Genomic DNA, 57,671 nt, shown 5'->3' with positions numbered 1-57,671 from the left:
TGAATCAAATATACTGATTTTTAACCTTTTTATTGTTATATGTAAGTAATTAGAACCGGTAGTTTTCCACCTGTAAACTTTTTTTAGGACGATACAATTATCTAAAGGTTTGCAGGGCTCAATCGGAGCCCACTACAAATTTGCTTAGCGGGGCATAAGAAAAATGATTAATTTAATGCGTTTGCCCTGCACATTTATCCACAAAGGTTGCAGCAGTATTACCAATTGGCTACTTTCGGCACGTATGAAAGTGATCATCGCCGAAAAACCATCTGTAGCCCGTGAGATAGCAAAAGTATTTGGTGCAACCACAAAAAAGGATGGTTATATGGAAGGCAAGGGCTATACCTTTACCTGGGCTTTCGGTCATTTATTGCAACTGGCGCCCCCGCAGGAGTATGGCTTTTATGGCTGGAATGTGCAAAACCTGCCCATGCTGCCGCAAAAATTCAAGCTTTCTATCCGCAAGGTAAAATCAAAAGACGGAATGATAGAAGACCCGGGTGTGCGAAAACAGCTGGATATTATAAAAGCTTTATTTGACGAAGCAACCGAGATCATAGTGGCAACGGATGCCGGGCGGGAAGGGGAGCTGATCTTCCGGTATATTTATTACTACCTGAAATGCAAAAAACCTTTTAAACGGCTGTGGATCTCATCGCAAACTGATGAGGCGATAAAGGATGGCTTCCGGAATTTAAAACCGGGATCAGACTATGATACCCTTTTCAACTCTGCACATTGCCGCTCGCAATCTGACTGGCTGGTGGGCATGAACGCAACACAGGCATTGAGCTTATCGTCAGGCACCCGGTCGGTGCTTTCACTGGGCCGGGTACAAACGCCTACGCTGGCCATGATCTGCTCGCGGTACCTGGAGAATAAGAACTTTGTACCCGAGCCTTTTTACCAGGTAAGTATTATGGTAGATAAGGAAGGCCAGGTTTTTAAAGCGATATCCGAAGAAAAATATAAAACGAAAGAAGCCGCACAGCAAATTGTCGACCAGGTGCTGCCTACCGGGAATATTTTAAGTGTGGAAGCCAAACCGCGGAAAGAGCCGCCACCCTTATTGCATGACTTGAGCAGTCTGCAGCAGGAAGCAAATAAAAAGAAAGGTTTTACGGCCGACCAAACGCTGACCCTTTTGCAAAGCCTGTATGAAAGCAAGCTGGTAACCTACCCGCGTACAGGCAGCCGCTATATTGGCGATGATGTTTTTGCCGGTGTGCCGCAGCTGATTGATAAGTTTAAAGATCACCCGGAATTTGGGAAACAGGCAACAGCGCTTGGTGAAATTAAGTTGAACAAACGCAGTGTTAACGCCAAGAAAGTGACCGATCACCACGCGATATTGCCAACTGGCGAAGTGCCTTACCAATTGTCGCAGGATAAGCAGGCGATCTATGATTTGGTGGCAGGGCGGATGCTGGAAGCTTTTCACCAGGATTGTATCAAGGAGATCACAGAGATTACCGTTGTTTCGGGAAGCAAATTCCTGGCGAGTGGTACGGTGATCAGTGTAGCCGGGTGGCGCGCGGTGTTTAACGAAGCGGATGAAGAAAAGAAAGACGAAGAGAATGCATCGCTCCCGAAAGTAAAACAGGGCGAAGATCTGCCCATAGTTGAAAAAAATCTACTTGAAAAACAAACCAAGCCGAAGCCCTTATATAATGAAGCTAGCTTATTAAAAGCGCTGGAAACAGCGGGAAAAGAGATTGATGACGATGAGCTGCGCTACGCCATGAAAGATAGCGGACTGGGCACACCCGCAACCCGTGCCGCCATAATTGAAACGCTTATAAAACGGGACTATATCCTTAGAGAAAAGAAAAATCTGCTCCCCACAGAAACAGGGCTTGCCGTTTATAACGTGGTAAAGGATTATAAAATAGCCCAGGCCGAGCTCACCGGCAATTGGGAAAAACGCCTGGAAGAGATTCGCTCAGGAGCTTCGGTAACAGGTTTCCAGGCTGAGATTAAAGCTTATACACAAACAATTACGATGGAACTGCTGAAAGCGGGTAAAGGCATGGTGATAAAAAAGACCGGGACAGCAGCTTTGTAACTTAATAGCTGTTAATTGTACATTTATTGATTTTATTTCTTTTATTTACAAATCAATTCATTGGATATCCCAGATCTATGAAACCAATTAACCTGTTATTAATTACAATTACCTTGCTATGCAGTATTGCAACTGCACAAACTACGCCTGCAACTATCCGTGTTAACTTAAGTGCTATAAAAGGAGAGATGAAGCCAATTTGGGCCTGGTATGGATACGACGAGCCCAATTTTACTTATATGAAGGACGGCAGGAAACTGTTGTCTGAACTTGCCGCGTTAAGCCCGGTGCCGGTATATGTGCGTACGCACAACCTGCTTACATCCGGCGATGGCGTACCGGCTTTAAAATGGGGATCGACCAATATTTATACGGAAGATGCCAAAGGTAACCCGGTTTATAATTTCCATATTGTTGATAGTATTTTTGATACCTATGTAAAGCGCGGCATGAAACCACTAGCACAAATTGGTTTTATGCCCGAAGCACTATCCACTCATCCCGAACCTTATCAGCACCACTGGAAACCCGGAGCCGACTACAGTAAAATTGAAACCGGCTGGGCTTATCCCCCAAAAGATTATAAAAAATGGGGTGAACTGGTTTACCAATGGGTAAAACATTGTGTGAACCGCTATGGCAAAAAAGAAGTGGAAAGCTGGTATTGGGAGGTCTGGAACGAACCCGATGGCGCTTATTGGAAAGGCACTATCCCTGAGTTTTACAAGTTGTATGATTATGCTGCCGATGGCGTAAAACGAGCCTTGCCCACGGCCCGCATTGGAGGCGCTAACGTAACCGGCGGCGCCAGTAAATGGCTGAGCGGCTTTATTAAGCATTGTTTAAACGATACCAATTATGTTACCGGCAAAATAGGCTCACCGCTCGATATGGTCTTATTTCATGCCAAAGGGTCGCCAACGCTGGTAAAGGATACGGTGGTAATGAGCATCAGGCAGCAACTCAATAATATTGCGGGGCATTTTAAAAATATCAACTCATTTGAAAAGCTTAAAAATATCCCCATTATCATCGGCGAATCAGACCCGGAGGGATGTGCGGCTTGTGGGATGGCTACCAACCCGGAGAATGCGTATCGTAACGGTACCATGTATTCCAGCTATACGGCCGCCGCATTTGCCCGTACTTATGAATTGATGGATTTGTATAGTGAGAATCTTGTTGGCGCTGTCAGCTGGTCGTTTGAGTTTGAGGATCAGCCCTGGTTTGCAGGGTTCCGTGACCTGGCGACAAATGGCGTTGATAAGCCGGTATTAAATGTTTTCAGGATGCTGGGTATGATGAAAGGCAAAAGGGTGGAAGTTATCGGGAATCGCATGTACAGCCTTAAAACCGTGCTTGATTCCAGCATCCGCGGCCCTCAAACGGATGTTGGCGCGCTTGCTTCCAGTAATGAGAAATCTGTTGCCGTACTGGTGTGGAATTATGCCGATAAGGACAAGCAAGGCCCTGCAGAGCCTGTAAGCGTAGCTATTGATGGTTTAAAAACATCGGTAACCAAAGCCACGTTTACGGAATACCGGATAGATAATGCGCATAGCAATTCCTACGCAGCATGGAAAAAAATGGGCTCGCCGCAGCAGCCAACCAAAGCACAAATAGGGGAGCTTGAAAAAGCAGGGCAACTGCAAAAAATGGGCAAAAGCACGGTGTTAAAAGTGATTGAGGGAAAAGTAAATATCCATATTGCATTACCAAGGCAGGGAGTATCTCTATTATACCTTGATATGTAATTAACGTTAATGCGTATGCTTAAAAGTTATAAAATATATTTCTTGTTTGTAAGCACCCTGCTAATATCGTTTACAGTTGGGGCGCAGCATCTTAAAGTAATTAACCTGAAATGTGAATCCAGGGTTGATCCTTTAGGGATAGATATCCGTACACCTCACCTAAGCTGGGAACTGCAATCAGATCAGCGGAATGTACTGCAGACTGGCTACCAGATCCTGGTTGCTGATGATCCTTTATTGCTCAGGAAGGATCTTGGGAATGTATGGAATTCCGGGAAAGTGAATTCCGGCTCATCCATTATGAATGCCTGTACGGGGAATTTAACTGCTGCGAAGACCTATTACTGGAAAGTAAAGGTATGGGACAACAAGAACAACACATCAAGCTGGAGCCCAATCGCCCACTGGCAAATGGGCTTATTGGAGGATAAAGACTGGATGGGCGCCAAATGGATTGCTTACCAGGTGCTGCCGGATAATGACAGGATAGTTCCCGCAATCCATGGTGATGGTGATCCGGCGTTAGGGAAAGGCAAGGATGTTTTACCGCTTTTACGAAAGAATTTTAACGTAAATAAGCCCATAAAAAAAGCTTCCATTTTTATCAGTGGCCTCGGGCATTTTGAGGCCCGGATAAACGGGGAGAAAGTTGGCGACCACTTCCTCGACCCTGGCTGGACAAACTACGACAAACAAGCCTTGTATGTTTCCTTTGATATCACCAGCCAAATTAAACCCGGTGCAAATGCTATTGGCGTTTCATTGGGCAATGGCATGTACTACATCCCAAGAGAGCGTTACCGGAAAATAACCGGGGCATTTGGTTATCCTAAAATGATCTGCCGCATTAAACTGGATTACCAGGATGGTACAACTGCAAACCTGGTAAGCGATGAGAACTGGAAAACCGCGCCCGGACCAATTACTTTTTCAAGTATTTATGGCGGCGAAGACTATGATGCAAGATTAGAGCAGGCGGGTTGGGATACTCCCGGCTTTGATGATAGCAATTGGAAAAATGCTTTGGTTGTTGCTGATGGGCCGCAATTAACCGCGCAGTCAGCAAGTGCTCTGAAAGTTATGGATACGCTTGCCACAAAAAAGATCTCGCATCCTAATGACAGCAGTTGGGTTTATGATTTAGGGCAAAATGCTTCGGGCATTCCATTGATCGTATTACAGGGTAAAAAAGGCGATGTGGTAAAAATAACACCCGGCGAGCTGCTGGATGATAATGGCACGGTCAATCAACAGGCATCAGGAGCGCCGTATTATTTCTTATATACACTTAAAGGGGAGGATAAAGAAACCTGGCACCCGCTTTTTACCTATTATGGATTCAGGTATTTACAAGTGGAAGGCGCTGTCCCCACCGGGGAATCAAATGTGGCTAAAAAGCCCGTCGTTTTAAAAATTGCAGGCCTGCATACCCGGAACAGCGCGGGTAAAACCGGCGACTTCAACTGCTCTGACCAGCTGTTTAACCGTACTTATAACCTCATTAACTGGGCTATAAAAAGCAACATGGCGAGTATTTTAACAGACTGCCCGCACCGCGAAAAACTAGGCTGGCTGGAAGAGGCGCACCTGATGGGTAATTCCATCAGGTATAATTATGATGTGGCCAACCTTTTTATGCAGGAAATCAGTAACATCAGGCAGGCACAGCGCGCTAATGGAATGATCCCGGATATTGCGCCCGAATATGTGGTGTTTGAAGGCGGCTTTGTCGACTCGCCCGAATGGGGGAGTACCGGTGTGATCCTGCCCTGGTATGTTTACCAATGGTATGGCAACAAACAGGTGCTCACCGATAATTATGACATGATCAGGCGCTATGTTGATTATTTAAGAACCAGGGCCAATAACAATTTGATAGATTACGGTTTAGGAGATTGGTTTGATATTGGCCCAAAGGCCCCCGGCGAGTCGCAGCTTACTCCCAAAGCGCTTACCGCAACTGCCTACTATTATTACGACCTCCAAATTTTATGTAAAATAGCCCGGCTGACCGGGAAAAAGGAAGATGCATTGAAGTATGAGCAAATAGCAAAAGACGTTAAAAGAGATTTTAACCGTACTTTTTATAGTGCACAAACACATCAGTATGCCACCGGCAGCCAAACAGCAAATGCAATGTCGGTTTACATGGGACTGGTTGAGCCGGAAAACAAGCAGGCGGTGGTTGATAATATTGTAAAGGATCTGCGGGCGCACAAAAACGCTATCACTGCGGGCGACATCGGGTTCCGGTACCTGTTAAAAGTGCTGGCTGATGAAGGCCGGTCGGATGTTATTTTTGACATGAATAGCCGGTCGGATGTGCCGGGATATGGTTATCAGCTGGCGCATGGCGCAACTGCGCTTACAGAATCATGGCAGGCTTATCGTTTTGTATCCAATAATCATTTTATGCTGGGGCATTTAATGGAATGGTTTTACAACAACCTGGCAGGAATTAGCCAGCAGGATAGTTCCGTTGCGTCCCGGCAAATTGTGATCAGACCGGAACCGGTTGGAAATATAATAGCTGCCAAAGGAACATTCCATTCCCCTTATGGAAATATAAGCAGTTCGTGGGTTAAAACTGCTTCCTCCTTTAAGCTGCATGTTGAAATACCGCCCAATACCAGTGCAACCATATACCTGCCAACAAATAGCGGGTCTTTGGTTTATGAGAGCGGGAAGATGATTGCCAAAATAGCCCGGCAGAAATATTTTGTTGTGCATACCGGCTCTGGGGTCTTTAACTATTTAATGAAATAATTGATTGTGTTTTATATAAAATAATTAATGCTATGCTAAAGTTTACTTACTTAAAAGTTTTGTGTGTTGTTGCAATATCGGGTTGCATTTCCACCGCTTTTTATTCTTTTAAGACCGTTGCTCCTAAAAAGTTTGTAATGGCAACTGTACAAACACCGCCAAGGATCCTGGTTTTTACAAAAACCAAAGGCTGGTATCATACCTCGATCCCAAGTGGTATTGCAGCCATTCAAAAATTGGGTAAAGAGAATGGCTTTGAGGTGGACACCACAAAAAATGCCGCCTATTTTGTTGAAGACAGCCTGAAACATTACAGTGCCGTAATGTTTTTGAGCACCACTTTAAATGTATTGAACGCTGATGAACAGGTGGCTTTTGAGCGATATATCCAGGCAGGCGGCGGCTTTATTGGCATCCATTCAGCAACGGATACGGAGTACGACTGGCCCTGGTATAATAAGCTGGTTGGCGCATATTTTAACGGACACCCGGGTAACCCCAATGTACGCAAGGCGGTTATTGATGTAATTGATACTACTCATATTTCAACAAAAGGATTGCCCAAAAGATGGGAGCGTACAGATGAATGGTACAACTACAAAAACATCCAGCCTGATTTGAAGATCTTAGCCAAGCTGGATGAAGATACTTACGAAGGCGGTACTAACGGCGATAATCACCCTATTGCCTGGTACCACGAATTTGATGGCGGGCGCTCCTTCTACACCGGGGGAGGCCATACAGATGAAAGTTATAGTGAGCCATTGTTTTTGCAGCATGTTTTAGGCGGCATAAAATATGCAATAGGTACAAATGCTCCGCTGGATTATTCCAAAGCTTATGCGGTTAAAACCCCGGAGGATAACAGGTTCATTAAAACGATCCTCTCAAATGATCTGAATGAGCCGATAGCCCTTTCGATAGCGCCCGATGGCAGGGTTTTCTTTGTAGAGCGCGCCGGTAATTTTTATGTATATGAGCCGGTAACAAAAAAGACTAAATTAGTTTACAAGTTCCCGGTAAAGGCTGTTGACAAATACCTGAACGGTTTGTTGGGAATGACCATCGACCCTGATTTTGAAAGCAATAGTTTTATTTATTTCTTTAACACAGCCGAAGCTGGTGGCAAGTACAAACAAAATATCTCCAGGTTTACCATTAGTAAAACCAGTGTGCTTAACCTGAAATCGGAAAAGGTGATCATCGATATCCCGATTGACCTGGAGGTTAGTGCACATACAGGCGGATCGTTATCATGGGACAAACAAAAGAACCTGTATATTTCAACAGGTGATAACACAACGCCATTTGAGTCGGAAGGATATGCACCGATAGATCAGCGCCCCGGCAGGCTGGTGTTTGACGCAGAGCGCTCAGCCGGTAATACCAACGACCTGCGTGGTAAAATAATACGCATCCATCCTGAAGCAAATGGTAGCTATACGGTACCAGATGGTAACCTTTTCCCCAAAGGCATGGCGAATACCAGGCCGGAGATTTATATAATGGGTTGCCGGAACCCTTACCGAATGTCTGTTGACCAGGAAACCGGGTATGTATACTGGGGTGAAGTTGGTCCGGATGCCGGCACCAATGGTGTACAGGGGCCACGTGGTTATGACGAGTTTAACCAGGCCAGGAAGGCAGGTAACTTTGGCTGGCCGTTTGTTGTTGGCAACAATAGCCCATATAAAGAATATGATTTTGCTACTAAAAAGGTTGGGAGTGACTTTGACCTTAACGGGCCGAAGAACACATCGCCTTACAGTACAGGTTTAAAGATCCTGCCGCCGGCGCAAAAGCCATTGATCTGGTACCCGTACGCAGTGTCAGACGAGTTTCCAATATTAGGCCAGGGTGGTAGGTGCGCCATAATAGGTCCGGTATATCATTTTAATCCGCAGCTTAAATCTGCCACAAAGTTCCCGGCGTATTATGATAAGGTACTGTTTGTAGCCGACTGGATGCGTAACTGGATCTTTGCAGTACACCTGGATGAAAATCAAAATTTTAAACGGATGGATCCCTTTATGGAAACCAACGGTGATTTCAGGCGCCCGATTGATATAAAGATAGGTAACGAAGGCTCACTCTATATGCTTGAATATGGCACCGTTTACGGAATAGATAACGTTGATGCGCGTTTGGTAAAGGTTGATTATAATGGCGGTAACCGCGCTCCCGTAGCAAAGATCGATACCCGCGACACCATTGGGATGGCTCCTTATAAAGTAGCTTTCAACCAAAAAAGTTTCGACTTTGACGAGGGTGATAAGCTTAGCTACGAATGGCGCTTTGAAGGAAAAATCGTGGCATCAAAAGAGCTAAACCCTACACACACCTTTAAACACAATGGGGTATACAGGGTTACCCTGAAAGTTACTGACGATCACGGTAAAAGCAGTATGGATGCCGTGAAGATTGTAGTAGGTAATACGCTGCCAAGGATTTCGATCAGCACAGATGGGAACAGCAGCTTCTTTACCAATAATCCGGAATCGCTTAAATATAAGGTTGATGTAAAGGACGACCAGGACAAGATTATTGACCGTAACCGGGTTAAAGTGATGCTTAACTACATAGCAAAGGTTGAAAACGGTAAGGCGTTAATTGGCCACCAGGAAATTGCCCCTACCTATAGTTATGGCAAAGAGATGATAGCCGCCAGCGACTGTAAGGCATGCCACCAGGTGAATGCGGTATCGGTAGGCCCGGCGTTTATGCGGATCTCAAAAAGATACGCTGGTAAAAAAGACCAGGTAAACCGCTTAGCCGATAAAATTATAAAAGGTGGCAACGGTGTATGGGGTGAACATGCCATGAGCGCACATCCGCAGCTTTCAAAGCAAAATGCAACCGAAATTGTAAAATACATTCTGTCGCTAAATACACCTAAAAATGTGACGCTTTTGCCGCAGCAGGGTACTGTTGCGCTTAAAGAGCATATGAGTAATAAGGATGAAGGCAGGTATATCCTCTCCGCATCGTATACTGATAAGGGTGGTAAAGCAGCGCCTTCCCTTACCTCGAATGCTAGCCTTGTTTTAAGGCCGGCAAAAGTACAGGCAGAAGATGCCGATCAATACAACAACATTGCTGTTAGGGATAAAGACATCGGGAACATTCATAACAAATCATTTTTTGTATTAAAAAATATCGACCTTAAAGGCATCAACGAGCTTACTTACCGGTATTCTTCAGCAAATATGAACGGGACTGCAGAAGTGCATGTGGATTCGCCAACAGGGAATGTTATCAGTACACTTAACTTTACGCCTACAGGCAAACGGTCTGATTATGCAGAGTTAAGTGCTGCCATTAGTGATCCGGGTACAAAACACGATCTGTACTTTGTTTTTGTAAACAAAAGCAAGCCAAGACAATCGTTATTAAATCTTGACTGGATAAATTTTGATGTGAGTAAATAAACAAGGGGTTAACCAGCAATAATTTATTATTGCCAAAATTGGAATGTATGTATAAGTAAAAATCCCTCACCTATTTAGGTGAGGGATTTTACTTATTTAGCGACTAAAGTGTTTTATATTAAAAATTAGGTTTACTCACATCCCACCATAGCCTGGTGCCGCCATTATCAGCACCACCTAATAATTGAACGGCCTTTTTTACTTCGGTACCGTTGGTTGTGTATTCGTTTTGCGGATAAGCCAGGCGGCGGATCTGCGTTTGCGAATCTATTGTGCCATTACTGTTGTTATTTACAACAGGGAACAGTTTAGGATACCCGGTTCGGCGGTATTCTGTCCATGCTTCCTGGCCTTCGGGATACATGGCAAGCCATTTTTGTGTAATGATGCGCTCTAACTTTTGCTCATTGGCAGCGGCAGGATCCCAGCCAATAGTAATGGTTGATACTGCAGGTGAGTTATTAATCGCATTTGAAGGGTCAATATAAGCAACAGGCTTACTGGTAACATCGGCAATATAAGCTGAGCCTGATACGCCCCACTGTTGCATAGAGGTTTGGATGCCGGTTGTGTAATCGGTTTGTGCATCGCCTGCGCCTGTCCAGCCACGAAGCGCAGCTTCAGCTTTCAGGAACCATACTTCTGCAGCAGTCATCATCAACATTGGCGAGCCGGAGGTAAATGCGGTTTGTGTATTTAAAATAGAATAACCGCTGTAACCCGGTTTTGCCGTAACTAATGATCCTATCCTGATCCCTTTGTACTGGCCTGCAAAACGCGGGTCGGTAGCAGGAGATACATATTTGGGAAGCCGCGGATCATTATAACCAACCATGAATGATTCTAACGGAGCGCCCATCGAAATATCCGTCCAGCTGCTTGTAATTACGTTAAGCGGATTGTGATACCCGCCGCCAGAAATACCGGCATTATCAGTATTTACTGTAAGCACACCGCCATTGGCAGGGTCTAAGGCTTTTTGTGCCTGTGTTTGTGCGGTGGCTGCATCAACCTTTACAAGGTGCATAGCTAAACGCAGGCGTAAAGAATTTGCAAATTTTATCCACTCTTTATAATCACCGTTGTAAACAAGGTCATAAGCCTGGAAAGGAGTTTTACCGGGGTTAGCAGCCACAAAAGAATTAAGGCTGGTAACAGCAGTATCTAATTGAAGAAAAAACTGCTGATAAACACTTTGCTGGCTGTCATAAGGAGTTGATACAACTGATTTTCCTGATGCGGTATAAGAAACAGGGCCGTATTTATCCGTTAACCTGTCAAATGTTTCAACTTTTAAAATTAGCGCGATTCCCCAAAAATCCGGCTGAGAAGTTTTTGTTCCGGCCTTGGCAATTGCATTTATATCAAATAACGATGATGTGTAGGCATCAATAAAGATCTGCTGGTTCCATCCATCAACAAGGCTGTAAGTCAGGTTGTTGATGTTGCCCCTGAATGGATTTGCAGACATCATATATCCCGAATAACAATCGGCATTTAAGTTTTGATCAAGCTGGTAATTTCCCTCTTCGCCAAAAATGGCGGTTTGAATGGCCGGGTATATTAAGCCAACCTGGAACTGCTTGCTGTTTAAGCCTGTGTTATCGGTGTTATATTTTTCGAAGTTTTTTGTACAGCTGGTAAATTCTAATAGCATCAGCGAAAGTAAAGCCGCTATGCAGTACTTACTTCCGTTGCGTATGATTGATTTATAATATGTTTTCATCATTTTTATTTTAAAAGGTGAATATTTTATAAGGTAACATTCAGGTTAAAACCGATGTTACGTGTTGCAGGCTGATTAAACACATCTACGCCTGAAAGCCCGTTTCCTGAAGACATAGTAACTTCCGGATCGAAAGGTGCTTTCTTATAAAAATATATAAGGTTTCTTCCTACTATTGATAGCCTTAAGCTCTTAACAGGCCCTTTTGTGAATGGCAAAGTATATCCTAAAGACGCCTCACGTAAACGGACTACAGTTGCGCTGTATATGTAATCTTCAGTAATACCTGCGCGGCCACCAACTGTGCTGTACCATGTTTTAGGGTCAACACTGGTAATTGCCGAACCTGTAGCAGCATCAACACCGTTTATTTTTACCCCGCCATTGCTTCTTGCATCGCCTGATACTTTTGAAACACCATACTGGTCCATCTCCGCTTGTGTAAGAGAAAGTACCTGGCCGCCAAACTTGCCATCAACAAGGAAGCTTAAGCTGAACCTGTTGTATTTGAAGCTGTTATTCCAGCCTAATTGTAGTTTCGGGCTTGGGTTACCAATGTAGTTATACCCATTGTTTACTTCAGGTGTACCGCCGGCTCCGATAAGGATGCGGTGTTGTGCATCGCGTTTAAAGGTAACGCCATAAATATCACCATATGAACCGCCTGTATTTAAAACAGACTCATAGGTATTGTTAAAATTTGGTGTTAAAATAAACTGGTTAATGCCATCTTTTGAATCAACATCTATCACTTTGTTCTTATTGGCCGAACCGTTAATTGATGTATTCCAGCTGAAAGCTGTGCTTTTTATTACATCATAACCCAGCATAAATTCTATGCCTGAGTTTTGGATATTACCCGCATTAACATAGCCCTGGGAAAATGTAGTAGTGTAAGAAGGGATAACTTTAATAAACTGATTCAGCGTGTTAGACTTATAATAAGTAAAGCTGAAGCTTAACCTGTCATCAAAAAAACGCAGATCGGTACCTAATTCAAACGATTTTGTTTTTTCAGGTTTTAATAAAGGAAACGGAGCCACAGAATTTAATAGTACACCGCCGCCAGTGTTAAAGTGTGTTAAAGGGTTGGTAACATAAGGCGGAACTGTATTACCTACTTGCGCATATGTACCTCTGATTTTGGCATAAGTGATCTCTTTTGGCAGCTCAAACATCTGGTTTAATATTAAAGATAAACCTGCTGACGGATAAAAATAAGAGTCGTTAGGTGTAAATGCCAGGTTTGATGACCAGTCGTTTCTGCCGGTAAGCGTAAGGTATGCCCAGTTTTTGTACGATAAGTTTACGTTAGCAAATACCGATTGGATTTGATTGTGATTTTCTTGCAGCGCCGATACCGGAGATCCGCCCGGAAGAACAACAATGTTTTGTGGTGTAAAAACGTTTGGAATGGTTAAACCCGGTGCGGTGTAGCTATTACTCACATCAGGGCCAGTTACTGTGCCTTGTGTAATTGCATCTGTTATACTGCCGCCAAGCACCCCGTCAACTTTAAAATCAGACTTACCAGGTACGGTAAAAGTAAGTAGTAAATCGCCGTATTTTTGCTCAGTAGTTTGGTTGCTCAATAAAAGCTGACCGTTTGCCTTAGCTAATACAGGGTTAGTGCCTGCATACAGATCCTGCTCATATATATCATTGCTGCGGTCAATATTTCCCCTTGCCTGTATGTTTAACCATTTGGTAATATCATACTTAGCGCTGGCATTTATTAAAATGCGGTTACGGTGCGCAGTATTAGGGTTCCTGTTAATTATCCACCATGGGTTTTGCTGTACATCTTCATTAAAAGGCCAGTTTTGTGTTGGTGCTCCATTGCCGCCGGCTACAGGTGGCAGTTCAAACTGGGTTTTGTATGGGGTTATGTCCAATCCTCTTGGAAATAAGTACAAACCGGTTAACGGGTTTAAATATAAACCAAGGCCCGGGCTGTTATTTATTTTTTGGGTAATGTAATTTACATTTCCGTCAACAGTTAATTTATTATTCAAAAAATGGCCTGTTTCACGGAAGTTAAGGTTGTTACGGCCTAGCTTATTGCCCGGCTCAACACCTTTAGCGGTAGTATTTGCATAGGAGAAATAAGATTGTGCAATATCAGATCCGCCTGAAATATTGATAGAATTTGTCCAGTTTGTACCGGTTTGATAGAACTGGGATAAGTTATCGGTAGCTCCTGATATAGGCGCGCCCCAGCTGGTCGTAGCTCCGGTTGATGTTTGCCCGTAGCTGTTTTGAAACTCCGGCTTGTAAGCAATATGATCCGAAGTAAAAGATGATGAAAAGTTGATCTGGGTTTTTCCTGCTTTACCTTTTTTAGTAGTGATCAAAATAACGCCATTTTGTGCCTGGCTGCCATATAAGGCCGAAGCAGATGCGCCTTTTAATACAGAAATGCTTTCAATATCATCGGGGTTAAGGTTTGAGATCCCATCGCCGCCATCCTGGTTTGCGCTAACGCCCATAACGCCACCGCCTTGCCCTACATTTGTTCCGTAGGTGCTATTTGGTTGTCCGTTGGCGTTTGCACCATTAGAGATCGGGATCCCGTCAACTACGTATAACGGCTGGTTGTTACTACCCGCTGATTTATTACCTCTTAATATAACTTTTGCCGAGCCGCCAACGCCAGAAGCGCTGGGCGAAATAGTTACACCTGAAAGCTTGCCATTAAGCGAATTCATCAGGTTATCACTTTTTACCCTTGTAAGCTCATCTCCTGATACTTGCTGTGAAGAATAAGTGATTGATTTTTCGGATTTTTTAATACCTAAGGCTGTTACAACAACTTCTGTAAGCTGCCTTGGGTCTTCAACAAGCACTATGGATAATTGTGCCTGCGATGAAATGGTTACTTCCTGTTTCAGGTAACCTAAATAGCCAACAACAAGCACTTCGCCAATATTGGCATCTATAGTAAACTTACCATTTACATCTGTTTGCGTACCCCGCGAAGTTCCTTTTACTAAAATACTTGCGCCAATTACCGGCAGCCCGCTAACGTCTTTTACCGTGCCATCAATTTTAAGCGCTTTATTACTTTCAAGTGCAGCTACATTGAGTGCGGGGATCTCACCTATGTTTTGAGCTACTCCAATGTAATTGCCTACCTCTTTAAACTGCAACAATGTTTTATCATGCAATTGATCCAGCACTTCTGTCAATTGCTGGTTTTTTATATGAAGGGTAAGGGGAGGCAGGCTGTTAATCACTTGCTCGTCATAAACAAATGTAACCCTTGCCTGTTGTTCAATAAGTTTAAAAACTTTTTTAACACTTACTTTTTCAACGTTTAAATTCATTTCCTGCGCACGGGTACCCGTTGCCATCAGGATGGTTGTGCAACATACTTGTATACCAATAATTATTGTAGAAATGCGCATGCATTTTCGGAGTATGGGCAATACTTTGCCGTAAAAATTTATCATATTTGTTTGGTTTAATATTCAAGGTTAAACTAAAGCCGTCTGTATATGGGTCTCAAGCATATATGCAGGGGCTGCTAAAATGCCGGGAGCATTCATTGTGTTCCCGGTTTTTTCCTTTCTTAGCTGCTAAGTCCGGAGGTTTATTTAATAACTACTGTACTGTCATTGGCCATTTGATATTTAAAATGTTTGGTGAAACTTAAAATTTCCATAATAGTGTCAAGGCGTTGGTTCCCTAACGTTATGGAGATCCGCTCATCGAGCAACTTTTTATTGTCTACTTTTATATGCGTGTTATATTGCTTCTCTATTGCTTTGAATATATTATTCAAATTCTCCTGCTCAAAAACAAGCGGACTCTTACACCATAAATTCACAACAGATTCATGTGTGATTTCCTTTTTAAGCTGATTGTTTAACTTGCTTAAAACAATTTGTTGTTTTGGTAAAAGCATAATAGCACGTTGGCTGGTATTGCCGGTTAAAGTAATTCCAACCTTTCCGGTTAGTACACTTACTTTAGTGGTGCCTTCTTTTTGATAGGTGCGTACATCAAACGATGTTCCTAAAACCGTAATATTTAAGCTTTTGGTTTTTACAATAAACGGATGACTTACCTGGTGCTTTACATCAAAAAATGCCCGGCCTTCAATCAATTCAACCTGGCGGTTTTTACTTCCAAATGTTTTAGGGTATCTGAACACAGAACGCGCGTTGAGCCAAACTTTTGACCCGTCAGATAATGTGATTTCCATGATCTTCGGGGCAACAATGTTTACAAGCGCAGTATCTGCCAGCTGAACAGTTGAATTTACCCTGCTGAAATACCAGGAAACGGATGAAATAATAATAATTACAGCAGCAACCGACGCAATTTGAACATACAAACGCCTTAAAACGCCGGGATAACTCCGTGGTTCCGGCTCCTGTTTGATCTTCCGGTGCAGATTAGCAAAGATCCGCTGTTTGATGTCTGCCTCTGATTCAGGCTCTTCGATAGCAACATTTACAATTTGATCGTCATCATGAATTGTATTATACCATTGGTCGAGCAGCCTTTTTTCTTCGGCTGTTGCGGTACCATCCAGGTATTTTTGTGCTAATTGCTGTATTTCGTTTTTATTCATCTGGCTAAGTCTTGCCCTTTTTTAGCTTAGAGTCAAAAAGAAGACAAATACCCTTGCCCGGAATTAAACTTTTTTTTAGATAATGAATAATAGATTGGAGTAAACCTAAGTAGTCTGTCGCAAATTGGCTCTAAATTGACGCATACCGCCCTGTTCAATACCTGTTTTTACTCGCATCTTTGTTAAAGCAAGTTAATATAAGTAACAATCAATAGATGGTGGAGCAGCTACCACCTGCAAAAACGGGCGTCCCGAAAAGCCAAACGAGTAGGACCACACAAAAAATGATTTTATGTCAGACAACAAAGTTTCATTGCACAGAATTATTAAGGCTTCACCTGAAAAGGTATATCGCGCCTTTACCGAAACCACTGCTATCGCTTCATGGTTACCGCCTTATGGTTTTCTTTGTACCGTACACAACATGAACGTTCAGGTAGGCGGTACTTTTAAAATGTCGTTTCAAAACTTTACAACCGGTAATAGCCATTCATTTGGCGGGGAGTATTTAGAGATCAAACAAAATGAGTTGCTGAAATACACAGACAAATTTGACGACCCAAACCTGCCTGGTGTGATGACTACTTCTGTTTGGTTTCAAAAAACATTGGTAGGTACGGAACTGAAAGTGCTGCAAGAAGGAATCCCTTCGGTGATACCAGCCGAAATGTGCTACCTGGGTTGGCAGGAATCGCTGGAAAAACTCGTTAAATTGGTAGAACCTGAAATACCGGATGCTTGATTAGCTCTAAAACTGTTTCTGCGGCACTTAAATCGTGTAGAAATGGGTGTGTCTATTTTTTAACCTGGTAATAAGAAGCTATGTTTAGCAGGGATAGAAAGAGGGTAACGCAGCGCTATTTTTTAAAGAAGAGCATGGCTATTATAAAAAGCAAGAGATCGCTCATGGGCTTATCAAAATTTGCCCTGATCACCCGTAAGGCTTTGGTCAGATGGCCTTCTGCGGTTTTTTGAGAGATGTTTAATTTTTCAGCTACATCAGCTAATGACTGGTCCTGCAGCTTATTATATTGAAAAACCAGCCGACATTTTTCCGGGAGCTTATTGGACATATTTGCTATGATCTCCAGTAAAATTTTATGATCAACATCTATTTCCAGGATAGCTTCAGCATTTATAATACCGAGGGAGTTTTCCTGCTTTCTGCTGTGTTTCAATTGCGCGGCCTGCCGGTAAACTGCATAGCGGGTCATTGCTGCAAGGTAGGAACTTAAGGAGTTGATTAGTAACGACTCCTTTTTTTTCCATAAGGTCAGGAACACTTCCTGCACAATTTCTTCGGCAGTACTGGTGTCTCTAAGCAGTTTATAAGCAATAAAATATAATTTGTCCCAATAGCGGTTGTAAATTTCAGTAAATGATGATTCGTCCCCCTTTTGTAAAAGAAGGGTTAAGTCATTATCTGTTATCAAATCAATAGCTTTCAATGTATCTAAAATCGCATCTAAATTTATATAATTTTAATATAAGTATTAACACTTCTTGTAAAAATTTAAAAAGTTTTATGCAAAAAAAGTGCACTCAGGCGTAATTTAACGCCCTTGGGGGCTTTAAAAGACAGGCTTTTAAAAACCAGTTAGTCACACACGACACGCGGATGCCAACCGGAGAGCTCTTGTTAATTTAGTAGTATCCCTTTTGTACCTTTGTTAGATATTGAACAATATTGCTTTTAAACCCCAACTATGGAAGTACCTGACCCGTTAGAAATAAAAATATAGGATGAACAAAATTCCAATAAGGCATATTAGTTCAAACCGGAATGAACCGGATTTTTCTGAAAACTTTAGCATACGGGATGTCCACACTTTACTTGATGGGAGTGATATGGTTCAGGAGCTTCACAGGCATAGCTTCTTTTTTATTCTTGTACTTGAAAAAGGAATTGGTGAGCATAGTATAGACTTTATACCTTATTCCGTTAGCAATTATTCCGTCTTCTTTATGCGCCCCGGCCAGGTGCATCAGTTTATACTGAAATATGGAAGTACCGGTTATTTAATAGAATTTAACAATGATTTTTATTCACCTCTCCAAAACTCAGCTAAGCAGGTATTAAGAAAAGTAAGCAGTAAGAATTTATATATCCCTGATGCTGGCAGGTTTAAAAAGCTGTATTCCATTCTGACTAATATTTTTCAAGAGTATTCCGACAGGCAGGAAAGATATCATGAAGTAATTCAAGCAAGTTTAGGGATCTTTTTTATAGAGCTATCGCGACAAGACCGAACCTCTCAAAGCCTTTTAAATGAGCGTAGTGAATATATGCTGGACCGTTTGGAAGAACTTCAGGAATTGATGGAACTTCATATTTCAACTCATAAACAAGTGACCTATTATGCCGAAAAATTGCATCTTACTACATACCAGCTTAATGCCGTCACCAGGGCCACTTTGGGCAAAACATGTTCGGAGGTCATTAACAATTATATAATATTAGAAGGAAAAAGGTACCTGCTGGCAACGGTTAATCAAATCAACCAGATAGCCTGGTATTTAGGCTACGAAGATGTTTCCTATTTTACCAGGTTCTTTAAAAAACAGACCGGTTATTCTCCCGAAGCGTTCAGGAATAAATTTAAATAAGTCCCATACAACTGCGCTTTTGTCCTATCTCATTAATTTCCGTCCGAACTAACTTTGCGATTAAATAATTACAAATATGAATTTAAGTTGGGATGAACGATACAAAGGACAGGAATATGCATATGGCAAAGCTCCGAACATGTTTTTTAAAGAATGGATTAAAAAATTCGAAGCCGGGTCTATTTTGATGCCCGCTGATGGTGAAGGCCGAAATGGTGTGTATGCCGCAAAAATAGGATGGAAAGTAACCTCGTTTGATTTGAGCGCCGAAGGAAGGTTAAAGGCATTACAACTCGCCAAAGAAAAACAGGTTTTCATAAATTATTTGGTTGGAGACTTAGAACAATTAGAATTTCCGAAAGAATCTTTCGATGCGATTGGTCTTATCTACGCTCATTTTGAGGCTGATAAAAAGTCTTTGATCCACAAAAAATTAAACACCTATCTCAAACCGGGAGGTTTGATCATCTTTGAAGCCTTCAGTAAGCAGCATATAGATCTATACAGGGCCAATCCTAAAGTTGGTGGAGCGATGGATGTTGATATGTTGTTCTCAAAAGAAGAAATAATGGCCGACTTCGAAAACTATGATATATTTATTTTAGAAGAAGAGAACATTATATTGGATGAGGGAGAATACCATATTGGTAAAGGTTCTGTAATTAGATTTGCAGGAAGAAAGCCGCAAACCCCTGACTTGCCGGCGTGCATATAATGAGACTCACCTGTTAAAAGAAAAGCAGCAAAAAAGTTCTGCTGTGTACACCGAGGTCGGTTTTGAAGATTTTTCCCATTTTTCATTTGTTTTTAAAAAACACTTTGGAATAAGCGCCTCGGAACTGAGTAAATAACAGGCACCTATTAATTGGGGCACCGATGTTATTTAAGAATTGGGTTTATTGATGCCCAAATTCTGTCGAACATATTTATCAGGAGATTCGATTATTTTTGTGATGAATGTGGCTATGCTTTTTTGCGAAATCACAGAACCTTTTTCAGGTTCTCCTTTTCTTGTGAGTTCATAATCCACTTCATTTGCATTCGTGAACCAGGTCGGCCTTAGAATAGTATAGTCGAGATCAGAAGCTTCGAAAATATCGGCTGCATTACGGTATGGTTTCAAAACAGGTCTCAAAGGTGTATCATAAATACCAATTGAGCTAATGAAGATGATTTTTTTAACACCATTTTCAGTCATTGCTTTCACAATGTTTTTTGCCATTGATTCAAGGTCTCCCGCAAGATTAGCATAGACGAGATCCTGGCCGGATATCGCTTCTTTGAGCTGATTAAGATTCAGGACGTCGCCTTCAATAATATTCGCTTTTGAAACATCAGCTTTCCCTAACCGGGCTTTATTACGGAGAAACAGGGTCAAATTAAGGTTCTCGTTTTCGACCAAGATTTCAGTGACCTGTTTGGCAATGTTGCCGCTTGCCCCAAGTATGATTACATTGTTCATATATCAGATTTTGCAATAATTCCTCATAGTTACTGATTGCGGTTCAGTCAATTTTATTAGAGGGCATTGTATTCTTCATCGGTAACACGGCCTAGCCATTTTACCGGGCCTTCGGGCGAATTATTGGTGATCACGATATGTGTAAAGCTGCTGTCATGGGCGGCACCGTGCCAATGCTCTACATTAACCGGGATGACTACCACATCGCCTTTGGCCAGCGGCCTTGCAGGCTGGCCTCTTTCCTGGTAAAAGCCTTTGCCGTCCGTAACCAGCAAGATCTGTCCTGTGGAGTGGGTGTGCCAGTTATTGCGGCAGCCAGGCTCGAAAACTACATTACCAACAGTGTAAGTGCCGGTCTGGTCTTTGGGCACTAATATTTTAACCCAGGCAGTACCATTGAAGTAATCTGCGGGGCCCTGATCCCCCCTGGGGAAAATTGCATTCTGATCTGTAATATTCATCACTTTTATAGTTTTATTTTAATATTAGTTGCCTACCCGTTTTTGTAAATGTTCAGGGTAGCGTGCGCCTTCGATCCTGATTTTTGAAGCCGCTTCTTCTATCTGTTTCAAGTCATTTGCGCTTAACTCAATGTTAACTGCCTCCAGGTTTTCTTCCAGACGGTGTAATTTGGTCGTTCCAGGAATAGGTACTATCCACGGCTTTTGAGCCAGCAACCACCCCAGTGCGATCTGTGCCGGTGTGGCTTGCTTTTCCTGGGCTATCCTGGTTAATAAATCCACCATAACCTGATTGGCTAACCTCGCTTCTGTTGAAAAACGTGGTACGATATTACGGAAATCTGTTTTATCAAAGGTAGTGTTTTCATTGATCGCGCCTGTCAAGAATCCTTTACCCAGCGGGCTGAAAGGAACAAAACCAATGCCTAATTCTTCCAGGGTTGGCAGGATTTCGTTTTCCGGGTCACGCCACCATAAAGAGTATTCGCTTTGCAAAGCGGCCACCGGTTGAACAGCATGTGCTTTACGAATGGACAGTACACCAGCTTCTGACATGCCGAAGTGCTTAACTTTTCCCTCCTGTATCAGCTCTTTAACCGTTCCTGCAACATCTTCCATAGGGACATTCGGGTCAACACGGTGCTGGTAGAAAAGATCAATATGGTCGGTCTTCAAGCGCTTTAAAGATTCTTCGGCAACTTGCCTGATGCGTTCAGGGCGGCTATCTACACCTTTAGAAGAATCTCCATCTTTAAAACCAAATTTTGTTGCGATAACTATTTGATCACGATACGGTGCAAGCGCTTCACCCAATAATTCCTCATTGGCAAAAGGGCCGTAGGCTTCGGCAGTATCAAAAAAAGTAACACCTTTTTCTACAGCTGCATGAAGCAATTTGATGGCGTCTTTTGTATCAGCTGCGGGGCCGTAACCGAAGCTTAATCCCATACAGCCCAATCCCAATGCAGATACTTCCAGGTCGCTGTTTCCTAATGTTCTTTTTTTCATGGTATTATATTCTTATAGATCATTATCATTTGACGAGTACAAAGATCGGCCCTATTTTCTATCCTATTGTTATATAGATTACTGTATTACCTACCAATATCACTTATCCGTCTATCGGGATGCTGAAAACAATAGCTGAAGCACTAACTTTGAATTAGTTAAAGGACAAAATGATGGATAACGTAATTAAATTTGATACAGTTGGTCAGTATAACGCATTCAATAACAATGAGACCCTGCACCCGCTGGTGAGTGTGGTTGACCTTTCGAAATCAAACAAAAGGCATAATGCCCGGCAGAATTTTGGACTTTATACCGTGTTTTTAAAGGAGATTAAATGTGGCGACCTGAAATATGGTTGCAATTATTATGATTACGAAGAAGGTACCCTGGTGTTCATCGGACCTGGGCAGGTGGTTGGCATTGAGAATAACGGCGAATATTACCAGCCGCACGGTACCGCGTTGATTTTTCATCCCGATCTGATCAAAGGCACCGGCCTTGCGCGTCACATCCATGATTATACTTTTTTTTCGTATCAAATACACGAGGCGCTTCACTTATCTGAAAGTGAACGGAAGATCATATTCGACTGCTTATCGAAAATCAGGTTCGAATTAGAACACGCTATTGATAAGCACAGTAAAACACTGATCGTAACCAACATAGAATTGTTCCTGAATTATTGCGTGCGTTTCTATGACCGCCAGTTCATTACCCGTGAAACGGCACATAAAGGTATTTTACAACGATTTGAAGACCTGCTAACCCAGTATTTTCAAACCGATAAACCTCAAACCCTGGGACTCCCGTCTGTAACTTATTGTGCCGAACAGTTAAATCTCTCAGCCAATTACTTTGGCGACCTAATTAAGAAAGAAACCGGCAGATCGGCCCAGGAATACATTCAGTTAAAATTAATGGATGTTGCCAAAGAGAAAATATTTGATAAGAATAGGTCAGTGAGCGAGATCGCCTATGAATTAGGGTTTAAATATCCCCAGCATTTCACCCGTTTGTTTAAGCAACGGGTAGGGTATACGCCCAATGAATACCGAATGTTGAATTGAAGACATTGTTTTAACGCCAAATGTTATTTGACAAGTAGCAACAAATGCCAACCGGAAAGTCTTTTCAGAAGAACCTTACATTGCCGGTAACGACTTGTCATAATGTCAAACCTGGTGCTCTAAGTCCTCTGAAAATGACTTTAGCTGTTCTATTAAGCTCCAATAGTGCCAGTCTTAACTTCTCCAGCCCGTGTGTAATTGGCAATTATCACACCACTTGGCGTAGTCAAACTCTCCGTTAATGTAAATGCTGCCGGAATCGCGCTATTGTCAAACAGCTTTTTTCCTTCACCAAGAAGCACCGGGTAAATTTTGAGCCAGAGTTCGTCCACTAAATCATGCTTCAGTAGCAGCTGGGCGAGCTTGCCGCTGCCCCAAACTTTGATGTCAGAACCTGCTGAGTTTTTGAGTTTTTCGATATCTGCCACGCTTGTCAGAAACACTGTATTTTGCCAATCTGACTTGTTCACGGTGTTGGACAGGACGTATTTTGTGACATCATTGATGCCGGGCCAATAGTCCGCATGTTGAGGCCAAAACGACTCAAAAATCTCAAATGTTTTTCTGCCCAGAAGAATATCCGCAGGCTCCATTTGTTTTTGCATCACCTTACCAGAAACTTCGTCACCATACGGTGCACTCCAACCGCCATATTTGAAACCACCTGATGGATCTTCCTCAGGTCCGCCGGGTGCTTGCATTACTCCATCTAATGAAATAAATTCTAAGACGATTATTTTTCTCATAGCTATGTTGTCAGTGATTATAGTGCTAACTCCGCACTTTTATGTTTGCTAATCCAATATCTCACACATAAACCCATACTCCTTTACCAGTATCATTATTCTTCCTGATTAACGCTATTTTCTAAACGCTCATTCCTGCTAAATACACGTTTAATTTCTCTATGTTTTGCCTTAATCCTTCATCGGCTTTAAAGGTTTTTACCACGCGGATAAATTCTTCAGCCGTGTCAAAAAGCATATGCCAGTTTAGGTGTGTTTGTTCACCCTCTGCTTTAAACTCAATGGTTGCAGTAAAGCAAGGCGATGATATATGCTGATAAACAATTTTTTTATAAAGCACAATTTCCTTAAATACGCTTTTGTTTTTATAATCGGTTCCATCAGGGCCATGCATAACCAGGTTCCACTCACCACCGGGGTTTATATCCATTTTGGTTATGGTATTGGTAAAGCCGTTTGGCCCCCACCAGTTGACAATATGCTCAGGGTTAGTCCAGGCTTCCCAAACCAGTTCAATAGGTGCATTTAATGTTCTTGAAATAATAAGCTCTCTGTTTTTTGTGCTGCTGTTACTTTCCATGTTTTTCTTTTTTAAGTTTTTCTAAATAAGTTTCCAAAGCATCTAACTTACTTTCCCAATGCTGGCGGTATTGGTCAACAAAGGCCGATACTTCACTCAATTTATCAAGCTGCGCCTCGCAAAACCGCTCGCGGCCCTGCTGTTTAATTTTAACTAGGCCGCAATCTGTTAATATTTTAAGCTGAAGGGATATAGCCTGTCTGCTGATGTCAAATTTTTCGGCAATAGCGTTTACATTGTGGGGTTGGCTGGCAATCATACTAATAATTGCTCTTCGGGTAGGGTCGGCTATGGCCTGGTAAACATCACGTCTGGCTTTCATATTACGCAAGTAAGTGCTTGTAAATATAAGCGCAAGTGTTTACTTGCGAAATAGTTTTGTGAATTTTTTTTAATTATTAGGATACCTGCCTCAATACTTGCCTGCTTTGTGCAGATTGATAACTTTGCAATATGCCAGCCATTCAAAATATTAAAGTAGCTGTTGATGCCGTAGTATTTGGATATACTTCCAAAGAAGGATTGTCTGTGTTGCTTATCAAGCGTAACATTCAGCCTTTTAAAGATAACTGGGCGCTGCCCGGCGGTTTGGTTGGCGATGCAGAATCACTGGAAGAAGCCGTTCAGCGCGAGTTGAAAGAAGAGACCGGTGTTAATATCAACTATTTAGAGCAGCTATATAGCTTTGGTAAACCCGGTCGTGATCCGCGGAACCGGGTAATATCCATCACTTATTATGGGCTGGTTAAACCAGAGGCTTTTGAATTGCATGCCGATACCGATGCTGCAGATGTAGCCTGGTTCAATATTAAAAAACTCCCGCAACTGGCTTTTGATCATGAAGAGATCTTAACCGCAGCGCATGAGCGTTTGAAAAGCAAAATGCTTTATCAACCGGTAGGTTTTGAATTACTGGAAGAAAAATTCCCATTCTCGGAACTGGAAAAACTGTACATGGCTGTGCTTGACCGCCCTATTGACAGGCGCAACTTTAAAAAGAAAGTTATTAAATTCGGATTTCTGGAAGAAACCGCTGAGAAACAATCACTTGATGGTGCCGGTCGCCCTGGAAACCTTTTCCGTTTTAACGAACAGAAATACTTTCAGCTGCAAAAAGAAGGCATCAACTTCGAGATCTAAACCATTGAAAATAAAAATGAATGAAGAAATAATTTGTGTATTTAAAACGCATATCTATATTTGCGTATAATTAACGCAAATTATTATGAAGACAGCCGTAATTATCGCCCGCTTCCAAACACCATACCTGCATGACGGGCATAAACAATTGATTAGCATGGTTAAAGAAAACCATGCTAAATTGATCATCTTGTTAGGCGTGAGTCCGATAATGGGCAGCCGCAAAAATCCTTACGATTATTACACCCGGGAAAAGATGATCAAGAAAGATTATTCCGAAGTTATAGTGCTGCCGATAAGTGACCATCCAAGCGATAAAACCTGGTCTGAGAATATTGATAACCTGCTAAAAAGCGTTTTCCCTGCCGAGCAATTTTGCCTGTTTGGGAGCAGGGATAGTTTTATTCCGTATTATTCAGGCAGATTTGAAACTGTTGAATTACCTGAGCATGGTGATTATAATGCCACCGAGCTGCGCAAACAATATGCCGATAAGGTATTTGACTCTAATGATTTCCGTGCGGGTATTTTATATGCTTACTATAACCAGTATACCAAAGTTTACCCAACGGTAGATATCGCCCTTTTCAGAAATAATAAAACGGAGATCCTGTTGGGTAAAAAAGCCACTAATAACAAATGGCGCTTTATAGGTGGTTTTGCCGATCCGGAGGATGAGAACTATGAGGCCGCTGCCAAACGTGAGCTGATGGAAGAATGCGGTGAAATGCAGATTGGCGAAATGACCTATGAAACATCCTGCAAAATAAACGACTGGCGTTACCGCAACGAGGCTGATAAGATCATCACCCTGTTATTCAGCTGTGATTATATAAGCGGCACACCAGCCGCGCAGGACGATATTATAGACCTGGGCTGGTTCCCGGTGGCCGATCTTCCGCAGATGATCGAAAATCAAACTATCAGTGATGAGCATGTGGCAATGTTCAACTTTATAATTACCAAATATCTTAAAAACTAAACGCTATGATTACCGAATCAATCCGAGCAGAAGTAATTGATAAAAAAGATTTTAAGATGCCTCATACCTTATATAAATATAGGGATTGGAATGACGATCATCATAAAAGATTAATCACTAACAGAGAAGTGTACTTTGCTTCACCAGCTAGGTTTAAAGATGAATTTGATTGCAAAAATCCGACGCGGTGGGATTTACTTACAGATGAAGAAATATTAAACAAGTATTATCAAGACTCATTACGAAAACATCCTGAATATACAATTGAACAAAGGATGGATTTTGCGGTGTATTGGGCAAACAACACACTGGTTACAGACAAAGACTTCGTAGCAAAGCAAGAAAAGGAAACTTTTGAAAAATTCCATGACTTCGTAGGGGTTTTAAGTTTGACAGAACATCCGAAGGAATTTAAGATGTGGGAAGAATATTCAAATGCACATACAGGGTTTTGTGTAGGATTTGATGGACAATTGACTTTTGATGGTATAGGAACAGGAGGTGGTCCTGTTCAATATGGTAAGGAATTACCAATTATTCATCCATCTCCGAAGCATAGTTTTATGGAGCAAACTATCTTACAAATATTTAACAAACTTGAGTTTTGGGGATTTGAAAAAGAATATCGTATCTATATGTTTAGAAATGGTCATTTATCGGATGAAGATCGAAAAGTTGCAATAGCACCTAGCGCATTTAAAGAAATAATTCTTGGTGCTTTAATGCCCCAAGACGTAGAACAACAACTGGTTAATTCAATCCCTGAAGAATTAAACCATATTAAAATTAGGAAAGCCCATTTTGAAAATGATGTCTTGCTATTAAAAAATTACCTTGAAAACTAATACCATGAAACGCGAAAATTTGATCCTATTGGCTGATGCCTACAAATATGCTCACCATAAATTTTACTATCCCGGCACTACCAAAATTTACAGCTACCTGGAAAGCCGGGGCGGTATGTTTAATGAACCCATCTTTTTCGGACTGCAATACTTTCTGAAAGAATACCTGCAAGGGCCAGCATTTACTCAACAGGATTTGGATGAAGCTGACGGCTTTTTGCAACAAGTATTTGGCCGTGATGATGTGTTTGATAAAGCTAAATTCCAGTACATTTTAGATAAATACAACGGCCATTTACCCGTAAAGATAAAAGCTGTTGCCGAAGGTACCGCGGTGCCAACAAGTAATGTGCTGATGACCATTGAAAATACCGACCCCGAATGTTACTGGCTCACCAACTTTTTAGAAACATTGCTGATGCAGGTATGGTATCCTTGTACGGTAGCAACCCTAAGTAACCAGATCAGGAAAGTAGTTACCGAATTCTATCGTGAAACCGCAACTGAAGGCGCCGAAGCCGGGATTGATTTTGTGCTGAATGATTTTGGCTTTCGTGGGGTGAGCAGTGTGGAGAGTGCCAAAATTGGCGGGGCCGCGCATTTAATCAACTTCAGCGGCAGCGATAACCTGGCCGGAAGCGGCATGGCAATTAACTATTACAATGCTCAAAAGGTTTACGGCTTAAGCATCCCGGCAACGGAACACAGTATTTGCACTTTACTGGGTCGTGAAGGCGAGCTGGAGATTTTCAAGCACGTGCTGCGCAGTTTTCCAACAGGCACAATTGCTTGCGTATCTGATAGTTATAACATTTTTAAAGCCTGTAAGGAATACTGGGGGACCAAACTGCGCGATGAGATCTTAAATCGCGAAGGCACCCTGGTAATTCGCCCGGATAGCGGGGACCCGATCATGACGCTGCTTAAAATATTTGAGATACTGTTTGAAACCTTTGGGTTTACCATCAATGCTAAAGGCTACAAGGTCCTGCCACCCCAGGTGAGGGTAATACAGGGCGATGGTGTAAACTATGCGGAGATCATCAACATTTACAACGCCTTAAAAGCAAACGGCATCAGTGCTGAAAACCTGGTGCTGGGTATGGGCGGAGCCTTGCTGCAAAAGGTTGATCGTGATACGCAGAAATTTGCCTTGAAATGCAGCAGCGCGGTGATTAATGGGAGGGAAGTAGCAGTAGAAAAAAGCCCCACAGAGATGGATGCCCAGGGCAATATTACCACAAGTTTTAAAAAGAGCAAAGGCGGCCGTTTAAAACTGGTAAAAATTAACGGCACCTTTAAAACCGTTAACCAACAGGATCATTTGGATTTGGCTGATGAACTGCACACCGTTTTTGAAAACGGCGAACTGGTTAATACCATTACATTTGAGCAGGTGAAAGCTAATGCAAACGTTAACTAACAACATGAAGAAAATATTATTTGCCATAAAAGGCTATGAATACCTGGCCGAAAAGGTGCTGGCCTGCGGCGATTTTGAAAAAGGCGAACTGGAAGTGAGTCACTTTACTGATGGTGAGCGCTACCAGCGGATCATCTCGCCAATAGAAAACAGGAATGTGGTACTGATTGGAGGTACTGTAAACGACGGGGCTACTTTGGAACTGTATGACCTGGCATCATCGCTGGTAAGCTACGGGGTTAATTCGTTAACGCTGGTTGTTCCATACTTTGGTTATTCTACTATGGAACGCGCCGTGTTAAGCGGGGAAATTGTTACGGCCAAAACACGGGCCCGTTTGCTATCGGCTATTCCAAAATCAAACCGGGGGAATAAGGTTTTATTGTTCGATCTGCATTCGGAAGGGATCCAGTATTATTTTGAACAGGATTTATATGCCGTACATGTGTACTGCAAGGATCTTGTGATAAAAGCAGCCCTTGAATATGGCGGCGATAATTTTGTAATGGCCAGCACCGACGCTGGTCGCGCTAAATGGGTAGAATCATTGGCGAATGACTTAGGGGTAAACGCAGCCTTTATCCTGAAGCGCCGCTTAAAAGGCGACCATACCGAGGTAAGTGCCATTAATGCTGATGTGGACGGCAAAACTGTTATTATTTATGATGATATGATCCGCTCGGGTGGCAGTATTATTAATGCGGCCAAAACTTATAAAAATGCCGGAGCCGGCGATATTTATGTAATTACAACTCACGGTTTATTTGTGAACGATGGCATTAACAAATTAAAAAGTAGCGGGTTAATTAAAAAATTGATTTGTACAGATTCGCATATGAATACGCAGTTTATCAACGATGAATTTGTGGAGGTGAGAAGTTTGGCAGAGCTGATTTGTGATTCGATATAATTTAAATTCCCGAAACGGCCTTAAACATCCTTACCGCAAGATCTTCAATATCATCTTTGCGGGCTAGTTGATTTAACCAATGTTCGGGGATGCTTTCATGACCATATAATAATCCGGCAAGGCCACCGGTTACAGCGCCTGTTGTGTCCGTATCTTGTCCCAAATTAACGGCTTTTAAAACCGCGTCTTTATAATTGCCGGTATTTAGCAGGCACCAGATACTGGCTTCCAGTGTATGTACTACATAGCCGCTGCTCCGAATTTGATTTTCGGGGATCATATCAATCCTGTCTATCAATAACCGGTCAAATAAATTTCTTTCGTCCCGATTGATGTTAATCAATCTCAAATACTCAGCTACATCTTTTTGCAAGTTATGATAGATGTTAAACTTTTCTTCCCCGTTTAATAATCCTAAAGCAAATTCAAGGTAATAAAAACAGGCAATTGCCGAACGCACATGCCCATGTGTAATAGAGGAAACTTGTTTTATCAATTGAAAGCGTTCACTCACCGGCTTATCCCGGATGTATACTAATAAAGGTAGTATGCGCATTAATGAGCCGTTTCCGTTGCTTTCTTCTTCAAAGTCTCCGGCCAGATCGGGTCGGGTACCTTTCACCAATCTGTCAATAGCACGTTGTGTAGTCATTCCTACATCAAAAACCTCGTTATCTGCCGTCCAGTAACTATCATATCGCCAATTGATAAAATTACGAGCGGCGCTTTCTAAAGTAAAACCTGAAGCAATGGATTCGGCCAGGCAAAATGTTAAAGAACTGTCGTCAGAAAAAGTTCCGGGCGGTTTGTCGTGAGTACCGTAGCCAATCATATCAGTCACCGGCTGTTTGCTTATTTCATCCCTGCTATTAAATTCAACAGGTACACCTAAAGCATCGCCAACGGCTACACCGCATAAGATACCCTTACAGGTATTTAAGTTAAATTTCGTTTTGTTATTATTAGTGTTACCCATCTGCTCTGCTTTAGCAATTTCTTTATACCCTGAAGGTACCCATTCCGGCCTGATCTTATCGCTATCCATCTAATTGTTTATTTATTCCATCAACCTCAAAAACTGTGCGGGCACACCATCTGTAAGCCAAACCTTATTTTCAGACAAGTAGAATACATGCCCATTTTTGTGCATTTCTCCGGAAAGCACGTTAAACACTGCCGGCTTACCGTGCCGCCTTCCAACCTGAACTGCTGTTTCTGTGTCCCGGCTTAAATGCACATGTTGCCGGCTGCGTTTTTCCAATCCACTGTTTAAAATAGAGGAAACAGATTTTTCGCCTGTTCCATGATATAAAATTTCCGGTGGGGTCTGTGGTTCGTAGCCAAGCTCTACCTCAATAGAGTGGCCCTGGCTGGCGCGGATCTTTTGCCTGCCTTCATCAAACGCAAAGCGTTTTTTGCTATTGGTTTCAACCACATGGTTTAATAACTCAATATTTAGGTCCTTGCCATGTGCATTGGCCTGCTTCAATAATTCGGCTACATTTACCCAGCCTTGTTCGTCCGGTTTAATTCCTATCAGTTCAGGTTGATGTCTTAGCACCAGGCTTAAAAATTTGCTGGTGGCTGTTGTTTCTTTTTCGTTCATTATATATTCAAAGTTAAGCTATTGCTGAAGGTACTGCACTATCCGGATCGTATCTTTCCAAAGCCTTCAATAGCTGCGCCTTTATTTGTTTTACCAGGATCCTTGGCCCAAGCACCCGCATTTTGGCGCCGAAGCCCAATAATTCGCGCTCCAGCTCAAAGTTCATTATCACCTTAATGCTGAAGATCTTGCCATCCGCTTCTTCACTTAATAGCTTTTGGGTATGGTGTAAAGGTTTGGTTATTACATAAGGCGCATTAGCTGTATCAATCCAAAACACCACCTCGCAATCGCGCTGACCGGGAGATTTTGTTACGCCAAGGCAATCATTATAGTATGTTGCCAGGTCAAGCGTTTTGTTTTCGCGATAAGGTTCTTCGTCCGCTTGTATGGTTTGGATCCTATCCAAAGCCAGCGTTAAAATATGGGCATTGCGTTTATGAGGGACGCCCAATACAAACCACCGATTACGGTATTCTTTAAGTAAATATCCGCTAAAACAAAAAGTACTGGCTTCCCTGGCTTTGAAGGACTGATAAGTAATACAAATCGTTTTCTTAGCCACAATAGCCTTCCGGATCACTTCTATCCATTCCAAACCTTTCAGGTTATCGTTCTTTTCAAAATCAATTACCGGTGCGCTTTGCGTTTTTTGGGTATAGATCTTATCCTCCAGCTTGCTTACCATTTCATTCAGATCGGTAAAATGGTTAAAGCCTTTAAATTGCTTTAGCAGACCGGATACTTCGCTCAGCACCTGCATGTCCTGCTGGTTTAGCGGACTATTGGTAATGCTATAATTTTTATCGCTATAGGTATAATACTTTTTATCAACCACTACTATAGGCGCTTCGTAACCCAGCTTATTGCTGCGCATCATCTCCATATCGGCCTGTACAGTGCGGCGGCTCACGCCGGTGTCAATGCCCTGGTATTCGTAAATAGCATCGCCGCAAGCTTCTATCAGGTCGTCAAGCGTCCATTTCTTAAAACGGTTTTGCAGGCATTGGTCAATGGTACGGTAGCGGATCAGGGCATTGCGGTTAACAGGCATATTTTGATTTCGGATTTCGGATGTTCGATGTCGGATTTATTTTGTTGAAATTTATTAAATTATTTTTTACTGCGCAAATAGATTGCGTACTTGGGGTTTTATTTTGTTGTGTTGAATGTGAGAAAGGGTGGGTGAATGGCGGCGGAAGGGTAAATGATTAATAATTTTTCTTACCTCTTTACGCGCAGCGAAGAGAGGTCGACGAGCGAAGCAATGTCGGGTGAGTCAATTCTGCGCGCGATATTAACGCAAATGCACGACGTTAAAGCACTGGCGGTTTGACTCACCCCGCCGATGCTGCGCTGGGCGACCCTCTCTGCTGCGCGGCAGCGGGTAAGAAAAAACAATAAAGAATAAAATGGAAAAAATAGGCAACAACGAATTAAAGGCATTGGGTATTAACGATGTGGAGGTATTAATAAACTTTAGTCGTGTGGCTAACGGGTTGTTAAAGCATGGGGTGATGAGTAAGCCGGAGATCCTGGCCAATTTGGAAGCCCTGATTGACGACCCGATGCCTTATGCTTTAAAGAAAGGTGGAAAGTTCAAGAACCTGGCCGAAGATGTGATTGCCATGCGTAAGGAAGGCAAGTTTGTAAAGCAGGAGCGAAGCAACTTTAAACTGAAGGAAAAGATTGCCGATTTCCCTGTGTGGGGATTGGAACATATTGAAGTGGGCGCCTTAGCACAGATGCGGACAGCGGTGCAATTACCCATTGCTGTTGCGGGCGCCCTTATGCCCGATGCGCACCAGGGTTATGGTTTGCCAATCGGCGGGGTACTGGCCACTACGGCAAATACCATTATTCCGTTTGCGGTAGGGGTGGACATTGCCTGCAGGATGTGTTTAAGTATTTTTGATCTGCCTGCCGAAGCCGTGGATATTGAAACCGACAAGTTGAAAAACATGCTGGTAGATAATACTTACTTTGGCATCGGGTGTACTACCAAATCGTATTTCGATAGTTCTTTGTTTGACAGCAAAACATGGGGTGAAACTAAGGTGATCCGTTCTTTAAAGGATAAAGCTTATGCACAGTTAGGAACCAGCGGTACCGGCAACCATTTTGTGGAATGGGGCGAGCTGACTATTGCTGTAGGTGCTTTAGCTGGGATCCCGGCAGGTAAATATTTGGCTTTGCTTTCTCACTCCGGCTCACGCGGCTTTGGTGGTACAGTTGCCGGCCATTACAGCAAAATTGCCATGAGCAAAACCAAGCTCCCAGCCGAAGCCAAACATTTGGCGTGGCTTGATCTGGATAAGGACGAGGGACAGGAATACTGGATTGCCATGAATCTTGCCGGCGAATATGCCAGCGCCAATCACCACGAGATCCACAACAAAATGGCCCGGGCCTTAGGTGTTAAGCCGATAACGATGATTGAGAACCACCATAACTTTGCCTGGAAGGAGCAACTGGCCGATGGTACAGAAGTAATGGTACACCGTAAAGGCGCAACGCCGGCAGGCGAGGGCGTATTGGGGATCATCCCCGGCAGCATGAGCACACCCGGTTTTGTGGTACGCGGTAAAGGCGATGCCACGAGCATTAACTCTGCCAGCCACGGTGCGGGTCGGTTAATGAGCCGAAGCGCGGCTTTTAAAACGCTGGATAAGGCCGTAATTGCCGCTAATTTAGTTGATAAGCGCATTACCCTAATGGGGAGCGATATGGACGAAGCACCAATGGCTTATAAGGATATCCACACCGTTATGGCCGCGCAGAACGATTTGGTAGAGGTATTGGCAAAATTTGAGCCGAGGATTGTGAGAATGGCGGATGCAAGGGAAAGGCCGGAGGACTGAGGGGAAGGAGTGGGCTGTTTTGAGTGGGCAGTTGGCAGTTCAACTTCACGTCATGCAGAACTTGTTTCGGCACCCCATCATAAAGGTAACCCGGATGCTAAGTCTGCGCCCGCCAATACATGGTGTAGACTTAGCGTGTGGGGTGCCGAAATAAATTCGGCATGACGTGGATTAGTTTAAAATGAATGATATAAGTAAACAGAAAATGAAACCCATACCCTCAACCGCAGAAATATTATTGTTTAAGATGCTTGAACGGCCTGTTTGTAAGAAATGGATTGATTGGGCTTATGATATGCTTGTTGCAGGGTTTGAAACGGAAAATTTGGTAATGCTTGCCGGAGAGACAGAGCCTTATAACCAATTTGAAGTACAAAGCCTGGCTGATAAAGTTCTTAACGAACTTAATTTGACTTGGGACGACCGCGAGCAAGTGTATAAAAATTACGTTTGTTACTTAGTTAGCGCGGTGCTTGACGGAAAACTAAAAGCAGTTAACGTCCTCTGTATTATAAAGGACGTGTATTTGGATAACGATTTGGAACCATACCACCAGGACTTTTCTCTGCTGTATTGGGCCTATAATGATTTGACCTATTCGGACCAGCAATGGTATTGGGATGGGGCAACGCGGGAAAATATTGAAACTATAATTAAGGACTATTTTATGGAGTGGAAAGCTAAATGTGAATAAGGGTTTAATACAAAATTTTTCAGATATAAATGACAGATCAACGCATAAATGTACAGGCTTCTTTTAATGGTGATTTTGTTCAACACTTGAATATCATTTATGTGATTCCTTTATGACATCAACTGACATTGTGTTAAAATATTGGGGCTGTGATGGTGTTGATGAACCTGCGATAAATGAACAGTTTACAAGCCGGACCATTACGAGTATAAAACAAATAATTACCAAAGCATGGATAGGTCCACGTGGGAGTGGTAGGTATGATATGATTATTAAACTGGGGCGATGTTCAAGAAGAAAAGCGCTGAAGGGATTTAGTTTAGAAAACTGTTTGCCGGATGCAGACTCATTTGATTGGGTGGAGGTTGATGTGGAAAGTTGTTTGATTGTGGTTAAATTGAATTGAGAGAGTTATTATCCCTACTAAGTGGGCTAGCGGCATTTGGCAACTTAGCAGCAGTGTCAAGAGTACCCCCCACCTCTTTAGGTCGGCGCTGCATACTCAGCGCCAGTGAGAGGAGGGGTTAGCTGGTTATTCAATAACCAACTAAATACCACTGGGGACGTTAGGGGCAAGGGAATGCATTAACAATGTTAAGAATGTGGACAAATAGTATTGCAATTTATTTTTATGTAGTTTTAAATTAGAAGATAACAATGGAAATGAATGTAAATGATAAGCGAACCAAAAGCGGTCATTTTGAGGTCGGGGATGGGGATGACGGTGCTATTATGGAAATGAAAGATATGCAGGGTAAAATGTTGGTGATAAAGGAAAGAGCAATTTATGAGGTAAGTTTTGCTGACACAATTGATCCTAAACGCGAATATCCAGACTTGCCAGCTAACGTGCAAAAAAAGCTAATTGATTTAGGTACAGAATCTCAGCTGGCTTCCAAAACATATTTAATGGCACTAAAGATGATGAAACCTGAATATATTTCAGCTTATGTTGATGTTAAAAGAGCATTGGAGGTGTCATTTGAACTTTTGTTAGAATTACATAAGTTAAACCAAGAAAAGGAAAGTTACAGGTTAGCGGAAAAAGCAGCAATTGAAGAATATGAACTTCGTAGAGGACAAAAACTTGATTATAAGCTGCCATCCATACCTGACATTCAAACCCGTTGTAAAACCTTTTTTCAAAAGGCAGACCATGTACTTCAAACATTGATGGAAATTAACTCCCTTTTTTTTATTGAAAAAAAATTACATAAGCAGGCCCACTTTGATACTTTTTTAAGCTTATTAAAAGAAGAATATGGAGAAAAAGACGATTTTGTTAAAATGATTGAGCAGGTATTGCCATTTTTAAAGAAACTAAGGGCACTACGAGATTGTCTGGATCATCGACAGGACGGAGTTATAATTACCGATTTTGACTTACAGCTTAACAATAATGTTTTAACACCTACTATATCGTTAAACTTTAGAAAGGAAACGATTGAAAGAATGCCATTAGAAATGTTGATGGATGCCACTACTAAAAACCTATTATATACGGTAGAATCCACCTTAGCTTTATTATGTGGCAAGCATGTATGTATAGATAAGATGATGCCATATTGCTTGAGATTCATTCCTAAACAACAACGCAGGAACAAGTATATTAAATACGCATTTTGGTCACCAATTGGCGAGCTTGGCTGGTTTTACCAATGATTTTTACTCCTGACTGGTTTGAGCATGCGATGAATGCCGGGGAGATGTGTATGCCTGCTAATGCCATAATGATGCTTTAAGATAAGCGTACATCATATTTTACCCAAATCTGCGTGTTCTTGCTCAAAACATATTTATAAGACGCCCTCTTGAAAATAGTAATCTTACCGCTTATTATGAACGCTGGGGGAATACTTACATTTGAGGCTTAGATATTTGAGCATGTCCGAAACGAGAGAATCCAAACCATTTTTTGAAACTAACTGGAACTATTTGCTTACTATATGCCAGAATAAACATAAACCTGCGTTTGGTTTGCAGTGGTTAGTCAGGTTCTTATTGCAGGTTACAGCTTTTTTTTGCCTCGATAGCATGGTAAAAACAGCAACTGATGGTTTGTCTGTATGGGTACGTAGGGTAGCTATCGAGTGTTACGCGGTATCTAAATTGGTATTGATTTATTACAGTATTCAAAAAGGTTTTACTACCGATGGAGCTGTTGTATGGATTTTAATTTACTTATCAGTTGACACATTACATGCGTTGTTATCTGGCATTTTTTTGCGTTATTTATGGAGTGACCCACTCAGTTATAAACGAAATTTTATATTGGCTTTCCTCAATTACATGGAAATTGTTCTGTGCTTTGCCGCCATATACAATTACTATGATTATGCCAAACCATTGTGCAAAGAATCAGTATTTATTGTTTCCGATGGCCTTAAGCCAGAAAACTTGAAAATTAAGGATTTCCATCTTGGCCCAAATCAAGTGATCTATTTCAGCTTTGTTACCGCTGCAACCATTGGTTATGGAGATATTTCTCCACGCGATGAATTTGTACAAAAGATAGTCATCACAGAAATTATGGTAACATTAGCCCTGGTTGTTATCATCTTCGGCAATATTGTAGGGAAATTGGATCGAGGGGTGTTAGACGAATAAGTAAATGTCAGGGTATAAGTATTTTTTTACAGTTTATTGAGATTATTTAAAATATCCTTGTAAAAGGATAGTCCTTTAGGTTGATTAACAACCGCTACCTGAACGTCATTCGCTCGTAATATTTCTAATTTTGCTTTTGAACGGACTTCATATTCTATAGGGATGAAATAGGTAATTTTATTGTTTACTTGGAATTTGTTTTTATAATACTTGCTTCTTGCTCGGTACGTGATAAGCCACCAAAGGTCTGATTCCACAAAGTCAAGGCCTAAACCAAATATGTAAATGTCCTTGGTGAAAAAAAGATCAATCCACGATTGGTAATTGACCTGCCCTTTATTGGCTAAACGTTTGACAAGAGCTTCTTTTAAAATACCGTCAGTTTTATACGTACTACCTGATACTGTGTAATTTCTCATGTTTTGTAGTTCTCCGCAATAATGCTCATAGCCTAAATTAATAGACATCGGATTATTGCAATCACCATGCAAATGCCAGTAGGTTGTACCGTTTAGCTCATGTTTTCTAAAAATACTATAAAGCCTTTCTACAACGAGGCTGCTATTACTTTTCGGAATTTCCCCTTCAATTGAAAACTCATAATTTGTAGTCATGATGTGTGGAACATTTAACGCCCTTATCCGTTCGTGAATTTCATTTTGTCCTATTTTAGAAACAATCTCAGCGATATAGGTTTTGAGGTCTTTTTCATCCATCATTTTGGTGCGGATCGCACTTAGAAATATCTCTTCATAGAGCATAGGAAATGGCTTGTCATCTCTGTTGATATGACTAACACCACAATAGGTAGTAATATCATCTAATAATTCTTTCCAGCTTTTGCCAGGTCTAATGTTGTTGATATCGTTGCCAATAAGGAGAGCAAAGTCTTTCATGAATAAATTGTTAATAAATTGGTTTATATGATTGATCGAATATAATTATTCCGCAGGTAATATTATCCAAGTAGAGGAATAGGAGCGGCATGGTGAAGTAAAATCTTAAAGTAACGAAATCACTAGTTTACTATTTGGCGCTAGCCTATAACCAATCTTTATTATCTTTAAACTCCGAAAAAAACTAAAAAAGGCTGAATGAAACTTTCAATAATTGTAATATGCTTATTCGTTTGTCATCATTCATTTAGTCAAACTAAAAAAAAGGCAACAAAATCACATTCAAATACATTTGAAATGTTTGATTTAGTCAATTTAATACAAATAAACGATGATGGCGAAGTTGATAAATACATGCTTAAAAGAGGATTTGAGTTTTCCGAAAACTCATCGCTTGATTCCATAACATTAGCAGCAACTTACATAAATAAAGTCGACCATAGCAGAACTTTGAAAATAGTAACAAGAGGCAACTATAGACTCTATATTGAGTATGGAACAAAGAGCTTTGAAGATTATATTAATTGTTACAATTATTTAAAAACTCACAATTACACATTTAGAGACAAAACAACCAGTAACAACATTATTTGGTTAGCATACACAAACTTTGCTTTTAAAGTAACTCTAGGCAAAGGCAAGATATCTGACAGTACTCGCTACGATATTAGCATTGAAAACAGACATTCCCAATAACTATCACGTAAAGTTTATATTTTTAGTTTTATTCAGCAAAAAATGGACTATACTCATGATAATCCGGTAGGAGTCCTGTGGACCGGTAGAAGCCGGCTTTGTAGAAAACGATTATGAGTATCTATATAGCAGCGCAAGAGATTATTGTGGTATAAAAGGATTGGTTAAGGTTATAATTGATTAGGCTATATGGCGGATTACTTTTCGCTTATATACCTGTCAGCGGGCCACCCCGATAAATCGGGGCGGCAGCGGGGGGTAAAATAAAAGCCACAATTAGTGTGGCCCAAATAATATTTTAACTGTTTCAGTTTTTTAGCGCCAATATTCTAAATTATATACCCCATCTGCAAAATCCCTCAATTCGATTTCTCTTTCAGTACTGTCCGCATTTATAATCTCACCAATCGTATAGTTTTTGGTGGCAATAGAGGCCCAAGGTCTAATAGTATTGTCCAGTTCAACACTTGCATATGCATAAGATGGAACGGCACCTGCAAACACAACGGTTCGGATTTTTTCACCATTTTCATTTTCTGTGACTTCAAAAATTACTATCCGTATCGTCTTGTCTGTATTATTGGTAAATCTTGCTGTGATTTTATTAGCCATGCTTTTAGGTTTGTTTAGGGTTTGAAAGGCTAAAGATAACAGATAAAACCGCCTTAATCACGATGGAATAGCATTTATTATTTTCCAGAAATTGATTAAAAGTCAGAATTGAATTTTCTGCCCGGTTTAGTTACGCAGCGCTAAACTTAGACCTGTGGGGAAATTTCAATCAACTCAAAAAATGAAACACGCTGATTATGAATAAATTACAACAAACTGCCGGAAAGTATAAATATTGAAACATTTGATTATCAGTTACTTACTATAGGATAAAAATAAATAGCGCTGATAATCAGAATTTTACACAGTGTTCCACCCGTTCCGTGTGCGAAAATGGAACGCTTTGCCGGCGTGTTATTTATAATTTAAAAAATGCACCTAAAACTCAAAAGCCCATCTTTTTCAAAATGAGCTTTTATAAAAGTGTTTTTCTCCGGTTAAATTTATCCGTTATAACCCGGGTCAAATTCCACAATCCATTCAATACCATATTTGTCTCTAAACATTCCGGCGTATGTACCCCAGGGACCTTCTCCAATCGGCCCTTCAACATCTCCGCCTGCTGATAGTCCGTTAAATATCTTGTCTGCTTCTTCACGACTTTCGGCACTAACCGATATTTTAGACCTGTTTTCATTTTCGCTTACCCGTCCCATAAATTCGGGAACGTCATTGGCTATTAACACATCGTGTTTGCCAATGGGCAAGGCAATGCGCATTACTTTGTTTGCCTCATTTTCCGGCACCGTAAATTCAGGGCTTGATAGTTCCTTGAAACGAATGATCTTTGTGAACTCTCCGCCAAAAACTGATTTGTAAAAAGTGAATGCTTCTTCGGCATTGCCATTGAAGTTGATCCAGGGATTAATTGTTCTCATAATTTTTATTTTTTAATTGTTGATTTTTTTTGCTTTGTAAAATTCATTTCTTATAATTTCTGCGATAAGGTTGTTAACAGCTCTTCCAGGTTTGTTAATATCATTTTAAACCCTATCGTGAAGCCATCGAGTATTTTCTCCATACGTTCAAACGACTCATTAAAAATGGTAATACTCACCTTTGTTACGCCATTTTGTTCGCTGAAATTGTAATCCCATTCAGAACCCGGCAACTCCCGGTTTTCGTCTTTGTCTGCAAAAGAATTATACATTTTAAAATTAGTTTTCGGGGTAATGGAAGTGTATTCCTGGACCCCCCAGCGCTCCTGTCCATCGGGGCTTATCATAGCATAAAACCGGCGCCCCCCAACCTTAAAATCCATATACTTGGTTTTGGCGCGCATAGGTGCGGGTGCTCCCCATTGGTCCAGTAATTCTGGCTTAGTAAAAGCATCCCAAACCAAAGATTGTCCGGCATTAAATTCCCTTGTTATAAATACCGTTTTCGCCGCTTTATCAACGGTAAAATCAAATAGCAAATTGTTGTTCATTTTTTTTGTTCTTTAAGAGTTGATAATACTTCGTCAAGTTGATTAAATTGAGTTTCCCAGTTTTGCCTGAACTGGGCTAACCAGTGGTCAAGTTCCTGCATTTTTTTTGCATTGAAGTGATAATGAATTTCTCTGCCAGACGGCTCCGGCTTAATCAATTCGCATTCCTGTAATACTTTAATGTGTTTTGACACTGCCTGACGGCTCATGTCAAACTTTTCTGCCATTGCATTTGGCGTTAATGCCTGGATAGCAATTAAAGTTAAAATTGCTCTGCGTGTTGGGTCGGCTATGGCCTGGAATATGTCTTGTTTCATTTTACAATATCTAATTAAGCAACCTACAGGTTGCAAATATATACGCAACTTTTAAGTTGCGCAAATTTATTTGCAATTATTTTTTGTTGTGGTAAAATTTAAGAAGCCTGCCGGTGGGTTTGAGTTAAAACAAACCTTTTTTAAAACTTCCACCTCGCATCCCTCCGGGTAGAATGTAAACTCAAACCAGGCTTAACCAACAATTCAATCAAATCAAAAAGCGGAACATGTTGATTATTAGTAAATTACAACAAATTGCCAGAAAAGTATAAGCATTTAAATATTTGATTATCAGTAACTTATTTGGATTTAAAAGCTAAGATGCTGATAATAAGCATGTTTCATGGTGTTCCAGGCGTTCCGCGTGTAAAAATGGAACGCTTTGCCGATTAGGCCCGCCCTTGAGAATCCGAGTCTTTTTTCATTCTTGAAAAAAAAACAAACTTTTTTCAAAATAATTTCACCTGCGCAAATACACTGCGTAGTACCTCAATTTCTTTGTATCAACATTAAGAAATAAAGGAGGTTCACAATGAAATTCAACCTGTTAAGCAAAACAAAAAACCAGGCTGTTAACCACGCAGGCGAAAAAGCCTATGTACTGTCGCCAGAAATGGAGCTGTACACCGCGGTAGTTACCTGGAGCTTAAACGACTCTTTTTATGAAAAAGACGAGGCGCGTTTAACCCGCCTGCAAAAATTGATCACTGCGTGCGACCCTGTGTTTGTAGGCAAGCTGGCCATATATGCCCGCACTAAAATGTATCTGCGTTCGGTACCGTTGGTATTGGTTACTGAATTGGCTAAGGTGCACTCGGGCGACAATTTGGTCGCCCGGGTTACCGATGGCGTAATCGGCCGTGCCGATGAGATCACCGAGCTATTGGCCTGCTACGAAACATTGAACAAGCGTACCGGTATTAAGAAGCTGAACCGCCTGAGCAAGCAAATGCAAAAAGGCTTATCAACAGCGTTCAATCGTTTCGACGAGTACCAGTTTGGTAAATACAACCGCGATGGCGCTATCAAACTGCGCGACGCCTTGTTTTTGGTTCACCCAAAGGCAAAGGACGAATTGCAGCAAGTGCTGTTCAATAAAATAGTGAGCGGCGATCTGCAAACGCCTTACACCTGGGAAACCGAGTTGTCGGCTTTGGGTCAGCTGAATTTTGACAGCGAAGAGGCCAAAGCGATAGCGTTCCGTGCTAAGTGGGAAGAACTGATAGATAGCGGTAAGCTGGGCTACATGGCCTTGCTGCGTAACTTGCGCAACATACAGGAGGCAGGAGTAAGCTATGCGCATTTTGAAAAAGTATGCGCACGTTTAGCCGATGCCGACGAAGTGGCTAAAGCAAAGCAGTTTCCGTTCCGTTATTTGGCTGCTTATCGCGAGTTGATCAACCCGGTTACAACCGTACCTGCGCAAAGCCTGGTTAAAAAGCTGACCGCTTTAATGCAGGGCAGTAACAAGGGCTACACCGGCGAATTGCTGGATGCTTTGGAAAAAGCCGTACAAGCAAGCGCGGCAAACATCAAGGGTTTCGACCACGAAACACGTGTGCTGTTGGCTTGCGACGTTTCAGGATCGATGAACAGAGTTATATCGGCAAAATCGAAGATCATGAATTATGATATCGGTTTGATGCTGGCCATGTTGCTGCAGTCGCGCTGCAAAAATGTGCAGGTGGGTTTATTTGGCGATAGTTGGAAAACTATTACCGTGCCACGTGCCAGTATATTGGCCGGTGTGCAGGAACTGTACAAACGAGCCAACGAGGTGGGTTATTCAACCAATGGTTACCTGGTGGTAAAGGATCTGCTGGACCGCCATGTACAAATGGACAAGGTAATGCTATTTACCGACTGCCAGTTGTGGGATAGCAAAGCAGAGGGCTCGCAACATATTGAGTTCTACTGGAACCGCTATAAAGCTAAAGTAGCACCGGGTGCAAAGCTGTACCTGTTCGACTTAGCAGGTTATGGACAAGCGCCATTGCAAATATTGCGCAATGATGTATACCTGGTAGCCGGCTGGAGCGATAAAGTTTTTGAGGTGTTAGCTGCCTTGGAAAACGGAGGCTCGGCATTAGATGCTATCAATAACATAGAGTTGGCCCGTTAAAAGGGAATAAGCTGAAAGCGGAAAGATTAAAGCAAAAAGCTTTTAGCTTTCTGCCTTCAGCTTTTAGCTCTCCAAAAAAATAAGGATGCCGTAGAAACGGGTTACTTCGCGCCCAATTGAAATGCTGTGGTCAGTACAGTGTGAGCTATATGAGGTTCGATTCCTCACAAATATCCCGCGTTCGCCTGTTGCTCCTTATAAAATATAAAAGAAGGTGTCGTAAATAAGCCTTACTTCGACCAGGGAACCGTTGCCGGGCTATATGCTACGGGCGGGATGAATGGCTTATTGCTTTTTGCCCTTCTTTTTAAAGAAATTGAAAATAAAAAAGGTGTCGTAAATGAGTGTTACTTCGCAGTTAACGTCCAGGTCGCCGGTTCAAGTCCGGCCTTCAGCGTCTCGCTTTAGCGAACGCGGTTGTAGCTCAGTTGGTTAGAGCAGGAGCACCTCAAGGTGCATTTCACTTGTTGCTTTTTACCCTTTTTTTAAATTAAAATAAAAAGGTGCCGTAAACTGGTGATACTTCGGTATGACGTTCCTGATTTTGGTCGGGAAAGCTGCGGGTTCAAATCCCGCCTGCAAGCAATTGCAGTAGTCTAAATCTAAAAAAATCTCACCGGTTGCTTTTTGCCCTTTTTAAAACATAATGAAAGATGCCGTAGGCAAGTGATACTTCGCCTGGTTGAAACCGCGAAAGCGGTACAGGTTCGAATCCTGAAAGCCACCTGCCGGCTGTTGCTCTTTCATTTATATTTTATGACTGAAACATTATGATAAAAAAATTAAAGGCAGTGGATCCCCAAAACACATTTAGAAACAAAAAAACCGTTTTCCATAAAGGATAAACGGCTTTTTATTGAAGTGCGCCCACCTGGGCTCGAACCAGGGACCAAAAGATTATGAGTCTTCTACTCTAACCAACTGAGCTATAGGCGCGGTTATTTTTGTGAGCAGCAAAGGTAAAAAAAAGTTGAATACTTAAAAATGAAATATCACAAAATTTAAAAGTTTATAAAATTTTATAGGCTGTAATAATTTTTTGGTTATTAGTATGTTTGTTTTGTGAAATAAATAAAATTAATTTATGCCAAATATTAAGAACATCATATTTGATTACGGAAATGTAATTTTCTCTCTCGATTTTATAAAAGGACAGCAGGCATGGAAAGATCTCGGTATAGCTGACCCCAGTCAGTTTTATGGGCACAGGGTGCAGGACAAAGTATTTGATGCCTTTGAAAGGGGAGAAATTGAGGCTAATGAGTTCAGAGATTATATCCGGAAAAAGTTAAACAATCCTAACTTAACCGATCAGCAAATTAATAAAGCCTGGAACAGTATGCTGGTTGGGATCCCGAAAGGTAATAATGAATTGCTGGCGGAGCTAAAGCCAAAATACCGTACCTTTTTATTAAGTAATATTAACCCCATCCATTACGATTATATAATGGATTATCTTAAAACCGATTTTGGTTTCGATGGTAACGATCATCTTTTCGAAAAAACATACTATTCGCACCTTACCGGCAAACGCAAACCCGAAGCCGAAATTTTTGAGCAGGTGCTTAATGAAAACAACCTGAATCCTGCAGAAACTTTGTTTATTGACGATAGCCCGCAACATTTGGAAACAGCGAAAAAGCTGGGGATTAAAACCTATTTAATGACGATGCCTGATAACATCCAGTCATTGAAATTTTTGGAATAAGTAAATACTGTTAACTCAATTATTTGAATATTTAAATTCGCCGGTTTTTACATCAATTGTAAACGGTTTTGGTGATGGTAACCATAATTTGCCTTCACCAATTTCAACCGGGATCCATAAATAACGGGAGTCCCATTGCGATTTTGGCCGCCATTGATCGCCCATATAAATAACAGTGGTTGATTTTGAACCAATTACTTTTATCAACATGGTTGATTGTGATCCGTAGGTCTTGGTTTCGGGAGGGGCAATGTCTTTAAATTCAGTCCACGGGCCCTCTAACGATTTTGAGGTAGCGTATTTATTTGGATTCGGGTTCCAGCCCGTTAAGGCAGAGCCGATGGCATAATACAAACCCTTATAGTGAACAATAGCGCCACCTTCAAGTGGTTCTTTTACCAGGCTCATTTCTTTTTCTATTGATAAATAATCTCCCGATAGCTTTGCAATATGAAACCCCAGCGCACGATCTTCAAAAACAAGATAAGCAGTGCCATCGTCATCAATAAACTGGCCGATATCCCTGCTTTCATGATCAAGCGGACGAAAGCTTTTTACAAATTTAAAGTCACCATCAGGCTTGTCACTAATGGCAATCCCTATCCTTGCATATTTATAATTGCGGGTATCCAGGTGAAAATACATTACATATTTTTTGGTGGGCTTGTTGTAATACACTTTAGGGCGTTCCAAGATCCACCTGTACCCCAGGTTTTCCGGATCCTGCATTTTTACAACATCTCCCATAAATTTCCAGTTCATCAGATCAGGTGAGGAGTAGCAGCTTACATAACGATAATTTGTATCCAGGCCTTTTCTCCGTTCTTCGCCGTACCAGTAATAGGTATTTTTTATTTTGATGATGCCGCCGCCATGAGCCTGGATATGGTCGCCGTTATTGTCGGGCCAAACAGCCCCCGGATCAATGTTTTTATTTTGCGCAAATAGGGTTATGCTGATAAAAACTGCCGCTAATGTTATAAAATATCTCTTCATTTTAAATAAGTTATTCATTTCATTATTTTAAGGTAAGTTCGACATAAGCAAACTACCACCTCAACCCAAACCCTCCTCCAGCCGAGTGCAGCAGTAGCGTTATGTGAGCGCGCAAGTTTGTGTATCCACGGACTGTAAGCGTTCCATTTTTGCACACGGAACACCCGGAACGCTATGGAATATGTTGATTATCAAATATTTAGATATTTATTAAAGATTAAATAGATGTAAGTATCTTATAACCAGGATGTTCCACTAATCTTTATACCGAACTCACGTTATTTTATACCTTTCACCTCCTGTAACCGGGCGTAAATCTCTATCATAGCTGCCTGGTCAATAAGGGCTTTAGCAGGTTTGGGGCCTAACATATTATTGTTGTCACGTTCGGTATTCCATATGTTGTCGGCATCTGTTTCAAAAAAATTGATCCAATCCTTGTTTTTATCAACCCTAAACAATTCAATGTATCCGCGCAGCAGCACTGCATTAAACCAGTAATTGCCGGGTAAGCGGCCATTTTTAAAAAAGTGTTCCCTGCCTGCTTTAGCTATCCGCTGCGCTTCGGCTAAATATTTGTTATCCTGAGTAAACTGGTATAACAATACATTTGATTGCAGCATGGTGCCTGTATTATAGGTATAAGTTGCTTTGCCGATTTTTAAAGTGGGGATCTTAATATTATCATAATAAACACCATCGGGTGCCTGTAAATATTTGTTAACCCAATTATATATACCCAATGCAGTTTTAAAGTATTGCTGCTGTTTGGTTAGCTTGTATAATTGCAGGGCTACCAATATACCCGGCCCGTTTGAGCAAGTATTTTTTGTGTTTTTATCGCCTTCTTTCCAATACAGGCCGCCGCCCGATGCGGTATCTAATCCGCCCATCATAAACCGGTAGATCATTTCTGAATTTTCAAGATACTTCTTTTTATGCGTGCGGTTATAAGCATCAAGGTAAGCTATGGCAACCCATTGGTTATCATCATAAAAACGCGAGCTTAATTTTTCTTTTAAAGGATAATCCTGGTAGGCGGGGTAGGGCGGCTTGTCACTATAATACTGGTCAATTGCCTTAACTACCGGCTGCATATAATCAGTGCGGGGCAGTAAAGCTTCCATTTCATTGGTAGCCTGGATCAGTGCGCACAATGGCCAGAGCCAGGAGTGAGGGTTCTCGTTTTTAGCGCTATCCGCTGTTTCAAAATAAAGCCCGTTCTTTTTATCAGTAAGCTTGCTGCTGATGCCTGTGTACAGATATTTTATCCGCGTTTTGTAATCGGGTAGTTGTGCCTTAGCTATAACACAGCAGCATATGCCAAGAAGAAGTAAAATCGATTTTTTCATAAGTAATTGGTAAGGCTAATTTACGATTATTAATAATTAAATGTAATTGTGACAGCAATATTACCTTAACTACTCATTACTGTTAAAGTATAATAACCAGAGGCGCGGTGTTTTTTAATTGCGTTGATTCATTATTTTTGGTGATGCTAATTATTCAGCTTACCGGCTTATCCGGTTCGGGCAAAACAACACTTTCAGATTATGTAAAACAGGCGCTTGAAGATCAAAGTCTTAGAGTGGAGATAATTGATGGCGATACTTACCGGAAAACGCTTTGCAGGGATCTCGGGTTTTCAAAAGAGGACCGGAGCGAAAATATCCGCCGTTTAGGGAAGGCTGCATATTCATTTACAGGCAGCATTGATGTTGTAATAATTGCCGCTATTAACCCTTTTGAACAAATCCGCAACGAGCTGAAATTAAACTATGGTATTAAAACGGTTTGGATAAACTGCGATATTGATGTATTAATTAAAAGGGATACCAAAGGACTTTACAGGCGTGCCCTGCTTCCGGAAGATCACCCTGATAAACTAAATAATTTAACCGGGATAAATGACAGCTATGATTTGCCGCTTGATCATGACCTGGTGATAAATACCCATACAGAAACGGCAGAACAATCAGGTAATTTGCTTCGCGATTTTATTTTGCGGAATATAAGTTGTTAACGGTTCCTATTGATCAATCCCCGCCGGATCGTAAGTGAAGTATTGAACAAATCGTGGCTTTGAAGATGTGTTTGGGCTACTGCCATGAGGTAATGCCTGGTGCCAAACAATAAAATCGCCGGCATTTGCAGCAATGGGGATGCAGCCCAACGCATGTAAGTCCTCTTTATAAGGATTTGCACCGGGGGGAAGACTCCCGATCCAGCTTTCAAGCCTGTGCTGAAAACCGGGCACAAGGCTGAATGCACCCTGGTTTTCTTCGGTATCGGCAAGGTAAAGAATTCCCTGTAGCCCAAAAGGCATGGGGAAATTTAGTTCCGTATCCCAGTGAAGACGTGGCCCGGGGAATTTCCAGTTCTCTGTTTCGGGCGGATTAAAGCCAACCCTGTCTGCACTTACCCATAGATCTGTGCGGTTCCACAACTGCTCAAAAGCGGCGCGGACTTTCTCCGAACTCCTGTTTTTTTCAAGGATGGGGTGCTGGAAAAGCTGCACCATTATACCCTGTCTTGCCGGATGCGGGTTGTACCATGTATCCGGGTCATCCCTGTTAATTTGAATATGGTTGCAAATTACTTCTATTGTTTCCTCGCAATCTTCCTTTGGTACGGCATTCTTTAATATCAAATAGCCATTTCGTTCCCAAAAATCAAGCTGCTCATCATCCAAAACTTTTGCTATAGCAACTTGTTCAATGTTGTTTTTATTTACGATAGCATTGTTAAAACGAATAATGCTTTCGGGCGATGGCTTGCCGTTGGTTTCAATTATCCATTGTTCAAATTGTTCAAAAGCAGGGGCATCATGGTATAAGTATTTTACAGTTTGCTCAAGCCCCAATCCAAGTGTAAAAAGCAATGTTTTATCCAACTGAAACTCCTGTTCATATTCGCCCGATTTAAGCTGACCATTTCTTTTTAATATGCATTTATGCCAGTATCTTTTTAAATGCATTATCTGCAGTTGTCCAACTTCTTCAACAGGCGGCAATAATATATCAGGCATAAAACGGATATGTTTAGGTTGTAAATTAAATTTTTTTTCGTTTTTCGTCAAGCAGGTAATAAAGTTGCATGGTTTTATCCAGGCACTCCGGGATATTAATTGGGGAAGTCTCCGAAAAAACCTCACGTGGCTTTTTGGAATTATAATGGCTTCTTTTCTCCATAGCTAATAAAACATCATCACTAACAGGCGTATTAGTAAAAGTAGCTATCTTTTGCATAATAGGCATTGGCCCTTCATTATAATTAACAAGTAAAAAGCGACTGTCGGTTTTTATAATTTGAAGGTATTTATCCAGATATTTTTCAAGCACCGCTGCAAGATATTCATCATGATTGTATTGCGCTTCCTCGCCATCTGCAAATCCAAAAACACCAGGCTCAATTAAGCCGGGTACCGACTGCATACCTGGTAGTTTTTTATGCGAATTAAATACTTCATTAGGGTTTCTGTACATCAAAACAAAAGGAACTGTTGGATACAGCCGCCGTAATTGTTCGTAAAAAAATATGTGCCAGCTGTCTGCCTTAATGTACAAACGTTTTTCGGCATGTGATTTTTTTTGCCCGTAATATTTTATCGCTTTTTTTAAAAGGTCGGAGGTTACATCCGCAGTAAAGCCAGGATACTGATATGGCAGGCGAAGCAGGTCGTCAAAAAAACGCACTTCGGGCATTACAATATGTTCGTTTGATGTAGTTAACAATTGCGAAACAAGTGTTGAGCCGCAGCGTGAAATATGAAAAATAATTGCAGCCGGTTCAACATCCGGTAAATTATCCGTCCATTCATCAAAAAGCTGTAAATCGCTAATAGATTCTATAGCACCGTTTTTGCCTCTTAAGGTTCTATACTTTAAAATCGTTTCATCAAAAAAAGGTTCAGAAAATGGCTTGCTAAAAGTATCAAGCCAGTAGCATTGCATTTGTCCATCAATATTTACAAGTTTGTACGGGATCCAGTTCTTAAGCGGAAAGTTATCCATATAATTATTAAAATGATCCGGCATTGTTAGTTTTTGCGTCATTCAGCTGCTTTTCAAGCTCGTCTGCAAGCCTGTTGGTTCCCTCTTCATTTTTTCTTCTTAATGCATAAATAATCATTGAAGTATCATATCCCGGATCATCTTCTCTGGATGAACTCTCATCTGACAGTGTTATCATTTCACTTAGCCAGTTATTTACTTCGCAATCAATTATTAAATGGATCCTGTCTGTGCTTCCTTCATTACTTACGCGGTGCATTAAATTGGCATTCATATACCAGCAGTCGCCTTCCTTAAAGGGTACTCTGTCATCTTCGATATAAAACTTTACATCGGGGTTGGTTATAACTGTAAAATGTAAACGGGCTTCGCCTTTTTCAAAAGCAAGCTCATTATCCCTGTGGGGTTTAATTATAGCTCCAGCCTGTAAATTTAAAAAGCGTACAGATTTTATCGGGCATTTAAGCGTATTTACCAGTTCAATTACTGACGGAAAGGAAGGCATTAGCTCCGTATCCATATAAACAGCATCAGTTATTAGTTCGGGAATAATATTTTTGCTTTGCCCGCCGGGAGAACGAAGTGCAAGACCCGCCCATGATCCTTCATAATAATATTTATTAAAGTGCGCCTTCCATCCATCTTTAAATGAGGATAGCTCAGTTTGCATTTTCTCTATATTAAAAGGTAGCTTCAGCTTTGCGAAACGGATCATGTATATTATAGTATAATTAGTTTTCTCTTAACCAGCAAATCATGTGCGGAAAAGGCTTTATATTAAGTTCTTTTGCTTTCCTGGCATCATAAGTCATTCCTGTCCATTGCAGCATGGGAACGCCCATTTCGCCACCACCGGTAAAAGTTTCTGCAAGGTTTTTACTCCAGCCCTTATAACCATGCGGGTGAAATACTATAAGCGGATCAATATTAAGATGTACACAGGCTGCGTACGACCATGCTATGGCCATTAGCTCGCCGCCCTGGTTCAAATCATTGTTCTCTAAATTATCGCTCATGGTTTCGCGGATCATGGGTGGCATAGTTGCCAGGTGTCCGGCTTCGTGAAGTATATCACCGGGATATAACAGCTTCTCATTATCAATAATAATGGTTCCCTGGTTTAATCTAATACCAGGTAAAAAAGTGGCATTATCGATAGGCTCAAGTTTATAACTCAAACCTGTTTCCTGAATGAATGAAAGAATCTTAGCCAATATAGCCAACATATAAATGTGATTAGGTGTGCTAAAATTAAAGGTTTATTTAATAAAAACAATTATCATTAATTTAGTTTTGGTTCAGTGTAATAAACAAGGGGTTATAATTACGAATAATATTTGCTTCTTAATTTTTTTGTTTATAAATTTAGCCAATTAAACAACGTACCTGAACTTTTTGACTAATGAATAGAAACCAAAACCTTCTAGAACTTACTAAAATTTTACTCCCTGAAATTTAATTAAGGAATAAATCGGCAATAAATATATTTATTGCCCTCTATCCCTGTTTGTGTTTTTATGTGTTTTTACTTTTTATGCTATTTATTAATATAAAAGCATCAGAAAGTATCATATATAACAATTTTAAGCGGCAAATTAAATACCAATTACAACATAAATAACTTAAACAATTAACTAATCACATTAAAATTAAAAATTATGGAGCCTATTTTAGGATCAATCTCGCTTTTTGCTGGAAATTTTGCGCCTCGCGGATGGGCATTGTGCAATGGTCAGCTTCTGCCTATTTCTCAATACGCCGCTTTGTTTTCAATTCTCGGAACCACTTATGGCGGTAACGGTACAACCACCTTTGCTTTACCTAACTTTCAGGGTATTATGCCTATGCATTGGGGAACAGGCCCAGGGTTAACCCCACGTGTTATTGGTGAATTCGCCGGAACTGAAAATGTTACCCTGCTTACCTCTGAGATGCCAGCGCATAACCACTTGGTTAATGCAAGTACAACAACTGCAACCCAAGGCACGCCAACTAATGGTATTTTGGCACTTTCGATTGATAACGATGCGGGTGGTAATCCTTTAAATTTTATTCCACCTGCAGGAAATGCTAATACAACTTTGGCCCCTGAGGCTATTGGATTGACAGGGAATTCGCTGCCGCATAATAATATGCCACCATTTTTGGCTGTGACATTTATTATTGCTATGGAAGGTGTATTCCCTTCAAGGAACTAATGAGTAAAGGGGCTTTTTCGAATAATTGCTGATGATAATAGGTATTGTATCAAATTCAGCAAAATTGTATATACCCCTGCTTTCATATTTATATAACTATAAAAATAAAGCAGGGGTTATATTATATGTTGGAAGATCAACAGACCCCGAAAATAACCCGGGAGAAACAACACGGTTTTGTAATGCAGCGGGCATTGCATTAACTTTTGAGAATAGTAAAGATGATTTGTATAGTTGGCAGCAAATAAACCAGCCGGATATTATTTTTTTTTCAGGGTATGGTAATATAATAAAAACAGATTTGCTGAATGATGTTAGACATGGCATCTTTAATATACATTTCGGATTGTTGCCCCAGTTCAGAGGGCCTTCACCGGTTTTCTGGCAACTAAAAAAGGGACTTAAAGAAATTGGGTTAGTCATCCATAAAATGACGAACGAATTGGATAGCGGCCCGGTTGCGTGGCAATATAAAATACCTAACCAGCCATATATTAATTATGATATGGCATATCAGTTATTCGGCGAGTTGCAAGTAAAAGGAGTTATAGAAATGCTGGATACAATAAATGCAGGGAAAAAGCTGCCAGGATCTGCGCAGGATGAGAGCAACGCTGTTTACTATGACAAGCCGATACTTAAAGATGTAATGATCAATTGGAGTGAGATGGAAGGTGAGGAAATTGTTGATCTGATTAAAGCATGTAACTCCTGGAATATGGGAGCAATTACAGCAATTGGCGGGATGGAGCTGAAGATTTTGGATGCTTTTATCACAACCGAAAATAATTTAGATAAAGCACCCGGAACCATTATACGAGCAGATAATGATTTTACAGTAGCGTGTAAGGGAAACAAAATACTTTTTATTAATTTTTTTAAAATTAATAATTCACTTGTTCCGGCAAGATTTGCCGCGAATTATGGATTTAGAACAGGCCAATGTTTTTTAAATGCTTAAATGTGCTTACCTGTTCAGCTAAATGGAATATAAACACAGAATATATAGATGTTATTTTTATTTAATAAGATAAACCATGAATAAACTTTTACGTTTTACCAGATTTTACATTTTGCTTTTTGTGATGGTGGCGGGATTTTCCCTGTCGTCAAAAGCACAATCAGGGGCAAATATTGATTGGTCCTGTTTTACTGCTTCCACTTCAATAGCTTCCGGTACAAATGATGTAACTCATGCATTTACAAGTGCTGACTGTTCGCAGGCTACTGGTTTTTCTGCAGAAATTGTAGGAACTGGCGCATTGGACATCCGTTCAACAATTTCGCCGCAACCTTATTTAAGGCTGCAAAAAACCGGGACAGGGCCAACGCTTTCTTATGCGAGATTATTTAGCACTTCAGGCGGGACTTTTAAGTTAACAGGGATCTCAGTTGCCCCTACTTCTGTAGGTGTTAGTGCCGGTGGAAGTCAGTCAATTACAGTGCATGCTTACAAAGCCGGTTCTGAAATAGGTTCAGTTACAACGGCTGTTTTAAGCGCCACCACACCAATAGCTGTAACATTAACCAGTAGTTTTGATAATATTGATGAAATAAGATTTACATCTTCAAGTGCAACAGCATTTGGTATTGGTGTTGATAATGTTACAACAGCCACGGCTACTACAATAAGTTCGCTTAACCGTGTATCGGGTACCTATAGCAATGCCTCGTCAGTTTCATTTAATGCAATCTTTGGGTCAGCGGTTACAGGAGTAACCGCCAGCAATTTTTCATTAACCACCACGGGAGTTTCCAGTGCAGGTATTGGCACCCCAACCTCTTCCGACAACATAACATGGACGGTGCCTGTAACTACTGGAACAGGCAGTGGAACCATTCAATTAAACCTCGCAAATGCAACGGGTTTATCACAGGGAATAAGCACAGCATTGCCTTTTGCCGGGCAAAGCTATACCATTGATAAAACAGCGCCAACAATAAGTATAGGAAGCCCATCAGTAAGTACAATTGCTACCGGCTCAGGTTCAGTAACCTATACGGTAACTTATGCCGATGCTAATTTTAATTCAAGTACGCTTGCTACAGGAAATATTACTTTAAATTCAAGCGGGGGGGCAAGCGGCAGTTTAGCGGTTTCGGGTAGCGGCCTTACACGTACGGTTACTATTTCAAGTATAACCGGAAGCGGTACCCTGGGTATTAGCATAGCGGCAGGAACTGCTACAGACTTAGCAGGTAATTCAGCACCTGCAGCAGGGCCGTCAACAACTTTTGCAGTAACGCTGCCCCCTGAAACTATTACCTTTACTGCATTGCCTGCTAAAACATACGGAGATGCTGATTTTTCACCGGGAGCAACAAGCACTAACGGTGCTGTAACAATTACATATGCCAGTGATAATACAGCCGTAGCTACTATAGTAAGTGGCAATATTCACATTGTTGGGCAGGGTACAGCGCACATCACAGCCTCGCAGGCTGGTGATGCAACACATACAGCAGCGACGGATGTTATTCAGTTATTAACCGTAAATAAAGCTGCCTTAACTATCACAGCAAATAATCAGACTAAAGTTTACGGAGCTGCATTGCCAACTTTAACTGCCAGTTACAGCGGTTTTGTAAACAGCGAAACCTCAGCTATTTTAACCACACAGCCAACATTAAGCACAACAGCTACTGCAGCTTCACACGTTGCAGGAAGTCCGTATACTATAACAGCAAGCGGGGCGGCGGCAGCTAATTACACTATTAGCAACGTAGCGGGCTCACTAACTGTAACCACTGCTCCTTTAACTGTAACTGCAAATAACCAGTCTAAAGCTTATGGAGCTGCGTTGCCAACCTTAACCGCCAGCTTCACCGGCTTTGTGAATGGCGATACGGGTGGTAGTTTAACCACACAGCCAACATTAACAACAACCGCTACTGCGGCATCACATGTTGCAGGAAGTCCGTTTTCTATAACTGCAAGCGGAGCTGTTGATGCAGATTATACCATTAGTTATGTTGCTGGTTCACTAACTGTGGGCACAGCACCGCTAACCATCACGGCAAATAACCAGACTAAAGTTTATGGTGCTGCCTTACCAACATTAACTGCCAGCTATACCGGTCTTGTTAATGGCGATACAGGTGGTAGTTTAACCACACAACCTACATTAACCACTACTGCTACCGCTGCATCAACTGTTGCGGGAAACCCATATTCAATAACCGCAAGCGGAGCAGTTGATGCTGATTATACCATCAGCTATGTAGCCGGTTCACTAACTGTGGGCACAGCACCGCTAACCATCACAGCGAATAACCAGACTAAAGCTTATGGAGCTGCACTGCCAACCTTAACCGCAAGTTTCACCGGATTTGTAAATGGTGACACAGGCGGCAGCTTAACCACACAGCCAACATTAAGTACTACGGCCACTGCAGCATCACATGTTGCAGGAAGCCCGTATACTATAACAGCAAGCGGAGCAGTTGATCCGAACTATAGCATCAGCTATGTGGCCGGCACGCTAACCGTTGGTACTGCACCTTTAACCATCACGGCAAATAACCAGACTAAAGTTTATGGTGCTGCCTTACCAACGTTAACCGCCAGCTATACAGGTTTTGTTAATGGCGATACAGGTGGTAGTTTAACCACACAACCTACATTAACCACAACAGCTACAGCTGCATCAACCGTTGCGGGAAACCCATATTCAATAACAGCAAGCGGAGCCGTTGATGCAGATTATACCATCAGCTATGTAGCCGGTTCACTAACTGTGGGTACGGCACCGCTAACCATCACGGCAAATAACCAGACTAAAGCTTACGGGGCAGCGTTGCCAACACTAACTGCAAGTTTTACCGGATTTGTAAATGGTGATACAGGCGGCAGCTTAACCACACAGCCAACACTAACTACAACCGCTACTGCGGCATCACATGTTGCTGGAAATCCGTTTTCTATAACAGCAAGTGGAGCAGTTGATCCGAACTATAGCATCAGCTATGTGGCCGGTACATTAACCGTTGGTACCGCACCTTTAACTATCACAGCAGATAATCAGACTAAAGTTTATGGTGCTGCCTTACCAACATTAACTGCCAGCTATACCGGTCTTGTTAATGGTGATACCAATAGTAGCTTAACCACTCAACCTACATTAACTACTACGGCTACCGCTGCATCAACGGTAGCGGGGAATCCATATACTATAACAGCAAGCGGAGCCGTTGATGCAGATTATACCATCAGCTATGTAGCCGGTTCGTTAACCGTGGGTACGGCTCCTTTAACTATCACAGCAGACAATCAGACTAAAGCTTATGGCGATGCACTGCCAACCTTAACGGCAAGCTTCACCGGATTTGTAAATGGCGATACAGGCGGTAGCTTGACCACTCAACCAACATTAACTACAACGGCTACAGCAGCATCACATGTTTCAGGCAATCCATTTTCTATAACTGCAAGCGGAGCTGTTGATCCGAATTATACCATCAGCTATGTGGCCGGTACGCTAACCATTGGCGCAGCACCTTTAACTATTACAGCTGACAACCAGACTAAGGTTTATGGCGATCCAATTCCGACTTTGACGGCAAGTTTCACCGGATTGGTAAACGGTGATACCGGAGCGAGCCTGACCACACAGCCAACACTTAGCACCACAGCTACAGCTGCATCACCTGTAGGGCCATATACCATAACAGCAAGCGGTGCGGTTGATGCAGATTATAACATTGGCTATATAGCAGGAACGCTGACTATCACAGGAACCACAGATGCGACCTTATCGGCGCTGAGCACGAGTGCAGGAGCGTTCAGTCCGGTGTTTAACCCTGCAACGACAACTGGCTACACCGTTACGGTACCTTATCCAACGGCTACAACAACAGTAACAGCATCGATAACAGACGTGAATGCCACGATCCAGGTGCAGGTAAACGGAGGTGGATATTCTGCATTAAGCAGCGGGAGCGCCTCAGGCGCGCTGGCATTAAATTCGGGTAGTAACCCAATAGATGTGCAGGTAACCGCTCAGGACGGCAGCACCATAAAGACATATACAATAACGGTAATCCGTACAGCACCGTCAAGCAATGTTCAGTTAACCTACCTTACGCTCAACCCGCAAACAGCGCTGGTACCGGTATCAGGTGCGGATTATAAGGATTATATAGCGACAGTAGGCAATACGGTTAGCTCACTAACGGTAACTCCAACAAGCCCTGATGCGACCAATACGATAACTGTAAACAATGTAGTGGTAGCCTCTGGTAGCGCCTCCGGCTCGATTTCATTAAATGTAGGAGATAACACGATTGTGGCAGTAGCGACGGCCCAGGATGGAGTAACTAAGCGGACCTACAGTATGAAGATAACCCGTTTGGGGCCGGCCT

Annotated in this window: 49 protein-coding genes and 1 tRNA gene; 25 read left to right on the top strand and 25 right to left on the bottom strand. The window is 41.7% G+C overall.

The genetic code is table 11. The annotated features are described in order from the left end of the window. The first annotated feature begins 244 nt into the window (after nt 1-244). From BUE31_RS13655 to BUE31_RS13640, 4 genes are all read left to right on the top strand, one after another. The gene (locus BUE31_RS13655; protein WP_073404940.1) at nt 245-2,068 is read left to right on the top strand and encodes a DNA topoisomerase 3; all 1,824 of its coding nucleotides are present in this window, start codon (nt 245-247) and stop codon (nt 2,066-2,068) included. Nucleotides 2,069-2,145: 77 nt separating this feature from the next. Next, nucleotides 2,146-3,822 carry a GH39 family glycosyl hydrolase gene (locus BUE31_RS13650; protein WP_073404382.1) on the top strand — a complete coding sequence of 559 codons (1,677 nt, stop codon included), beginning with the start codon at nt 2,146-2,148 and terminating at the stop codon, nt 3,820-3,822. 15 nt (nt 3,823-3,837) lie between these two features. Then, the gene (locus BUE31_RS13645; protein WP_143167124.1) at nt 3,838-6,588 is read left to right on the top strand and encodes an alpha-L-rhamnosidase; all 2,751 of its coding nucleotides are present in this window, start codon (nt 3,838-3,840) and stop codon (nt 6,586-6,588) included. Nucleotides 6,589-6,725: 137 nt separating this feature from the next. Next, nucleotides 6,726-10,016 carry a ThuA domain-containing protein gene (locus BUE31_RS13640; RefSeq protein ID WP_073404938.1) on the top strand — a complete coding sequence of 1,097 codons (3,291 nt, stop codon included), beginning with the start codon at nt 6,726-6,728 and terminating at the stop codon, nt 10,014-10,016. Nucleotides 10,017-10,134: 118 nt separating this feature from the next. Here BUE31_RS13640 and BUE31_RS13635 read toward each other — a convergent pair whose 3' ends face one another. The 3 genes from BUE31_RS13635 to BUE31_RS13625 all read right to left on the bottom strand — a co-directional run bounded on the left by BUE31_RS13635 (nt 10,135) and on the right by BUE31_RS13625 (nt 16,321). After that, on the bottom strand, nt 10,135-11,745 hold the full coding sequence (locus BUE31_RS13635; protein ID WP_234997818.1) for a SusD/RagB family nutrient-binding outer membrane lipoprotein: 1,611 nt from the start codon (nt 11,743-11,745) through the stop codon (nt 10,135-10,137). Nucleotides 11,746-11,768: 23 nt separating this feature from the next. Further along, nucleotides 11,769-15,194: a SusC/RagA family TonB-linked outer membrane protein gene (locus BUE31_RS13630; RefSeq protein ID WP_234997817.1), complete on the bottom strand. Its 3,426-nt coding sequence runs from the start codon at nt 15,192-15,194 to the stop codon at nt 11,769-11,771. 140 nt (nt 15,195-15,334) lie between these two features. Next, on the bottom strand, nt 15,335-16,321 hold the full coding sequence (locus BUE31_RS13625) for a FecR family protein (protein ID WP_073404380.1): 987 nt from the start codon (nt 16,319-16,321) through the stop codon (nt 15,335-15,337). 292 nt (nt 16,322-16,613) lie between these two features. Between BUE31_RS13625 and BUE31_RS13620 the strand changes: the two genes are divergently transcribed. Beyond that, complete coding sequence (locus tag BUE31_RS13620; protein ID WP_073404379.1) at nt 16,614-17,063, top strand: SRPBCC family protein; 450 nt, start codon at nt 16,614-16,616, stop codon at nt 17,061-17,063. 115 nt (nt 17,064-17,178) lie between these two features. On the opposite strand, the gene BUE31_RS13615 is transcribed toward BUE31_RS13620, so the two are convergent. Further along, on the bottom strand, nt 17,179-17,754 hold the full coding sequence (locus BUE31_RS13615; RefSeq protein WP_234997816.1) for an RNA polymerase sigma factor: 576 nt from the start codon (nt 17,752-17,754) through the stop codon (nt 17,179-17,181). A 310-nt stretch (nt 17,755-18,064) separates the two neighbouring features. Between BUE31_RS13615 and BUE31_RS13610 the strand changes: the two genes are divergently transcribed. Further along, on the top strand, nt 18,065-18,928 hold the full coding sequence (locus tag BUE31_RS13610) for an AraC family transcriptional regulator (protein ID WP_073404377.1): 864 nt from the start codon (nt 18,065-18,067) through the stop codon (nt 18,926-18,928). Nucleotides 18,929-19,004: 76 nt separating this feature from the next. Beyond that, on the top strand, nt 19,005-19,643 hold the full coding sequence (locus BUE31_RS13605) for a class I SAM-dependent methyltransferase (RefSeq protein ID WP_073404376.1): 639 nt from the start codon (nt 19,005-19,007) through the stop codon (nt 19,641-19,643). Nucleotides 19,644-19,811: 168 nt separating this feature from the next. Here the strand turns inward: BUE31_RS13605 and BUE31_RS13600 are convergent, their stop codons facing one another. Genes BUE31_RS13600 through BUE31_RS13590 form a run of 3 tightly spaced genes read right to left on the bottom strand, consistent with a single transcriptional unit; the run spans nt 19,812 to nt 21,859 of the window. Beyond that, entirely contained in the window at nt 19,812-20,390 is a 579-nt protein-coding gene (locus BUE31_RS13600) for an NAD(P)H-binding protein (RefSeq protein ID WP_073404375.1), read from the bottom strand. 56 nt (nt 20,391-20,446) lie between these two features. Further along, the gene (locus BUE31_RS13595) at nt 20,447-20,851 is read right to left on the bottom strand and encodes a cupin domain-containing protein (protein WP_073404374.1); all 405 of its coding nucleotides are present in this window, start codon (nt 20,849-20,851) and stop codon (nt 20,447-20,449) included. Between the two features lie 24 nt (nt 20,852-20,875). Then, complete coding sequence (locus BUE31_RS13590; RefSeq protein WP_073404373.1) at nt 20,876-21,859, bottom strand: aldo/keto reductase; 984 nt, start codon at nt 21,857-21,859, stop codon at nt 20,876-20,878. A 170-nt stretch (nt 21,860-22,029) separates the two neighbouring features. Here BUE31_RS13590 and BUE31_RS13585 point away from each other — a divergent pair, with 170 nt between their 5' ends. Next, nucleotides 22,030-22,929: a helix-turn-helix domain-containing protein gene (locus BUE31_RS13585; RefSeq protein WP_317042439.1), complete on the top strand. Its 900-nt coding sequence runs from the start codon at nt 22,030-22,032 to the stop codon at nt 22,927-22,929. A gap of 152 nt (nt 22,930-23,081) precedes the next feature. Here BUE31_RS13585 and BUE31_RS13580 read toward each other — a convergent pair whose 3' ends face one another. The 3 genes from BUE31_RS13580 to BUE31_RS13570 all read right to left on the bottom strand — a co-directional run bounded on the left by BUE31_RS13580 (nt 23,082) and on the right by BUE31_RS13570 (nt 24,577). Further along, a complete protein-coding gene (locus tag BUE31_RS13580; protein ID WP_073404372.1) occupies nt 23,082-23,675 on the bottom strand; it encodes a dihydrofolate reductase family protein in 594 nt (197 codons plus the stop codon). 121 nt (nt 23,676-23,796) lie between these two features. Further along, nucleotides 23,797-24,255 (bottom strand): SRPBCC family protein, encoded by a 459-nt coding sequence (locus tag BUE31_RS13575; protein ID WP_073404371.1) that lies wholly within the window; start codon nt 24,253-24,255, stop codon nt 23,797-23,799. Next, nucleotides 24,245-24,577 carry an ArsR/SmtB family transcription factor gene (locus BUE31_RS13570; RefSeq protein ID WP_073404370.1) on the bottom strand — a complete coding sequence of 111 codons (333 nt, stop codon included), beginning with the start codon at nt 24,575-24,577 and terminating at the stop codon, nt 24,245-24,247. The genes BUE31_RS13575 and BUE31_RS13570 overlap by 11 nt, the downstream gene beginning before the upstream one ends. A 131-nt stretch (nt 24,578-24,708) precedes the next feature. On the opposite strand from BUE31_RS13570, the gene BUE31_RS13565 reads away from it, so the two are divergent. The 5 genes from BUE31_RS13565 (at nt 24,709) to BUE31_RS13545 (ending at nt 29,555) form a co-directional block, all read left to right on the top strand. Beyond that, nucleotides 24,709-25,395 carry an NUDIX hydrolase gene (locus tag BUE31_RS13565; protein ID WP_083619874.1) on the top strand — a complete coding sequence of 229 codons (687 nt, stop codon included), beginning with the start codon at nt 24,709-24,711 and terminating at the stop codon, nt 25,393-25,395. 85 nt (nt 25,396-25,480) lie between these two features. Further along, the gene (locus BUE31_RS13560) at nt 25,481-26,377 is read left to right on the top strand and encodes an NUDIX domain-containing protein (RefSeq protein WP_073404369.1); all 897 of its coding nucleotides are present in this window, start codon (nt 25,481-25,483) and stop codon (nt 26,375-26,377) included. Nucleotides 26,378-26,382: 5 nt separating this feature from the next. Further along, nucleotides 26,383-27,222, top strand: a complete 840-nt coding sequence (locus tag BUE31_RS13555) for a DUF2971 domain-containing protein (protein ID WP_073404368.1) — start codon at nt 26,383-26,385, stop codon at nt 27,220-27,222. 4 nt (nt 27,223-27,226) lie between these two features. Further along, nucleotides 27,227-28,645: a nicotinate phosphoribosyltransferase gene (locus tag BUE31_RS13550; RefSeq protein ID WP_073404934.1), complete on the top strand. Its 1,419-nt coding sequence runs from the start codon at nt 27,227-27,229 to the stop codon at nt 28,643-28,645. 4 nt (nt 28,646-28,649) lie between these two features. Then, a complete protein-coding gene (locus tag BUE31_RS13545; protein WP_073404933.1) occupies nt 28,650-29,555 on the top strand; it encodes a ribose-phosphate diphosphokinase in 906 nt (301 codons plus the stop codon). A 1-nt stretch (nt 29,556) separates the two neighbouring features. Here the strand turns inward: BUE31_RS13545 and BUE31_RS13540 are convergent, their stop codons facing one another. The 3 genes from BUE31_RS13540 to BUE31_RS13530 are packed head-to-tail and all read right to left on the bottom strand — an operon-like array spanning nt 29,557 to nt 32,215. After that, nucleotides 29,557-30,600 carry an ADP-ribosylglycohydrolase family protein gene (locus BUE31_RS13540; protein WP_234997815.1) on the bottom strand — a complete coding sequence of 348 codons (1,044 nt, stop codon included), beginning with the start codon at nt 30,598-30,600 and terminating at the stop codon, nt 29,557-29,559. Nucleotides 30,601-30,612: 12 nt separating this feature from the next. Then, a complete protein-coding gene (locus tag BUE31_RS13535; RefSeq protein WP_073404367.1) occupies nt 30,613-31,161 on the bottom strand; it encodes an RNA 2'-phosphotransferase in 549 nt (182 codons plus the stop codon). A gap of 13 nt (nt 31,162-31,174) precedes the next feature. Continuing rightward, entirely contained in the window at nt 31,175-32,215 is a 1,041-nt protein-coding gene (locus BUE31_RS13530; RefSeq protein ID WP_073404366.1) for a helix-turn-helix transcriptional regulator, read from the bottom strand. A 358-nt stretch (nt 32,216-32,573) separates the two neighbouring features. Here BUE31_RS13530 and BUE31_RS13525 point away from each other — a divergent pair, with 358 nt between their 5' ends. The 5 genes from BUE31_RS13525 (at nt 32,574) to BUE31_RS13505 (ending at nt 37,323) form a co-directional block, all read left to right on the top strand. Next, nucleotides 32,574-34,022 carry an RtcB family protein gene (locus BUE31_RS13525; protein ID WP_073404365.1) on the top strand — a complete coding sequence of 483 codons (1,449 nt, stop codon included), beginning with the start codon at nt 32,574-32,576 and terminating at the stop codon, nt 34,020-34,022. 205 nt (nt 34,023-34,227) lie between these two features. Further along, nucleotides 34,228-34,716, top strand: a complete 489-nt coding sequence (locus BUE31_RS13520; RefSeq protein WP_143167123.1) for a hypothetical protein — start codon at nt 34,228-34,230, stop codon at nt 34,714-34,716. A gap of 112 nt (nt 34,717-34,828) precedes the next feature. Beyond that, nucleotides 34,829-35,122 (top strand): hypothetical protein, encoded by a 294-nt coding sequence (locus tag BUE31_RS13515; protein WP_073404363.1) that lies wholly within the window; start codon nt 34,829-34,831, stop codon nt 35,120-35,122. Nucleotides 35,123-35,373: 251 nt separating this feature from the next. Further along, nucleotides 35,374-36,378 (top strand): hypothetical protein, encoded by a 1,005-nt coding sequence (locus BUE31_RS13510; protein ID WP_073404362.1) that lies wholly within the window; start codon nt 35,374-35,376, stop codon nt 36,376-36,378. Between the two features lie 222 nt (nt 36,379-36,600). Further along, nucleotides 36,601-37,323: a potassium channel family protein gene (locus BUE31_RS13505; RefSeq protein WP_073404360.1), complete on the top strand. Its 723-nt coding sequence runs from the start codon at nt 36,601-36,603 to the stop codon at nt 37,321-37,323. Between the two features lie 26 nt (nt 37,324-37,349). Here BUE31_RS13505 and BUE31_RS13500 read toward each other — a convergent pair whose 3' ends face one another. Continuing rightward, nucleotides 37,350-38,219 carry an SIR2 family protein gene (locus BUE31_RS13500; protein WP_073404359.1) on the bottom strand — a complete coding sequence of 290 codons (870 nt, stop codon included), beginning with the start codon at nt 38,217-38,219 and terminating at the stop codon, nt 37,350-37,352. Between the two features lie 198 nt (nt 38,220-38,417). Here BUE31_RS13500 and BUE31_RS13495 point away from each other — a divergent pair, with 198 nt between their 5' ends. Then, nucleotides 38,418-38,915 (top strand): hypothetical protein, encoded by a 498-nt coding sequence (locus BUE31_RS13495; RefSeq protein ID WP_073404357.1) that lies wholly within the window; start codon nt 38,418-38,420, stop codon nt 38,913-38,915. A 315-nt stretch (nt 38,916-39,230) separates the two neighbouring features. Here BUE31_RS13495 and BUE31_RS13490 read toward each other — a convergent pair whose 3' ends face one another. From BUE31_RS13490 to BUE31_RS13475, 4 genes are all read right to left on the bottom strand, one after another. Continuing rightward, nucleotides 39,231-39,527 (bottom strand): hypothetical protein, encoded by a 297-nt coding sequence (locus tag BUE31_RS13490; protein ID WP_073404356.1) that lies wholly within the window; start codon nt 39,525-39,527, stop codon nt 39,231-39,233. Between the two features lie 443 nt (nt 39,528-39,970). Next, on the bottom strand, nt 39,971-40,405 hold the full coding sequence (locus BUE31_RS13485) for a VOC family protein (RefSeq protein ID WP_073404354.1): 435 nt from the start codon (nt 40,403-40,405) through the stop codon (nt 39,971-39,973). A gap of 50 nt (nt 40,406-40,455) precedes the next feature. Beyond that, nucleotides 40,456-40,956 carry an SRPBCC family protein gene (locus tag BUE31_RS13480; RefSeq protein ID WP_073404352.1) on the bottom strand — a complete coding sequence of 167 codons (501 nt, stop codon included), beginning with the start codon at nt 40,954-40,956 and terminating at the stop codon, nt 40,456-40,458. Next, entirely contained in the window at nt 40,953-41,273 is a 321-nt protein-coding gene (locus BUE31_RS13475) for an ArsR/SmtB family transcription factor (RefSeq protein ID WP_073404350.1), read from the bottom strand. Before BUE31_RS13475 ends, BUE31_RS13480 begins: the two co-directional genes overlap by 4 nt. A gap of 532 nt (nt 41,274-41,805) precedes the next feature. On the opposite strand from BUE31_RS13475, the gene BUE31_RS13470 reads away from it, so the two are divergent. Beyond that, nucleotides 41,806-43,395: a TROVE domain-containing protein gene (locus BUE31_RS13470; RefSeq protein WP_073404348.1), complete on the top strand. Its 1,590-nt coding sequence runs from the start codon at nt 41,806-41,808 to the stop codon at nt 43,393-43,395. Between the two features lie 862 nt (nt 43,396-44,257). Here BUE31_RS13470 and BUE31_RS13465 read toward each other — a convergent pair. After that, a tRNA-Ile gene (locus BUE31_RS13465) sits at nt 44,258-44,331 on the bottom strand. A 148-nt stretch (nt 44,332-44,479) separates the two neighbouring features. On the opposite strand from BUE31_RS13465, the gene BUE31_RS13460 reads away from it, so the two are divergent. Further along, complete coding sequence (locus BUE31_RS13460; RefSeq protein ID WP_073404346.1) at nt 44,480-45,103, top strand: HAD family hydrolase; 624 nt, start codon at nt 44,480-44,482, stop codon at nt 45,101-45,103. Nucleotides 45,104-45,118: 15 nt separating this feature from the next. On the opposite strand, the gene BUE31_RS13455 is transcribed toward BUE31_RS13460, so the two are convergent. Together BUE31_RS13455 and BUE31_RS13450 are read right to left on the bottom strand one after the other, a co-directional pair. After that, nucleotides 45,119-46,099, bottom strand: coding sequence for a family 43 glycosylhydrolase (locus BUE31_RS13455; RefSeq protein WP_073404931.1), 981 nt, complete (start codon nt 46,097-46,099; stop codon nt 45,119-45,121). Between the two features lie 278 nt (nt 46,100-46,377). After that, nucleotides 46,378-47,451, bottom strand: a complete 1,074-nt coding sequence (locus tag BUE31_RS13450) for a glycoside hydrolase family 76 protein (protein WP_073404344.1) — start codon at nt 47,449-47,451, stop codon at nt 46,378-46,380. Nucleotides 47,452-47,594: 143 nt separating this feature from the next. On the opposite strand from BUE31_RS13450, the gene cysC reads away from it, so the two are divergent. Next, nucleotides 47,595-48,122, top strand: a complete 528-nt coding sequence (gene cysC, locus BUE31_RS13445) for an adenylyl-sulfate kinase (RefSeq protein ID WP_073404342.1) — start codon at nt 47,595-47,597, stop codon at nt 48,120-48,122. A gap of 6 nt (nt 48,123-48,128) precedes the next feature. On the opposite strand, the gene BUE31_RS13440 is transcribed toward cysC, so the two are convergent. The 4 genes from BUE31_RS13440 to BUE31_RS13425 form a co-directional block, all read right to left on the bottom strand. Beyond that, nucleotides 48,129-49,127, bottom strand: a complete 999-nt coding sequence (locus BUE31_RS13440; RefSeq protein ID WP_073404930.1) for a phytanoyl-CoA dioxygenase family protein — start codon at nt 49,125-49,127, stop codon at nt 48,129-48,131. A gap of 25 nt (nt 49,128-49,152) precedes the next feature. Further along, nucleotides 49,153-50,154 carry a sulfotransferase family protein gene (locus BUE31_RS13435; RefSeq protein ID WP_143167122.1) on the bottom strand — a complete coding sequence of 334 codons (1,002 nt, stop codon included), beginning with the start codon at nt 50,152-50,154 and terminating at the stop codon, nt 49,153-49,155. Beyond that, on the bottom strand, nt 50,120-50,782 hold the full coding sequence (locus tag BUE31_RS13430; RefSeq protein WP_234997814.1) for an aspartyl/asparaginyl beta-hydroxylase domain-containing protein: 663 nt from the start codon (nt 50,780-50,782) through the stop codon (nt 50,120-50,122). Before BUE31_RS13430 ends, BUE31_RS13435 begins: the two co-directional genes overlap by 35 nt. 61 nt (nt 50,783-50,843) lie before the next feature. After that, nucleotides 50,844-51,338 (bottom strand): hypothetical protein, encoded by a 495-nt coding sequence (locus BUE31_RS13425; protein WP_073404336.1) that lies wholly within the window; start codon nt 51,336-51,338, stop codon nt 50,844-50,846. Nucleotides 51,339-51,770: 432 nt separating this feature from the next. On the opposite strand from BUE31_RS13425, the gene BUE31_RS13420 reads away from it, so the two are divergent. From BUE31_RS13420 to BUE31_RS13410, 3 genes are all read left to right on the top strand, one after another. After that, nucleotides 51,771-52,310, top strand: a complete 540-nt coding sequence (locus BUE31_RS13420; protein ID WP_200801924.1) for a phage tail protein — start codon at nt 51,771-51,773, stop codon at nt 52,308-52,310. 31 nt (nt 52,311-52,341) lie between these two features. After that, nucleotides 52,342-53,271, top strand: a complete 930-nt coding sequence (locus tag BUE31_RS13415; RefSeq protein ID WP_073404332.1) for a methionyl-tRNA formyltransferase — start codon at nt 52,342-52,344, stop codon at nt 53,269-53,271. A 76-nt stretch (nt 53,272-53,347) separates the two neighbouring features. After that, nucleotides 53,348-57,671, top strand: a 4,324-nt coding sequence (locus BUE31_RS13410; RefSeq protein ID WP_143167121.1) for a beta strand repeat-containing protein, incomplete at its 3' end; no start/stop codon positions are given.

The sequence above is a fragment of the Mucilaginibacter sp. OK098 genome (assembly GCF_900142915.1).
GTDB lineage: Bacteria > Bacteroidota > Bacteroidia > Sphingobacteriales > Sphingobacteriaceae > Mucilaginibacter.
Note: the sequence above shows the minus strand (reverse complement) of the source record. Positions and strands in the feature narration are given on the sequence as shown.

What these genes read in the sequence shown, in the direction of transcription:
- BUE31_RS13655 (WP_073404940.1), top strand. Translation starts at nt 245, where the DNA reads ATGAAAGTGATCATCGCCGAAAAACCATCTGTAGCCCGTGAGATAGCA.
- BUE31_RS13650 (WP_073404382.1), top strand. Translation starts at nt 2,146, where the DNA reads ATGAAACCAATTAACCTGTTATTAATTACAATTACCTTGCTATGCAGT.
- BUE31_RS13645 (WP_143167124.1), top strand. Translation starts at nt 3,838, where the DNA reads ATGCTTAAAAGTTATAAAATATATTTCTTGTTTGTAAGCACCCTGCTA.
- BUE31_RS13640 (WP_073404938.1), top strand. Translation starts at nt 6,726, where the DNA reads ATGGCAACTGTACAAACACCGCCAAGGATCCTGGTTTTTACAAAAACC.
- BUE31_RS13635 (WP_234997818.1), bottom strand. Translation starts at nt 11,745, where the DNA reads ATGATGAAAACATATTATAAATCAATCATACGCAACGGAAGTAAGTAC.
- BUE31_RS13630 (WP_234997817.1), bottom strand. Translation starts at nt 15,194, where the DNA reads ATGATAAATTTTTACGGCAAAGTATTGCCCATACTCCGAAAATGCATG.
- BUE31_RS13625 (WP_073404380.1), bottom strand. Translation starts at nt 16,321, where the DNA reads ATGAATAAAAACGAAATACAGCAATTAGCACAAAAATACCTGGATGGT.
- BUE31_RS13620 (WP_073404379.1), top strand. Translation starts at nt 16,614, where the DNA reads ATGTCAGACAACAAAGTTTCATTGCACAGAATTATTAAGGCTTCACCT.
- BUE31_RS13610 (WP_073404377.1), top strand. Translation starts at nt 18,065, where the DNA reads ATGAACAAAATTCCAATAAGGCATATTAGTTCAAACCGGAATGAACCG.
- BUE31_RS13605 (WP_073404376.1), top strand. Translation starts at nt 19,005, where the DNA reads ATGAATTTAAGTTGGGATGAACGATACAAAGGACAGGAATATGCATAT.
- BUE31_RS13600 (WP_073404375.1), bottom strand. Translation starts at nt 20,390, where the DNA reads ATGAACAATGTAATCATACTTGGGGCAAGCGGCAACATTGCCAAACAG.
- BUE31_RS13595 (WP_073404374.1), bottom strand. Translation starts at nt 20,851, where the DNA reads ATGAATATTACAGATCAGAATGCAATTTTCCCCAGGGGGGATCAGGGC.
- BUE31_RS13590 (WP_073404373.1), bottom strand. Translation starts at nt 21,859, where the DNA reads ATGAAAAAAAGAACATTAGGAAACAGCGACCTGGAAGTATCTGCATTG.
- BUE31_RS13585 (WP_317042439.1), top strand. Translation starts at nt 22,030, where the DNA reads ATGATGGATAACGTAATTAAATTTGATACAGTTGGTCAGTATAACGCA.
- BUE31_RS13580 (WP_073404372.1), bottom strand. Translation starts at nt 23,675, where the DNA reads ATGAGAAAAATAATCGTCTTAGAATTTATTTCATTAGATGGAGTAATG.
- BUE31_RS13575 (WP_073404371.1), bottom strand. Translation starts at nt 24,255, where the DNA reads ATGGAAAGTAACAGCAGCACAAAAAACAGAGAGCTTATTATTTCAAGA.
- BUE31_RS13570 (WP_073404370.1), bottom strand. Translation starts at nt 24,577, where the DNA reads ATGAAAGCCAGACGTGATGTTTACCAGGCCATAGCCGACCCTACCCGA.
- BUE31_RS13565 (WP_083619874.1), top strand. Translation starts at nt 24,709, where the DNA reads ATGCCAGCCATTCAAAATATTAAAGTAGCTGTTGATGCCGTAGTATTT.
- BUE31_RS13560 (WP_073404369.1), top strand. Translation starts at nt 25,481, where the DNA reads ATGAAGACAGCCGTAATTATCGCCCGCTTCCAAACACCATACCTGCAT.
- BUE31_RS13555 (WP_073404368.1), top strand. Translation starts at nt 26,383, where the DNA reads ATGATTACCGAATCAATCCGAGCAGAAGTAATTGATAAAAAAGATTTT.
- BUE31_RS13550 (WP_073404934.1), top strand. Translation starts at nt 27,227, where the DNA reads ATGAAACGCGAAAATTTGATCCTATTGGCTGATGCCTACAAATATGCT.
- BUE31_RS13545 (WP_073404933.1), top strand. Translation starts at nt 28,650, where the DNA reads ATGAAGAAAATATTATTTGCCATAAAAGGCTATGAATACCTGGCCGAA.
- BUE31_RS13540 (WP_234997815.1), bottom strand. Translation starts at nt 30,600, where the DNA reads ATGGATAGCGATAAGATCAGGCCGGAATGGGTACCTTCAGGGTATAAA.
- BUE31_RS13535 (WP_073404367.1), bottom strand. Translation starts at nt 31,161, where the DNA reads ATGAACGAAAAAGAAACAACAGCCACCAGCAAATTTTTAAGCCTGGTG.
- BUE31_RS13530 (WP_073404366.1), bottom strand. Translation starts at nt 32,215, where the DNA reads ATGCCTGTTAACCGCAATGCCCTGATCCGCTACCGTACCATTGACCAA.
- BUE31_RS13525 (WP_073404365.1), top strand. Translation starts at nt 32,574, where the DNA reads ATGGAAAAAATAGGCAACAACGAATTAAAGGCATTGGGTATTAACGAT.
- BUE31_RS13520 (WP_143167123.1), top strand. Translation starts at nt 34,228, where the DNA reads ATGAAACCCATACCCTCAACCGCAGAAATATTATTGTTTAAGATGCTT.
- BUE31_RS13515 (WP_073404363.1), top strand. Translation starts at nt 34,829, where the DNA reads ATGACATCAACTGACATTGTGTTAAAATATTGGGGCTGTGATGGTGTT.
- BUE31_RS13510 (WP_073404362.1), top strand. Translation starts at nt 35,374, where the DNA reads ATGGAAATGAATGTAAATGATAAGCGAACCAAAAGCGGTCATTTTGAG.
- BUE31_RS13505 (WP_073404360.1), top strand. Translation starts at nt 36,601, where the DNA reads ATGTCCGAAACGAGAGAATCCAAACCATTTTTTGAAACTAACTGGAAC.
- BUE31_RS13500 (WP_073404359.1), bottom strand. Translation starts at nt 38,219, where the DNA reads ATGAAAGACTTTGCTCTCCTTATTGGCAACGATATCAACAACATTAGA.
- BUE31_RS13495 (WP_073404357.1), top strand. Translation starts at nt 38,418, where the DNA reads ATGAAACTTTCAATAATTGTAATATGCTTATTCGTTTGTCATCATTCA.
- BUE31_RS13490 (WP_073404356.1), bottom strand. Translation starts at nt 39,527, where the DNA reads ATGGCTAATAAAATCACAGCAAGATTTACCAATAATACAGACAAGACG.
- BUE31_RS13485 (WP_073404354.1), bottom strand. Translation starts at nt 40,405, where the DNA reads ATGAGAACAATTAATCCCTGGATCAACTTCAATGGCAATGCCGAAGAA.
- BUE31_RS13480 (WP_073404352.1), bottom strand. Translation starts at nt 40,956, where the DNA reads ATGAACAACAATTTGCTATTTGATTTTACCGTTGATAAAGCGGCGAAA.
- BUE31_RS13475 (WP_073404350.1), bottom strand. Translation starts at nt 41,273, where the DNA reads ATGAAACAAGACATATTCCAGGCCATAGCCGACCCAACACGCAGAGCA.
- BUE31_RS13470 (WP_073404348.1), top strand. Translation starts at nt 41,806, where the DNA reads ATGAAATTCAACCTGTTAAGCAAAACAAAAAACCAGGCTGTTAACCAC.
- BUE31_RS13460 (WP_073404346.1), top strand. Translation starts at nt 44,480, where the DNA reads ATGCCAAATATTAAGAACATCATATTTGATTACGGAAATGTAATTTTC.
- BUE31_RS13455 (WP_073404931.1), bottom strand. Translation starts at nt 46,099, where the DNA reads ATGAAGAGATATTTTATAACATTAGCGGCAGTTTTTATCAGCATAACC.
- BUE31_RS13450 (WP_073404344.1), bottom strand. Translation starts at nt 47,451, where the DNA reads ATGAAAAAATCGATTTTACTTCTTCTTGGCATATGCTGCTGTGTTATA.
- cysC (WP_073404342.1), top strand. Translation starts at nt 47,595, where the DNA reads ATGCTAATTATTCAGCTTACCGGCTTATCCGGTTCGGGCAAAACAACA.
- BUE31_RS13440 (WP_073404930.1), bottom strand. Translation starts at nt 49,127, where the DNA reads ATGCCTGATATATTATTGCCGCCTGTTGAAGAAGTTGGACAACTGCAG.
- BUE31_RS13435 (WP_143167122.1), bottom strand. Translation starts at nt 50,154, where the DNA reads ATGACGCAAAAACTAACAATGCCGGATCATTTTAATAATTATATGGAT.
- BUE31_RS13430 (WP_234997814.1), bottom strand. Translation starts at nt 50,782, where the DNA reads ATGCAAACTGAGCTATCCTCATTTAAAGATGGATGGAAGGCGCACTTT.
- BUE31_RS13425 (WP_073404336.1), bottom strand. Translation starts at nt 51,338, where the DNA reads ATGTTGGCTATATTGGCTAAGATTCTTTCATTCATTCAGGAAACAGGT.
- BUE31_RS13420 (WP_200801924.1), top strand. Translation starts at nt 51,771, where the DNA reads ATGGAGCCTATTTTAGGATCAATCTCGCTTTTTGCTGGAAATTTTGCG.
- BUE31_RS13415 (WP_073404332.1), top strand. Translation starts at nt 52,342, where the DNA reads ATGATAATAGGTATTGTATCAAATTCAGCAAAATTGTATATACCCCTG.